We start from the raw sequence: 54,805 nt of genomic DNA on the forward strand, positions 1-54,805 counted from the left end.
TACCAGCGTGACAAGGCCGCGGGCACTGCGTTCAAGTCGATCGCCTATAACCCAACCAACCCGACGACGGGCGAAGTGATCGGTACGCGCAGCCGCTACAGCGGCGCGGCGCTGGCGCCGACGGCCGGTATCGAGAACGGCAAGGATCTCGGCCTCGATCGTCAGGTCTGGGGCATCACTGGCATCACCGGGCTGGAGCTGGGGCAGGGGCTGAACCTCACCTCCATCACCGCCTTCCGCCGCTTCGATTCGCTGGAGGTGTTCGACATCGATGGCCTGTCGCTGCCGATCCTTCAGGCCGCCGAGGACGCGCACGGCAAGCAGTTCAGCCAGGAACTGCGCCTCAACTTTGAATCCGATCGCGTCAGCGCCTTTGTCGGCGCCAGCTACTTCCACGAGGACGGCCGCCAGCGCGTGCCCACCGCTTATGATGAGCGGATGACGCTGGCGCAGCTCGCCGGCGCGCTGAACGGTGGCGGCGCCATTCCCGGCCGTGCGGCGACCGATCCGGCGCCCGCCGCGCTGTTCGGCAACACCGCCTTCACCCGCACGTTGCTGCAGGGCGTGGCGCAGGGCTACGGCCTGGTGCTGCCGACCGCGCTGGCGCAGGGGCTCGCGGCGAACCTCAAGCCGTCGCACGTCGAAACCAACACCAATGGTTCGCGTACCGATGCGATCGACGTCTTCGGCGACGTGACCTTCCGGCTGTCCGACCAGTTTGAGATCGGCGGCGGCCTGCGCTACACCCATGATGACAAGCGCAGCACGTACAGCGCCGCGGTGGTCAACGGCCGCTCGATCCTCGGCGGCCTGATCGGCTCGCTGACCCAACCGGCGGCGATCCGTAATCAGCTACTCGCCGGCCTCGCCACGCCGGGCGCGGCCAACATCCCGCTCTCGCCACTGTTCCCGGTCCCGCTGTTCGGCATCTCCTCGCAGCCGACCGCCGGCAATGGCGGCGTGGACAGGGCGGAGCTCGACAATGGCGGCTTCTCGTGGCGCGCCACCGCGCGTTACACGCCGAGCGACGCGGTCAACATCTACGCCACCTATGCGCGTGGCCGTCGTCCGCAGGTGCTGGCGGCCTCCGGCCCCGCCGCGCCGTTCGGGGCGGCCGAGTTCGAGGTGCTGCCGAGCGAGACGGTCGACAGCTTCGAGCTGGGCGCCAAGACCGCGCTGCTCAACCGTACCCTGTTCGCTGACGGCTCAGTGTTCTTTTACCAGTATGACAATTTCCAGACGACGGTACTGGAGGGGACGCAGTTCATCCCGACCAACGCGGGCAAGGCCGAAAGCTACGGCTTCGAAGGCCAGCTGCGCTGGGTGCCAAGCGACGTCGTGACCCTGTTCGCGACCTATGGCTACAACCACAGCCGCTTTAAGTCCGGCATCCGTGACGGCAATCGCTTCCGCCTCTCGCCGGACCATCTCGCCTCCGCCGGCGCGATCGTCGGCGTGCCATTGGGTGCCGGCAAGATCACCTTCTCGCCCTCGGTCACCTATCAGTCGCGCGTCTTCTTCGACGACGACAACGACCGGTCGGATCTTCAGCAGCGCCCCGGCCGGCTGGTGCCGGACAACCTCGTCGACGAGACGCAGAAGGGCTATGCGCTGGTCAACGCGCGCATCGGCTATGCCGCGCCGAACGATGCCTGGCGGCTGGAGGCGTTCATCGAGAACGCGTTTGACCAGAATTACATCATCGATGCGGGCAATTCGGGCGACAACCTCGGCTTGCCGACGTTTATCGCCGGCACTCCGCGCTTCTACGGCGTTCAGGCGAGCTTCCGCTTCGGCGGGCGCAACTGACGGCCCGGCGGTCGCGCCTCCCGGTCCAGGAAGTCGGGGTTCAGGGTCGACAAAGGCCCGACGACCGCCTGGACCGGCGCTGCGAACGCCCACGCCGGCCCGTATTTTCACCCCACTGGCGTTCGCGCGCGCTTTCGTCTAAGCGCGCCGCGACCCCGCGCCGGGCCGCGGCCATTCCAGGATAAATGATGCAACTGCGCAACATCGCCATCATCGCGCACGTCGATCATGGCAAAACCACTCTCGTCGACCAGCTCTTCCGCCAGTCGGGCACCTTCCGAGACAACCAGCGCATCGAAGAGCGCGCGATGGATTCGAACGATCTCGAGAAGGAGCGCGGGATCACCATCCTTGCCAAGCCGACCTCGATCGAGTGGGAAGGCACGCGCATCAACATCGTCGATACGCCGGGCCACGCGGATTTCGGCGGCGAAGTGGAGCGCATCCTCTCGATGGTGGACGGCGTGATCCTGCTGGTCGACTCGTCCGAAGGCGCGATGCCGCAGACGAAGTTCGTGACCGGCAAGGCGCTGGCGCTCGGCCTGCGCCCGATCGTGGTGGTCAACAAGGTCGACCGCCCCGACCAGCGCATCCAGGAAGTGCTGGATGAGGTGTTCGACCTGTTCGTCAGCCTCGACGCGACTGACGAGCAGCTCGACTTCCCGGTGCTCTACGCCTCGGGCCGCAATGGCTATGCCAGCGAGGATCCCGACCGCCGCGAGGGCACGCTGACCCCGCTGTTCCAGAAGATCGTCGATCACGTGCCGCCGCCGGCGCTCGACGTCGACGCGCCCTTCACCTTCCTGGTGACGCTGCTCGATCGCGACAACTTCCTGGGCCGCGTGCTGACGGGCCGCGTCACGTCGGGCACCGTGAAGGTGAATCAGCCGATCCACGCGCTCGACATGGACGGCAAGGTGATCGAGACCGGCCGCGCCTCCAAGATCATGACCTTCCAGGGCCTCGAGCGCGTGCCGACCGACGAAGCGCGCGCGGGCGACATCATCAGCCTCGCGGGCCTCGCGGTCGCCACCGTGTCGAACACCATTGCCGACACCAGCGTCACCGAGCCGATCCAGGCGCAGCCGATCGATCCGCCGACGCTGTCGATGCGCTTCGCCGTGAACGACTCGCCGATGGCGGGCCGCGAGGGCAGCAAGGTGACGAGCCGCATGATCCGCGACCGTCTGTTCCGCGAAGCCGAATCGAACGTCGCCATCAAGGTGACCGAATCGTCCGACCGCGACAGCTATGAAGTCGCTGGCCGCGGCGAACTTCAGCTCGGCGTGCTGATCGAGACGATGCGCCGCGAGGGCTTCGAGCTTGGCATCAGCCGCCCGCGCGTGCTGTTCCGCGAAGACGAGAACGGCAAGCGCACCGAGCCGTACGAGACCGTCATCATCGACGTGGACGAGGAATATTCGGGCACGGTCGTGGAGAAGATGAACCTGCGCAAGGCCGAGATGACCGACATGCGCCCGTCGGGTGGCGGCAAGACGCGCATCACCTTCTCCGCGCCCTCGCGCGGCATGATCGGCTACCATGGCGAGTTCCTGTCGGACACGCGCGGTACCGGCATCATGAACCGGCTGTTTGAAAAGTATGGCCCGCACAAGGGCGCGATCGAGGGCCGCAAGAACGGCGTGCTGATCTCCAACGGCGCTGGCGAGGCACAGGGCTATGCGCTTGGCCCGCTTGAGGCTCGCGGCATCTTGTTCGTCGGCCATGGTGAGGCGCTCTATGAGGGCATGATCATCGGCGAAAACGCCAAGACGGAAGACCTCGAGGTCAACCCGATGAAGGCCAAGCAGCTGACCAATTTCCGCGCGTCGGGCGGCAAAGACGATGCGATCCGTCTCACCCCGCCGAAGAAGATGACGCTGGAACAGGCGATTGCGTACATCGACGACGACGAGATGGTCGAGGTGACCCCCAAGACGATCCGTCTGCGCAAGCGCTTCCTCGATCCGAACGAGCGCAAGCGCAACAAGCGGTCCGCCGAAGCGGCGTGAGTGCTGCGCCGGCCAGCGCCGACCCGGTACGCGTCGGCCTGATCGGCTATGGTTACGCGGGGCGTGTATTCCACGCCCCGCTGATTGCAGCGAGCGACGGGATTGAGCTGATCGCCGTCGCCTCGTCGCGCCCCGAAGCGGTGCGCGAGTCTTTCGCCGGCGTGGCGGTTGAGCCGACACCTGCGGGGTTGATCGCGCGCGACGACATCGACTTGATCGTCATCGCCAGTCCGAATGACAGCCACGCACCGCTGGCGCGAGCAGCGCTTCAGGCGGGCAAGCATGTCGTCGTGGACAAGCCGTTCGCGCTTTCGCTGGATGAGGCGCGAAGCGTATGCGCCGCGGCAGAGCGGGCCGGGCGGCTCTTGGCCGTGTTCCACAATCGACGCTGGGACAGCGACTTTCTCAGCGTTCGCGCCGCGATCGAGCGCGGAGATGCCGGACAGGTCGCGCACTTCGAAAGCCACTTCGACCGGTTTCGGCCCGAGGTCCGCGATCGCTGGCGCGAGCGTGCGGGCGGGGGCGGCGGGATCTGGTATGATCTCGGCCCGCACCTGATCGATCAGGCGCTTCAATTGTTCGGCCTGCCCGACGTGGTCGAGGCGAGCCTGGCGGCGCTGCGGCCCGGTGCGAATGCCGACGACTGGGCACATGCCGTGCTACATTATCCCGACAGGCGGGTGATTCTTCATGCCAGCATGCTGGCGGCGGGTGGCAGCGCTAGGTTCATCGCTCATGGCACGGACGGCAGCCTCGTCAAGCAGCGCGGCGATCAGCAGGAGGCGCAGCTGCTCGCCGGCATGGTCCCCGGGGCGGCAGGCTGGGGTGAGGATAACGATCCGCTCAGGCTCTACCGCGCGGACGATTGCCGCACGCTGCCGCTAGTCGCCGGCGACCAACGCACCTTTTACTGCGGCGTGGCGCATGCGATCAGCGGCACCGGGCCGAACCCGGTGCCGCCGATCGAGGCGCTGGCGGTGATGGCTGTGATCGAGGCTGGTTTGAGCGCGTCTGCGGACCGCTGCGCAACACCGCTGGATCTTACTCCCGCAGAACGCGCGATGTTCGCCGTCGGCAGGCGCGCCAGCGGCCAAACGTAGCGGCCGTCGCGAGCGCTGAAGCCGCTACACGAGACAGCACTCGCGATGTAGCGGGATGCGCAGCCTAACTGGCTCCCCCAAGCTCCATCAGCACGGTCCATTCCTCGTCACGCACCGGGGTGACCGACAGCCGGCTCTGCCGCAGCACTTCCAGGGTGGCGAGCCGCGGATCACTCTTCATCGTCGCCAGCGGCACCGGCGTTGCGAGCTTCTCCACTGGACGTACCCGCACGGATGCCCACTCGCCCTTCTCACCGTCCGGTTGCCAGGCCCGCGTGATCTCCATCACGCCGACCGCGGCCTTCTCCTTGTTGGAATGATAAAAGATCGCGCGATCGCCCAACTGCATCTCCTTCAGGAAATTGCGCGCGGTGTAGTTTCGTACGCCGTCCCATTCGGTATCGCCGTCGCGGGTCAGGTGATCCCAGCCGTATACGTCCGGCTCCGATCGAAGCAGCCAATAGGCCATAGTCGCCCCTAAACTCCTGATGAACGCCCGGTTCCGGGCGGGTTCAGCCCGAATCGGGCACTAGCATTGAACACGCTGAATACCTCGTGCGTTTACGCCCGCAGAGCGGACCGAGTGTATCCGAGTAATGGAGGTTCGAAATGAACGGTTTTCTGATGAAGGCAGGGCTGGGCACCGCGATGGCCGCCACCGCCCTTGCCGCGGCAGCACCCGCCGATGCGCAGCGCTGGCGTCACCGTGGTTATGACCGCGGTGGCGATGTCGCCGCGGGCGCGCTGATCGGCGGTGTGATCGGATTGGGCCTTGGTGCCGCGATCGCGTCGAACGACCGCGGGCGCTGGGGTGGCTACGGTTATGATGGATATGGATACGACGGCTATGCCCGGCGTGGCTGGGGACCGCAGCCTTACTATAACGATTATCGCTATAACTATCGTCCGCGCTGTTTTCGGCAGTGGCGGTGGGATCCCTATTACGGCGGGCGGGTTCCGGTTCGGGTTTGCCGCTGATCGAGATTGACGCGCACGCAGGGGGCGGTGCGGGGGCGATGCTTCCCGCACCGCTTTTTTCTTGGGTGCCGCGCCTTGATGGTTTAGTCGCGCCGGCCATGACCGATACGCCACCCGACCATCTCTCGATCGATCCGTCGAGCCCGTATTTCGACCAACCGACGCTGGAGCGCGGAATCGGCATTCGCTTCAAGGGGCAGGAGCGCAATGACGTCGAGGAATATTCGATCTCGGAAGGCTGGATCCGCGTGGCGCTCGGCAAGAAGGTCGATCGGCATGGCCGACCGTTGACGATTAAGCTGAGCGGCCCGGTGGAGGCATATTTTCAGACCGGTGGAGAGCAGGCGGACGACGCGGAAGCGACCGGCAAAGATGAGGCCGAGAAGAGCGATCAGGTCTGATCCCGGCGCTGGTTCGGATCGCCGCGCTCACTGACGTCGGCAAGACATTGTGGATTCCGCGGTGATCTGCGACTCGCCCGTCTCAAGGTCGCGCAGACGCGGCGGGCTCGATTTAGTCTGAGTGTTTGCAGAACAGCGAGTAGTTGAGCGGCGGGTGCGCGATACGCAGATCCCGCCGCCCCCAAGAAGTATCACGCAGCCGCGAGCGCCAGCCGCGCTTTTGCCGCTTTATACTCACGCTCCATGCGGTCGATGCGCTCTGCCACAGGCTCGACCTTCTGTACCGCGCCGATGCCCTGGCCCGATCCCCAGATGTCACGCCAAGCCTTCGCCTTGGGCGCATTGTTGCCCTGACCGAAGTTCATGGTCTTGTAATCGCCTTCCGGCAGATTGTCCGGATCGAGCCCAGCCGCCTCGATCGAGCCGCGCAGGTAATTGCCGTGCACGCCGGTGAAGAGGTTGGAATAGACGATGTCCGCGGCCTTGCCGGCGACGATACCCTGCTTGTAGCCCTCGTCCGCATTCGCCTCGACGGTGGCGATGAAGGGGGAGCCGATATAGGCGAAGTCGGCGCCCATCGCCTGTGCTGCGAGCACCGCATCACCGGTGGCGATCGACCCTGACAATGCGACCGGTCCGTCGAACCACTGGCGGATTTCGGAAACGATCGCGAAGGGTGAGAGTCGGCCCGCGTGGCCGCCGGCACCAGCGGCCACCGGGATCAGCCCGTCCGCACCCTTTTCGATCGCCTTGCGGGCGAACCGGTCATCGATCACGTCGTGGAAGGTGATGCCGCCCCAGTTATGGACGGCCTGGTTCAACTCCTCACGCGCGCCAAGCGAGGTGATTGTGATCGGCACTTGCCACTTCTCGCAGGTGGCAAGATCGGCTTCGAGGCGATCGTTGGATTTGTGGACGATCTGGTTGACGGCGAAGGGCGCCGCGGGGCGGTCGGGATTGTCGCGGTTGTGCGCGGCCAGTTCCTCGGTGATCCGGTGCAGCCACTCGTCGAGCAAACCCTGTGGTCGTGCGTTCAGCGCCGGGAAGGAGCCAACGACCCCCGCCTTGCACTGAGCGATCACCAGATCGGGCCCGGAGATGATGAAAAGCGGCGAACCGATGACCGGCAGGCGCAGGCGGGAGAGGATAGCTGGTACCGACATAACGCGGGTTATGTCGGCATGGTAATCACCTGTCCAGCGTCCGCGCGCAAATTTATTGAACGCCCGTAAAGGCGTCAGTCGATGCGCTTCAATCCGGCAGCAGCTGCGCGGCTGTTTTCGACATAATGTGCAGCTGACACCTTCAGGCCGGCGATCGCACGCTCGTCCAATTCGCGGACCGCGCGGGCCGGGCTGCCGACGATCAGGCTGCCCGGCGGGAAGGTTTTGCCTTCGGTCACGAGCGAGTTCGCGCCGACGATACAATCGTCGGGGATCACCGCACGGTTCAGCACCGTTGCGCCCATACCGATCAGCACGCGGTTGCCGATCGTGCAGCCGTGCAGGATCGCCTGATGGCCGATCGTACAATCCTCGCCGACCGTCAGCGGCGCATCGGGATCAGAATGGAGCATCGCGCCTTCCTGAATGTTGCTACGTGCGCCGATCGGAATCGTCGTATTGTCGCCGCGGATCACCGCGCCGAACCAGACGCTGGTATCCTCCGCAAGCCGCACGTCGCCGACCACATCGGCGCTCGGCGCCACCCAGGCGGTGTTGTGGCAGGTGGGGCGCTGGCCCTTGAACTCGTACAGTGGCATGCTTCTCTCCTGTACCAACATCGGACACCACCGATTTCGCGCGAAACCGGCTGGTGCGAAATCGTAAACGCGGCGTTAACCAGCCGCCATGAACCGACAACTTCTTTCCGCTAACGAGGCCGCTCGGCACCCGCTTCGCCGCATGATGCCGCCGCCGGCGCCGCCGCGCTCGGACGACGACAAGGACCTGAAGCTCTTCGTACTCAGCTTCACTGCCTTCTTCGTCTGCTTCTACACGCTTATCATGTGACACTCAGTCGCAGGCGCGGTGCAGACGCTGCGCAATCCACGCGGAGATCAGGCACATGGCCGCGACAAGCAGCAGCAACTGATCGGCCGTAGCCCCGAGCGCCGTCACACCGGCAACCGACACCGATCCCAGGGTCATGGCGCCGGCGTTTACGACATTGTTCGCGGCGACCGTGCGCGCAGTCTGGTCTTTCGACACGGTGGTGGTGAGAAAGGCGTAGAGCGGCACCACGAACATGCCGCCGAAGATGGCGACGAACAGCAGCGCGATCAGCACGAGCGGCGCGCCGGGATGCGCGACGAAGTGCGGAATGTCGTATAGCGTGCCCGCCGGCGCGCCAGCCCAGCTCTTGGCGACGAACCAGAAGCCGAGAACTGCCGCGCCCATCGCGATCACCGAGACGGGCGAGTAGCGCGCCGAGATATGGCCGCGCAGCATCAGGTTGATGACCACCGATCCGATCGCCACTCCGATCGAGAAGATCGCCAGCACCAGACTGGCGACGCTTGCATCGGCGGTGAGCACGTTTTTCACCAGTGGCGGGAAGATCACGACCAACACCGACCCGATCGTCCAGAAAAAGCTGATCGCGCAAATGGCGAGGAACAGTCGCGGAATATGCATCGTCCCCGCGACGAGCCGCCACGAAGCGCGCAGCGGGTTCCAGTCGAGCGTCAGCGCCGGTCCCAGTCGCGGTGCGGGCGGAACCATCCGGGCGGTGATGTAACCCAGCAGCGCAACCAGGAAGGTCAGCCCGGCGATCAGGGGGATCGACCGATAGATGAAGCCGGCAAGGATCGTGCCCAGGAGGATCGAAAGATACGTCCCCGCCTCAACGAGGCCCGTGCCGCCGAGCACGTCATCGTCATCGAGATGCTGCGGCAGGATGGCGTATTTGATCGGGCTGAAGAAGGTGGAGTGAACGCCGAGCCCAACGACGGCCGCGAGCATTAACACAACGGGTAGTGTCACCTGACCGGCGCGGGCAAGTAGCAGCCCCCCGCAGCCGACCGCCATGATACCGAACTCGACAATCTTCACCACACGAATGATCTTCGCCTTGTCCATCGTATCGGCGAGCTGGCCTGACAGCGCAGACAGTAGAAAGAACGGCAAGATGAAGAGTGCAGCGGCAAGCGCGTTGAAGAAGCTCTCCTGCGTTTCGTTGGCGAAAATCTCGTAGGTGGCGAACAGCACCATTGAGGTCTTGAAGAGGTTGTCGTTGAAGGCGCCGAGAAACTGGGTGATGAACAGCGGCAGGAACCGCCGTTTCTTGAGAAGCCCGAGGGCATTGATCATGGCGGAAAGTCGCCCGGTTGTGGCAGAATGGTGGCGGGCATAGCCGCTGCCCGCCGCGGATGCCATCCCCGCCGCCAGGCTTGCGCCCGCGGGGGACGCGGGTAAGGCTTTGCGCTGTGCTGACGCTGCCCAACCTGCTCACCCTGTCGCGAATCGTCGCGCTCCCGGCCTTGGTCGCGCTGCTCTGGTGGCCGAGTTGGGAGGCCGGCTTTGCGATCGCTTTCGTGCTTTACTGCCTGATGGGGATCACCGATTATTTCGATGGTTACCTTGCACGCACGCAGGGCGCCGTATCGAAGCTGGGCGTGTTTCTTGATCCGATCGCGGACAAGATCATGGTTGCGGCGGTCATCCTGATGCTCGTGGGAACGCGCCATAACGACATCGCGGTGATCACCGGCGTGCACATCATCGCCGCGCTCATCATCCTGCTACGCGAGATTGCCGTCTCGGGCTTGCGGGAGTTCCTGGCCGGCTTGCAGGTTTCGCTCCCGGTATCGCGGCTCGCGAAATGGAAAACCACGCTTCAGCTCGTTTCCTTTGGCGCGCTGATCCTGGCCGGGGCGCTGCCGGCATTCGGCTGGATCAAGCTGGTCGGCCTCACCTCCCTGTGGGGCGCGGCGGTACTGACGGTGGTGACGGGCTGGGATTACCTGCGCGTCGGCCTGAAGCACATGGATTAATCGGGATGCGGATGGTGTACTTCGCTTGGGTGCGAGAGCGGATCGGCGTGGCGGAGGAGGAGGTGTCCCCACCAGCCGAGGTGGCGACGATCGCCGACTTGATCGACTGGCTTGCTGCCCGATCGCCCAGCCATGCCGCCGCTTTCGCCGATCGTGATCGATTGCGGGCCGCCCGGGACCAGGTTTTCGTTCCACTCGACGCTCCGCTGGCAGGCGCAGGTGAAATCGCGATCTTCCCGCCGGTAACGGGCGGATGATCCGCGTCCGGGTAAGTTCCGCACCGATCGATATCGCGGCCGAGATGGAGGCGGCGGAGGCGGAGGAGGGCGGGGCGGTCGCCACGTTTACTGGCCTGGTCCGCCCGGACGACGGCGTCAGCGAATTGACGCTTGAACATTATCCTGGCGCTACAGAGCGGGCGCTTGAGGCGCTTGCGAGGGAGGCAGTCGCGCGGTGGTCGCTGGCCGGGGCCACGATCGTGCATCGCGTGGGGCCTATGCGCCCCGGTGAGCGGATCGTGTTTGTCGCAGCAAGTGCGGTACATCGCGCTGCCGCCCTGCAGGCCTGTGCTTTCCTCATTGATCGTCTGAAGACCGACGCACCGTTCTGGAAACGCGAAACCGTGGAAGCAGGGCATCGCTGGGTCGAGCCGCGCGCGGCGGACGATGCTGCAGCCGATCGGTGGCGAAGCTGACGCCTGAAGCTAGCCCAGCTGTGGAACCAACACGCCGTTCACCACATGAACGACGCCATTGACCTGCTGAATGTCGGGCGTTTCGACATAGCTCTTGCTGCCATTGGCATCAGTCAGCGCGATCGCAGCGCCTTCTTTGGTCGCTGTCAGCGGCGCACCAGCTACCGTCGGCAGCCGGGCAATGCCGCCGCCCGCATCGATCCGTGCACGTACCTGATTGAGCGTGATCGCGCCCTGAACCACGTGGTAGCTCATAACCTTCGAGAGAGCGGGCCGGTTGGCAGAGGCGAGTAATTGATCCGCCGCTCCGTTCGGCAACCGGGCGAAGGCGGCGTCGGTGGGTGCGAAGACGGTGATCGGACCCGCTTCTGACAGCGCGCGTCCAGCGTTGCTTGCCGCGACCATGCGAGTCAAGACCCGAAGGTTTGGCGCCGCGGCGCAGTTATCAGCGATGGTGCGGGTGCCAAGCATCGCCGTGCCACCGACGTACGGGTTGATTGCCGTTGCAGCTGCTGCGGCGAGCGCCTGAGCCGGTTGACGGCGAACCTCCGGCTGAACCGCATACGGCCGGGCATTCACTGCTTCACCTTGAGGGGCGGGCAGCCTTTCAGCCAGCTGCGAGGGTTGTTGCGCGCAGGCCGCCAGCATCCCCAGGACACCGACGGCCGTCAACAGAAGCGATGGGTGCAGGATTTCGCGATGCTTGAGCATCGGATCTAAACCTACCGCTGGTCGCATCGTTTCATCGCTTGACCAACAACACGCCCCGCGTGTCGTACCGGCTTCCGTCGGCGGGACCTCGCCGCTAGGCGAAGAACATGATCGATGATCCTCTCGGCCCGCTCGACCCGAACTTCGCCGCAGCCTTCCGCCGCGATGACCGCCGCCCGCCGTGCCAGCTATACCTTATCTCGCCGCTCGACGTCACCGGTGCGTTCCCGGACCGGTTGTCGCGCGCGCTTGATGCGGGTCCGGTCGCCGCATTTCAGTTTCGGGTAAAGGATGTAAACCAGCATGACGCCGCCCGGCTTGCGGAACCGCTGCAGCGTATATGTGCCGCTCACGACGTGGCGTTCATCGTCAACGACAGCGTGTCGCTCGCCAAGCGGCTCGGTGCAGACGGCGTTCACCTGGGCCAGGAAGATGGTGATCCGCGCGAGGCGAGATCCATCCTCGGCCCGGGCGTTCAGATCGGTGTCACGTGCCACGACAGCCGCCACCTGGCGATGGACGCGGGTGACGGCGGGGCAGACTATGTGGCGTTCGGCAGCTTTTATCCTACCACGACAAAGGATGTGAAGCACCGCCCCGAACCGGTGATCCTGTCCTGGTGGTCCACCTTGTTCGAGCTGCCGTGTGTGGCAATTGGCGGCATCACGCCAGGCAATGCAGCGCCGCTCGTGGCCGCGGGCGCCGACTTCGTTGCGGTATCTGGCGCGGTATGGAGCGGGGACGAAGCCGAGGCCGTGCGTGCCTTCGCAGACGTGCTCGGCTGAGGATCCTTCATGACGATCGGAAACCAGCGGCAAGCCGAGCCGTTGATACGTCCGAGCGTATCAGTTGAAGGATCCCGAATGAAGCCGTTCGCCATCGCCATAGCAGCTGCCCTCAGCGCCACTGGGGCCGCCAAGGCGCAAGCGCCGCAGCCCGCGGCATCGCCGATGCCGATCGATCGCTCGATCCTCCACATGCAGGTAATCCTCGATAAGTTGGGCTTTGGCCCGGGCGTCCTTGACGGGCGTGGTGGCATCTCGCTGGTCAATGCGCTCCGGGGGTTTCAGCAGTCGCGCGGCTTACCGGTGACGGGCAAGCCCGATCTGGCGACGCTGCGCGCGTTATATCCTTATCGCTCCGCGCGGCCGACGGTCACGCTGACGCTGGATGAACGCTCCCTGCAAGGGCCATACGGCACCATACCAGAAGACTATGCCGATCAAGCCAAGCTCGACGGGATGCCGCATGCATCGCCGTTGGAGAAGCTAGCCGAGATGTTTCACACCACCCCAGCCGTGTTGACCGCGCTCAATCCGGCTGGCACGCAGTTGAAGGCGGGGCAGCAGATCGTGTTCCCAAACGCGCTCCCCACGTCGCGCAACTATCCGGCCGACGCAAAACCTGAGTGGCGCCGGACGCTCGCCCAGCTGAACGTCGAAGCGAACGTGCCCCGAGCGGCAAAGATCGTCGTCGATAAATCGGACAAGGTGCTGCGCGCCTATAACGATGCGGGCCGGCTGATCGCGCAATATTCCGCCACGATCGGTTCCTCGAGCGATCCGCTGCCGCTGGGTGATTGGAAGGTGCTGCACGTCGCGCCGAATCCGGATTGGAAGATGAACCCCAAGATTCTGAAGGGCGTGAGCGACAGCAAGGCTGCGCAGATCATCCCTGCGGGCCCGAACAACCCTGTTGGCGTGGTCTGGATCGATCTTAGCCGCGAGCATTACGGCATCCACGGCACACCCAATCCCGAAAAGGTCGGTCGTACCGAAAGCAACGGCTGCGTGCGACTGACCAACTGGGATGCCGCCCGTGTGGCGCTGATGGTGAAATCCGGCACACCGGTGATCTTCCAGGCGTAAGCCATGACACGGCTTGGCGGCACGATCCTAGCGTTGATCGTGCTGGCAGCGATCGGCTTTGCCTCGATGGTGTCGTTCGGCCCGAATGTTCCGCAGCCTTTTCCCATGAAGACTGCCGCGACCCGCGCGACACCTCCGTCGGCCGAGTTGGCAAGTGAAGCTGCGCTCGCCATTCCGGTCGCTGGGGTCACGCCCGACCGGCTGACCGACACTTGGGGCGTCAGCCGTTCGGGTGGTGCACGGGCGCATGAAGCGATCGACATCATGGCGCCCACCGGCACGCCGGTGACCGCGGCTGGACCGGGGCGAGTGGAGAAGCTGTTCAACAGCGATGCGGGCGGCACAACGCTTTACGTCCGTTCGCCAGACCGTGCGTGGAGCCATTATTACGCGCATCTCGCAGGCTACGCGCCGGGATTGCACGAAGGCATGGCGGTGGAACGAGGCACGCTGCTCGGTTTCGTCGGCGATACCGGCAACGCCGGAGCGGATAACACGCACCTTCATTTCGCAATCGCTCGCATGCGGTCCGGCGACGATTGGCACCAGGGTGAGCCGGTCAACCCCTACCCGCTGCTTGCCGGATCGGCGGTTCGCCGCTAGACGCCCGGATCGCTCTTTCCAGCAGGTAGATCCCATGAAGATCAGCGGCGTGGACATTCGTCCCGGCAACATCATCGAGTACGAAGGCGGCATCTGGCGCGCGGTCAAGATCCAGCACACGCAGCCGGGCAAGGGCGGCGCGTATATGCAGGTTGAGCTGAAGAATCTGCGCGACGGCCGCAAGAACAACGTCCGCTTCCGCTCCGCGGAGACGGTGGAACGTGTCCGGCTCGACACCAAGGACTTCCAGTTCCTGTTCGCCGAGGGCGACGGCCTCGTCTTCATGGACAAGGAAACCTACGATCAGGTCACGCTGCCGCGCGACCTCCTGGGTGATGCCGCGGCGTTCCTGCAGGACGGCATGGACGTGGTGATGGAGCTTTACGAAGAGGAGGCCATCAGCGTCCAGCTGCCCGACACGATCGAAGCGACGATTGTCGAGGCTGATGCGGTGGTGAAGGGCCAGACCGCCTCGTCCAGCTATAAGCCCGCAGTGCTTGACAACGGCGTGCGCGTGATGGTGCCGCCGCACATCGCCAGCGGTACCCGCATCGTCGTCGATGTGTACGAGCAGACCTACGTCCGCCGCGCGGACTGATTAATTTCCTCTCTCCCCATGCGGAGAGAGGGTCGGGGAGAGGGGCAGTCGAGCGCGCTGCCCTTCGTTCATGCTCCTCTCCCGCGCTTCGCTTCGCTCGCTTGCCTTCTTCCCGCAAGCGGGAAGAGGGTTAAGTCAGATGCCATCCCATTCCGGTCTCTTCACCGTTATCGAGCGTGCCGCGCGCAAGGCTGCGCCGCGGCTGCGGCGCGACTTCAACGAGGTCCAGCACCTTCAGGTGAGCCGAAAGGGCCCGGCAGATTTCGTGTCGATGGCGGACAAGCGCGCCGAACAGACGCTCTACGACGAACTCTCCAAGGCGCGGCCCGATTGGGGCTTCGTTATGGAGGAGCGCGGCGAGGTAGCGGGCGATCCGAACAAGCCACGCTTCATCATCGATCCCCTCGATGGCACCACCAACTTCCTTCATGGCATTCCGCATTTCGCCATGTCCATCGCTGTCGAGGAGCCGCTGCCGAGCGGCAAGCGCGAGATCACGACCGCACTGATCTACCAGCCGCTTACCGACGAAAGCTTCTGGGCCGAGAAGGGGCGTGGCGCCTGGCTTCAGGACCAACGGCTACGAGTCTCTTCACGTCGGGAGCTGACCGAGGCGGTGATCGCGACCGGTATTCCGTTCATGGGCCATGGCGACTTCGCCGAATGGACTCGAATCTTCGGCGCAATTGCGCCCCAGGTTGCCGGCATTCGGCGCCTCGGTTCCGCCGCGCTCGATCTCGCGTGGGTCGCGGCGGGGCGCTTCGACGGCTTTTGGGAGTCGCAGCTCAAGATCTGGGACGTCGCCGCAGGGATGTTGCTGGTCAAGGAAGCCGGCGGCTTCGTTACCGATTATCGCGGTGGCGATCGCCCGATCGAGCGTAACGAGTTCCTGGCCGCGAATGATGGCATGCACTCGAAACTGCACAAGCTGCTCGCGGGTGCGCTGCGCTAAGCTGATGGCTCTCCTGTCACCTCGGCGCATCGCCGGGTTGACCAGGTTAGCGGACGCGAGTTGGGTTGCCCTGCTCCCCCGGGGTCCGCTCAGAAGGTATAGACCAGCGAAGCCCGGCTCGTCGTGTCGGTCGATACGCGCCCGATCGGCGGCATGCTTTCATACTGCACCGTATAGCTCAACTGAGCCGACAACGGCCCGAGAAGCCTCGCCGCCATCGCGGTGGTGCTGCTCACCGTGGAATTGTACCGCTGAAGATAGGCGGACGCATCCTGTCGCAACGTCAGACCGGATGTCAGCTTCCAGTCAAGATCCACATTGCCGCGAGCTGCAATGCTGCTTTCGGTTGTGGCGTCTGTGAAATCGGTGTGTCGGAATGCCGGTCCAAGTTCCAGGTTCAGGGTCAACGCTGAAGTCTGTACTGCGCTATAGCCTGCACCTGCGGACGCTGAAAAGCGGTCCGTATAGCCAAGGAACCGGTCGCTTTCATATTGAAGCGCGCCATAAACGTATTTGCGCGAATCAACTTTCCAGTTCGGTTCGTAGGCGGCGAGATAATGTTCGCGAGTCGTGATGCCGAGGCTGCGTTGGAAATCAGCCTGACCGCGTATTTTGTGCCGCCACTCCAATCCTTCACGGGTCAGATCGAGAATGCCGGTCACCCCCGCGGTTTCCGAATTGCCGGTTGTGACAAAGCCGCCGATCTCAGCGCGCCCTGTCCATAAGCTCGTCCAGCCGGCGCGGACGATGCGTGTCTCACGGTCTTTTGCCTGTACCGTGCGCCACTCGTTGGCGACACGCAGCACTGCATCGCCACTCGCTGGATCGGCAGCGCGCGCATATTTGACGATGGTCGCAACTTCGTTTTCGTTGCCGGAAGCGATAGCCGCGTCGAGCATCGCGCGAATGGGCGGCGGAATCTCGATCGACTCGGCGTCAGCCGACTGTGCCCCGGAAAGATGGGCAGGGGCGGCGGCAAGAAGCAAGGTCAGCAACACAAAGTAGCGCTACCGAGATGACGAGCTAAGGTGAACGTCGCTCGGGTGACTGGTTGCTCAACCGAGATGAGTGGAGAAGGCGGCGAGCACCTGTTCGTACAGCGCACGTTTGAACGGCACGATGATCGTCGGCAAATCCGCTGGATCGGCCCAGCGCCAGGCGCGGAATTCCGGATGGGCGGTGTCGATCCGGACGTCAGCGTCGCTGCCGAGGAAGCGGAACAAAAACCAACGCTGAATTTGCCCGCGATACCGCCCCTTCCATACCTTGCCGATCAGTTCGGGCGGCAGGTCATACCGGAACTCGCCGGGGGCTTCAGCGATCAGTTCGATGTGGCTGGGCGCAATGCCGGTTTCCTCACCCAACTCCCGGATCGCGGTGGCGAGCGGTTCTTCGCCGGGATCAATCCCGCCCTGCGGCATCTGCCAAGCTTCCAGCGTCGAATCGAGTCGCTGGCCGACGAACACCTGACCCTGGCGATTGAGCAGCATGACGCCAACACAGGGGCGGTACGGTAGGTCGGCTTGATCGGTCATGTCACTGTTTCCCGCCATCGGCATGAGCGAGCACCTCATAGGCCATCACCGCCGTCGCGACCGCGGCGTTGAGGCTGTCGGCCTTGCCCAGCATCGGCATTTTCACCAGAAGGTCGCATTCAGCCTCGATTGCCGCGGGCAGTCCCTGCGCCTCGTTCCCGGTCAGGAGGAATGTCGGCGCCGCATAACGGGCAGTACGGTAATGATTGTCCGTGCGCAGGCTCAGGCCGACGAGCTGTCCCGGTCCGCTGCGCAGCCATGGCAGGAACGTTTCCCACTCCGCTCGCACGAGCGGTACGGTAAACAGCGCGCCCATGCTGGCGCGCACTGCTTCGGTGGAAAAGGGGTCGACGCTGTCGCCGATCAGGATCAGCCCGCCCGCGCCAACTGCATCGCCAGTGCGCAGGATCGTGCCGAGGTTACCGGGATCGCGTAGCCGCTCGGCAATCAGCCAGATCGGGCTCGCCGCGCGGTCGAGCGAGTCGAGTGCAGTGTCGAACGTGGCGAAGGCGCCGACCACTGCCTGTGGATTGTCCTTGCCCGACAGCTTGGACAGGATTGCCGCGCTGGTTTCGATCGCCTCACCGCCGGCGCTCTCAACTGCTTCGACGAGCGCGATCACCAGCGGATGCCGCGCACTGGCGGCGGCGAAAAACAGGAACTGCGGCAAGCGCCCGGTTGCGCGCGCTTCCGTCAGGATGCGCAGCCCCTCGGCAAGGAACAATCCTTCCTCGCGGCGGTGACGCTTGTCGCGCAGCCCCTGGATCCGCTTGACGAGCGGGTTGGAGAAAGCAGTGACGATTCGCGGCATGCGAGGCTTATTCTTCGCCGAACTTCGCTTCGACCAGCGCGCACATCGCATCGACAGCCGACTCGGCATTGTCGCCTGCTGCGCTGATCGTGATCGTGTCGCCCTTGGCCGCGCCCAGCATCATCAGTCCCATGATCGACGTGCCGGTGACCGTGGAGCCACCCTTGGCAACCTGGACCGGAACTGGCTGCTGCGTGGCAAGTGTCACGAACTTGGCGCTGGCGCGCGCGTGAAGACCACGTCGGTTGGCAATCAGCACAGTGCGCGAAATCGTCACGCAGCCGCTTCTCCCAGACCAAGCACCTCGGACGCAACCGAAATATACTTGCGACCGGCCTCGCGCGCAGCAGCAACCGCCGCCGCCACACCCATCTTGCGGCGCGCCGATTCCAGCCGGATCAGCATCGGCAGGTTGATACCGGCAATTACCTCGATTCGGCCGCGCTCCATCAGCGAGATGGCGAGATTGGAGGGAGTGCCGCCGAACAGGTCGGTCAGCACGATCACGCCCCGGCCGGAATCGACCTCCGTAATCGCGGCGCGAATGTCGGCACGCCGGGCTTCCATGTCGTCCTCGGGGCCGATCGCAACCGTGCGGACCTGCTGCTGCGGGCCCACAACGTGCTCCATCGCTACCACGAACTCATCGGCCAACCGGCCGTGCGTCACGAGCACCAGCCCGATCATTTGCGTCGTCAATCCGTTCATCGCCCGTCAGGCCGTCCTTCGAGCCCGTCCTGCTGCACTGCCGCAAGATCCCGATGTGTTACCGTGGGGGAAAATGCCGCATTGCGCAACCGAGCCGCTACCCGCTCCGCTACATGCACCGAGCGGTGTCTCCCACCGGTACACCCAAAAGCGATGTTTATATAGGACTTGCCCTGCGCTTGATAGTTGGGAAGCAACAGGAGAAGCAGATCCTCGATCCTGCTTATTGCCGGCTCATAAGCGGGATCCTCCGCTACATACGCAGCCACAGGCGCGTCCATACCAGTACCGGGCCGGAGTTGGGGATCCCAATGCGGGTTACGTAGAAAACGCATGTCGAAGACGAGATCGGCGTCCGGCGGCAATCCGCGGGAGAAGCCGAATGACGTCACGAATATGGCCGGCTCGCTTAGACCCTGCCGCGCGTATCGCCGGCGGATATGCTGCGTCAGGTCAGCGCCGGTATAGCGGCTGGTCTCGATCAACTCCGGCGCCCAGCGCCGCAGCGGCTCCAACAAGAGCCGCTCCTGCTCGATCCCCTCTCGCGCTGGCCGATCCGGCGCCAAGGGGTGGCGGTGCCGCGTCTCGTCATAACGACGCGCAAGTTCATCGGTGGCGCAATCGAGGAACAGGGTGCTGATGCCCTTACGCCCCGCGGCACGCAGCCGATCAACCTGACGGGCGATTGCGCTGGAGTCGAAATCCCGCGTCATTGCGCCGATGCCGATCGCCAGCGGTCGCGCCAGCCCGGTATGGCTGGGCGGGGCATCCGCACCGAGCAGCCGATCGAGCAGGGACAGTGGCAAATTGTCCACCGTTTCCCACCCGAGGTCCTCGAGCGTTTTGAGCACGGTCGACTTGCCGGCTCCGGACAGGCCAGTGACCAATAGGATTTCCGGCGGATTGTTCATGGCAGGTCGTATCTCAGGGCATATTCGACGATCAGTGGCGCGGACGCGGGGCGCGGATCGAGCGTCAGGACGCGTATAGCCACGCCTGCGAACGCCTTCGTTGCTCGTTCCGGCATGCGCTCGACATCGCGGCACAGCCGAACGGCGAGCGTGATCGGCACGCCATCCACATGGGGTAAGGCGACGATACCCAGTCCACGAACTTCTATACGCCCGCGGATCGTCAGCGGCGCGTCGGCCAACAAGTTGTCGTTGTCTCGGCGGATCTCGGTGTAATCGTCTGCCACCAGCTGCGCACCGCGGTCGATGAGCCGCAGGGCCAGATCTGACTTTCCCGAACTTGAATCGCCAAGGATCATGACGCCCCGGCCCTCGATCGCAACGGTGGTTGCGTGAATGGTTTCGCGATCGCTCACGCTGCTCAATGGCCGGCAAGCGGCAGTCGAACCACGAAGCGTGCGCCGCTCAATCGATCCTCCCGCGATTCGACGTGAATGGTGCCCCCATGCGCTTCAACGATGGTGCGTGCAATCGCCAAGCCCAGGCCGGAGTGGCGGCCGAAGTCTTCGCGCGCCGGGCGGATCGAGTGAAATCGGCGGAAGATCGCCTCACGCGCATCCTCCGGCACACCGGGCCCTTCATCCTCGAAACGCAAATCGAGCTTGCCGTCACTCACCCTCGCCGCGATCGACACGATGCCATTATCCGGCGAGAAGGAGACCGCATTGTCGATCAAATTCTCGAACACACGCTCGAGCCGCGCACCCTCTCCCGATACGATCAGATCCTGATCGCTTTGATGATCAAAGCGCAGCCGAACGTCATGATCGATCCCGCGATCCGCACGCTGCTCAAGGATCGCCTCCAGCATCGCGCCGACATCGACCGGCTCGAACTTGGCGCGGCTGAGCTGTGCATCGAGGCGCGACGCATCGGAAATATCGCTGATCAGGCGATCGAGACGATGCACATCGTCGCGCACGATCGCCAGCAGTCGTTCCTGCAAAGCTGTGTCGCGCACGCTGCCAAGACCTTCCACCGCGGATCGCAAAGAGGCGAGCGGGTTCTTCAGTTCGTGCGTCACGTCAGCCGCAAAGGCTTCGGTCGCATCGATCCGGGCGCGCAGGGCCAGGCTCATGTCGGACAACGCTCGCGCTAGCATGCCGATCTCGTCACCGCGCTCGGGAAGTCGCGGAACGACGACCTCGCGCGCACGACCGAGCCGGACGCGCACCGCGGCACGCGCAAGCCGCCGGAGCGGCCGCACGATCGTTCGCGCCAAGAACAGCGAGAGGAAGATGGAGACGAGAGTCACTACCAACAGCACCACGCTCAGCCGGAACCGCTCCACCCGAACCGTCTGGGTCACGTCCCGCGCGTTCACGGTTATCATCAAAACGTCGGGGCCGGTCGGCAGGCGTGCTGCCGCCGTGATCACCGGTGTTCGATCCGGGGCGCGCCAGACGGTGGCTGAAGCATGGCCACCGCCTGCCGTGCGAACGTCGTTCCAAGCCGTTCCGCTATTCTGCTCGCGATAGAGCGGCGCCCGTTTCGCACGGACGACTGTGTCTATCCCGGCGTCGAGGAGGCGAGCGATGCGCTGGCCCCAGCCGTCCTTGTCGGGATCACGAAGTACGACGTTTCGTTCACCTAACGTGCGGCTATCGACGATCAGCGCGCCGTCGGGGCCGTACAGCCGTAATCGTGCGCCATTCGAGCGGGCGAGTTTGCGGATCAGGGGATCGCGATAATGGGCTGGTGCGACGCCCAGCGCTTCGGCCATCAAGCGCACCTCGTCGAGCAGTTGCTCGGTACGGTTGTCGAGCACCCGCGCACGATACGAATCGAGATAGAAGAAGCCGCCCGCTAGCAGCAGCAGCGCGAAGATATTCACCGCCAGAATGCGGCGTGTCAGCGAAACCCGACCCGACCAGCGCAGCGTCAGGTCGCTGCCGTCATTCCTCCGAGAATCGGTATCCGGCGCCATAAAGCGTCTCAATGGCGTCGAACGTCGGGTCGACCTGGCGGAACTTGCGGCGGACGCGCTTGATATGCGAATCGATCGTGCGGTCGTCGACGTAGATGTCGTCCTGATAGGCCGCATCCATCAGCTGGTTGCGGGTCTTCACGATTCCGGGGCGCTGCGCTAGCGTTTCCAGGATCAGGAATTCGGTAACGGTGAGCGTCACCGGCTCGCCGCCCCAGGTGACGCGATGGCGTGCTGGGTCCATCGACAGGCGGCCACGATCGAGCGCGGGTGGCGCTTCCACCTCGCCGGGCTCACTTGCTTGAACAACATCGGTGCGCCGAAGAATGGCGCGGACGCGGGCGATCAGCAGGCGCTGGCTGAAGGGCTTGGCGATATAATCGTCCGCCCCCATCGCGAGCCCGAGTGCTTCGTCCAGCTCGTCGTCTTTGCTGGTGAGGAAAATCACCGGGATCTGACTGCGTTCGCGCAGACGGCGCAGTAATTCCAGCCCGTCCATCCGCGGCATCTTGATATCGAAGATGGCGAGTTCCGGCGGATTTTCGATCAGCGCCTTGAGCGCCGTCTCCCCATCCGAATACACGCGCGTCAGAAAGCCTTCGGCCTGCAACGCGATCGAAACCGAGGTGAGGATGTTGCGATCGTCATCGACGAGCGCGATCGTTGCCGTCATGAAACGGCCGTTAATGCAAAGCGCCGTTCGGCTCAATGCCGGCGGAGCTTACGACCCGGTGCGCTGCAGTGCAGTGGAACCGGATCGTGCGGTGGCATATTGATCCCGCATGACTTTTGACTGGAGCGGCTGGGAAGTCCCGACCCTCATCGCCGATCTCGCGATCGTTGCGGCCGCGGTGCTCGGCGCGCTGATGCTGCATGCGGTAGTTATGATCATCGGCCGGCGTCTCGCTGCGCGAACACCGGACTCGGTCGACGACGCTGCGCTTGCACTGTCCGCGCGGCCGCTGCGTTGGATTGCGGTCGCCGTTACACTCACCGTAAGCCGGCGGTTCCTGGATCTGCCGAAGTGGGGAAACGAACTGTGGCAATTTGCGGCCGGCATGATCGTCCCCGGGCTGGTCGGCTGGCTGCTGATCACGGTGGTGCGGGTGTACGCGCGTGCGGTCGAGCTCCGTTACGACATTGCCGTCGAGGACAATCTGCGCGCGCGCCGCCGGCGGACCCGCACGACGATCCTCAGCCGGATCGTGGTGATTGCGGTCGGAATGATCACGGTTGCGCTGATGCTGCTGTCGATTCCCAGTATCCGCAGCGTTGGAATCACCCTGATGGCCTCAGCCGGCCTCGCGGGCCTCGCCGTGGGTGCCGCGGCGCAACCTGCGCTCAAGAACCTCATCGCCGGGATCCAACTCGCCTTCACCGAACCTATTCGGCTGGACGACGTCCTGATCATCGAAGGTGAGTGGGGCAAGGTGGAGGAGATCCGCCTGACCTATGTCGTCGTGGCGCTCTGGGATGAGCGGCGGCTGGTAGTCCCGGTGTCGCGCTTTTTGGAGATGCCGTTCCAGAACTGGACGCGCAACACCAGCAAGTTGCTCGGCAGCGCCTTCTTCTGGCTCGATCCGACCGCGGATATCGCCAGGCTGCGGGCAAAGTATGAGGAGATCGTTCGCGGCAACCCGCGCTGGGACGGACGCGCCTTTGTGCTCCAGGTGACCGATACGAAGCCCGATGCGATCGAGGTGCGCGTCCTTGCCACTGCCAAGGATGCGCCGACCGCCTTCGACCTGCGGTGCGATATCCGCGAGGCGATGCTGGCCTTTATTCGTGAGGACATGCCCGAGGCATTGCCGCGTCGAAGGTTGATGCACGCCCCCGATTCTATGCCGCAGCGATAGTTCTGGTCAGGCGCGGCGATTGTTCGCTTACGGCTTCAGCATGGCGTTTGATCCGGACGGCACTGCCGTCGGGCTCTTCTCCATGCTGTTCTTGCCGCTCAGATTGATGCCGGTGAATGCAACGATCCAGATCAGCGTGCCGATCGCGAGGATCACGATCATGACGCGCGCCAAGCGAGAGTTTGAGGGCCGAGCCATAGCGGTACAACGCAGCACCCCGCCGATCGATGCCTCGCAAATGAGCTGACATCGGTAAGTCCGTAGTCTCGCGGCGTCGGCCCGTCGGCAGGGTGCTATGCCGGTTCGACCTGTACGATCCCAGCCGTGACCGAAACGATCCGCATCCGCGTGCCGATCGGCGCGTCCGGCCCTGCGGCCGGCCATTCGCCGTCGCCTACCCGGACACGGCCGCGTCCCGACACGATGGGATCCGCGACGACCACCGTCTCGCCCACCAGCCGCCGTGCACGATCGTTTAGCAGCGGATCGGACGTCTCGACCGGATAATCCTGATACCAGCGACGACCGATCAGCACCGTCACGACGCTCCACATGCCGAACACGCCGATCTGCGCAGCCACCGGGAGGTCCGGCAAGGCGAGGGTAGCAGCCGCGACAATCGCCGCCGCGATGGCGAGGAACACAAGGAACACGCCCGGTACTAGAAGCTCCGCAACGCCGAGTAGCACGGCCGCAGCCAGCCAGATCAGCGCTGTATGGGTGGCGAAGTCGTTTGGCATCACTCCGGCCTTCGCTCGCGCACCTGCGGCACCTTGGGCGTGGCACCCGAAGTGCCCGCGGCGTCGCCGAGCGCCGACCTAGCCAGTTCACCGATCCCGCCTAGTGTCCCGATCAATTGAGTGGCTTCGACCGGAAACAGGATTGTCTTGGCATTGGAGCTGGTCGCGAACTTGCCCACGGCCTCGACATATTTTTGTGCGATGAAGTAATTGAGGCTCTGGGTTCCGCCGGTCGCGATTGCATCGGAGACGACCTTGGTGGCGCGCGCCTCTGCCTCCGCGCCGCGCTCGCGCGCTTCGGCGTCGCGGAACGCCGATTCGCGCCGCCCCTCCGCCTCCAGGATTCGCGCCTGCTTCTGACCCTCAGCGCGAAGGATCTCGGAAGCGCGCATGCCTTCCGCCTCGAGGATGTTGGCTCGCTTCTCGCGCTCGGCCTTCATCTGCCGCCCCATGGCGTCGACGATGTCGGCGGGCGGGCGAATGTCCTTGATCTCAACGCGGGTAATCTTGACACCCCAGGGTGTCGTTGCGTGATCGACCACGTTGAGCAGCCGTGCGTTGATCTCGTCGCGCTTCGACAGTGTCTCGTCGAGGTCCATCGACCCCATCACCGTCCGCAGGTTGGTGGTCGTCAACTGCAGCAGCGCGACGTGCATGTCCGAGACTTCGTACGCCGCCTTGGGCGCATCGAGCACCTGGAAGAACACCACCCCGTCGGTGGAGATCATCGCATTGTCCTTGGTGATGATCTCCTGCCCCGGAATATCGATCACCTGCTCCATCATGTTCACCCGCCGCCCGACGCGGTAGAAGAAGGCGGGATAGAAGTTGAAGCCCGGCGCCGCCGTCGTCGTGTAGCGGCCGAAATGCTCGATCGTATATTGATAGCCCTGGCGCACGATCTTGATGCTGGCCATCAGGTACCCGAGCACCAGCACCAGGATCAGCGTGGCGGTAACAAGTGCCATTCGCGGTCCATCCCCTCCGTGATTGTCGCCAGCTTAGCAGGGAGAGGCGAGGGGGCCTAGCGGATTGGCGCCGGTGCGGTTACATGGCGCGCCACTTCCCGCGCGCAACGGATAAGGCACCTCATGGACATTCGCCTCGGCCTCACCTTCGACGACGTATTGCTCGTCCCCGCCGCCTCCGAGGTGCTGCCGAGCGAAGCCGACACCCGCACCCGCGTGACGCGCGACATCGCGCTCAACATCCCGATCCTGTCCTCCGCCATGGACACGGTGACCGAGGCGGACATGGCGATCGTCATGGCGCAGCTAGGCGGCATGGGCGTGCTCCACCGCAACCTGACCGTCGAGGAGCAGGTCGCCGCGGTCCGCCAGGTGAAGCGCTTCGAGAGCGGCATGGTGGTCAACCCGATCACCATCACCCCGCAGGCGACGCTCGCCGACGCGCAGGCGCTGATGGCGCAGAACCGGATCAGCGGCATTCCGGTGGTGGAAGCAAACGGCAAGCTCGTCGGCATCCTCACCAACCGCGATGTGCGCTTCGCCGAAAACCCGATGCAGCCGGTGTCCGAGCTGATGACGCGCGACAATCTCGCCACCGTCCGCGTCGGCGTCGGGCAGGAGGAGGCACGCCGCCTGCTCCACCAGCGTCGGATCGAGAAGCTGATCGTGGTGGACGACGACTATCGCTGCGTCGGGCTCATCACGGTGAAGGACATCGAAAAAGCCGTCACCTACCCGGACGCCACCAAGGACGCCGCGGGGCGCCTGCGCGTCGCCGGCGCGACCACGGTGGGCGACAAGGGCTTCGACCGCACCGAACAACTGGTCGACGCCGAATGCGACATCATCGTCATCGACACCGCGCACGGCCACAATCGCGACGTCGCCCGTGCGGTCGAGCGCGTGAAAAAGCTGTCGAACTCGGTCCAGGTCGTCGCCGGCAACGTCGCGACGGGCGAGGCGACGCGCGCGCTGATCGATGCGGGTGCGGACGGGATCAAGGTCGGCATCGGCCCGGGTTCGATCTGCACCACGCGCGTCGTCGCGGGCGTCGGCGTGCCGCAGCTCACCGCAGTGATGGACTGCGCCAAGGCGGCGGACGGCACCGGCGTGCCGGTGATCGCCGATGGCGGCCTGCGTACCTCGGGCGATCTCGCCAAAGCGCTGGCGGCCGGTGCGGCGACCTGCATGGTCGGCTCGCTCCTCGCCGGCACCGAGGAAGCGCCGGGCGAGACGTTCCTGTACCAGGGTCGCGCCTACAAGTCGTACCGCGGCATGGGCAGCGTCGGCGCGATGGGCCGGGGCTCGGCCGATCGCTATTTCCAGGGCGAGATCAAGGACCAGCTAAAGCTCGTGCCCGAAGGCATCGAGGGGCAAGTGCCGTTCAAGGGCCCGGCACGCGACGTGATCCACCAGCTGGTCGGCGGCATCAAGGCGGCGATGGGCTATACCGGATCGGCGACGATCGCCGACCTGCGCGAACGCGCAAACTTCGTGCGTATCACCGGCGCCGGTCTCAAGGAAAGCCACGTCCACGATGTGACGATCACGCGTGAAGCGCCTAACTATCCGACTCGCTGACGTCCGATGACGCCAGCCGCCCGTACCCAAGCAGCGATCGAACTGCTTGACGCCATCATCACCGGCACTCGCGAAGGCGGCGCGGCGGCGGACACGCTGATCGCGCGCTACTTCTCGACACGCCGCTATGCGGGGTCGAAGGATCGGCGCGCGGTGCGCGAACTTGTTTATGCCGCCATCCGCGCGTGCGGCGAGCCGCCGGTCAGTGGCCGCGCGGCAGTGCGCCTGCTCGCGATGACCCATGAAGGGCTGGCGTCCACTTTTGACGGATCGGCGCATGGGCCCGCATTGCTAGGCGCGGACGAATCAGTAGCGGCACCGGGGATCGTCCCTGCCTGGATCGGCGCGGCTCTTGACCGATCCGGCGTTCCAGCCGCCGAATGGCCCGCGCTGGTCGATCGTGCGCCACTGGACGTTCGCATCCGTCAGGACGCCGACAGCGCCGCTATATTCGCCGCGCTGCCCCAGGCCGAGCCTATCCCTGGCCTGGGCTATGGCATACGGCTTCCCGCCGGTACGGACGTTTCTGCTCTTTCAGGCGTTGTCGAAGTTCAGGACGCGGGCAGCCAGGCGGTGTCGCTTGCGGCCGACGCTTCGCCCGGCATGACGATTGTCGACCTATGCGCCGGCGCAGGAGGAAAGACCCTCGCACTTGGTGACGCGATGGGAGGGCAGGGGCGCATCATCGCCTGTGATGTGGACCGCGCCCGCCTCTCGCGCCTCGCACCGCGCGCTGCCAAAGCGGACTTGTCGATTGTCGAGACTCGGCTGCTCGATCCCGGTCGGGAGGCTGTCGAGCTTGCTGACCTCGCCGGCACTGCCGATGTCGTGTTCGTCGACGCCCCTTGTTCCGGCACTGGTACGTGGCGGCGCAATCCGGAAGCTCGTTGGCGGCTGACGTCCGACCGACTTCGTCGGTTGGTGGCGACTCAAGCGCATGTGCTTGACCTCGCCGCACCCTTGGTTCGGCCCGGTGGCGCGTTGGTCTATGTGGTTTGCTCGCTGCTGGACGATGAGGGCGCAGGGCAAATCAACGAATTCCTGTCGCGCTATCCGGATTGGCAAGTCAGCGCCCCGATGCTGCCATTCGGACGGGATCATGGCCGCGGCCGCCGCCTGACGCCCGCGCATGACGCCACCGACGGTTTTTTCGTCGCACGCCTTCTGGCGCCATGCTAACTTCTTGATCGTTGTGCCGAAGCTGGAGCCCCTGATGCGTTACACGTCCGTCGCCCTCGCCGCTGCTCTCGCTATGGTGTCGATATCGACGTCGCTGCACGGCCAGCGTCCTGACGACCAGATCGATGCCAGGTCGCTGGCATTGCTGGAGCAGGGCAAGGGCGCGCGTGCAGCGGGCAACGTTGATGGCGCGATCGATTTGCTCGAAACGGCTGTGGCGGTTGATCCGCGCAACCGGCAGGCGTTCATTGTGCTGGCGGAATTATCCGAAGCGCGGGGTCTGCCCGGCAAGGCCATCCGCCTTTATCGTGAAGCCTTGTTGCTCGAGCCGAACGATGTCAATGCGCTGCAAGGGCAGGGTGAAGCGCTCGTTGCCAAGGGAGCCGTTGCGCGCGCCAAGGAGAATCTGGCGCGTGTGAAAACGCTGTGTAAGGCGACTTGCCCGCAGGCAACATCTCTCGCCGCCGTGATTGCGAAGGGGCCTCCGGTCGCGACTGCACAAGCGGTGCCGCCGAAGAACCTGCCGTCAAAGAATTGAAGCGCGCGCTGGTGGCGTAACTCATTGCGTCAGGGCGCGAACGCCGACCTACCGCGATCCACGTTCGGTCGCTGCTTCACCAAAGCATCACCCGCTAAGCCGGCGCGCCACCGCGACGAACTCCGCGACGCTCACCGTTTCCGCGCGACGTGTCGGATCGATCCCTTCAGCCTCCAACGCCTCCAGCGCCCCTGGTATAGCGCGAAGACTTTGTCGAAGCATCTTGCGGCGCTGACCGAAGGCTGCTGCGGTCAGCGTCTCCAATCGTGCTAGCTTCACCCCGGCGGGCGCTTCATTCGGCACGATATGTACCACCGCAGACATGACCTTAGGGGGCGGCGTGAAAGCGGAGCGGTGGACGGGCATGGCGATTCGGGGCGAGCTGCGCCATTGCGCCAGGACTGCAAGCCGCCCGTAGGCGCCCGCGCCGGGCGCGGCGACGATGCGGTCGGCCACTTCGCGTTGGAACATCAAGGTGAGGGATTGCCACCATGGCATCCATTCCGCGGACAGCCAGCCGACCAGCAGAGCGGTACCGACGTTGTACGGCAGGTTGGCGGTGATATGGGGCTTGCCCGTGAACAATGGCTGCGGGTCGATCGCCAGGGCGTCACCTTCGATTAAAGACAACTGACCGGGGTACGCAGCTCCAAGTTCATCGAGCGCAGGGATACAGCGCCGATCACGCTCGATCGCTGTAACCTTCGCGCCCGCGCCGAGCAGCGCGCGCGTCAACCCGCCAGGGCCGGGCCCAATTTCCAGAACTTCCGCGCCCGCGAGCTCACCAGGGATCCGGGCAATTCTTCCGAGCAACTGCGCGTCAAACAGAAAGTTTTGACCAAGCGCCTTGGACGCGCTAAGTCCATGCCGCGCGATCACGTCGCGCAGCGGGGGCAACTCGGTCATAGCTGGGGGCAAGCGGCCCGATGCGCAGAGGCTTCGGCCGCCATCGCAATCGCCGCGATCATCGCGCCGGGCTCGGCGCGATCCGTGCCGGCCAAGGCAAAGGCGGTGCCGTGATCCGGTGAGGTACGCACTACCGGCAGACCGAGCGTGATGTTGACCCCTTCGTCAAAGTGCAGCGCCTTTAGAGGTATCAGCGCCTGGTCGTGATAGCAGCAAATGGCAGCGTCATATTGCGCACGGGCGCGTTCGTGGAACATCGTATCCGCTGCAAAGGGGCCTGTCGCGTCGATCCCTTCTTCGCGCAGCAAAGCGATCGCGGGCTCGATCACGTCGATCTCCTCACGGCCAAGCGCGCCCGATTCGCCCGCGTGGGGATTGAAGCCAGCAAAGGCGAGGCGGGGTGTCTCGACACCGAAATTCCGGCGCAGCCCACGCGCCGTCGCCCGGCCTTTGGCCACGATCAGATCGATCGTAAGCAATGACGCGACCTGAGCCAGCGGCACATGCGTGGTGATCGGCACCACACGCAGCGATGGCCCGGCAAGCATCATCACCGCATTGTCCTTGGCAACGCCGAAGCGTTCGGCGACGAACTCCGTCTGGCCGGGATGGGTGAAACCGATATCGTAGAGCTGCGCTTTCGAAACAGGCCCGGTAACCAAGGCGCTCGCCGCGGCCGAGCGCGCCAGGCCCGCGGCAAGCTCCAACGAATGCAGCGCGCAGCGCGCGCCATCCGCATCCGGGCGGCCCGGGACGATCTCTCCAGCGTCGTCAACGGTCAAAACAGGTAGGGCGCTGCCGAATGCGCTCGCTACATCGCGCAAGTCGGTGATGCGAGCGATTGGTCCCTGCCACACGCGTTCGATTGCCCGCGCATCACCAACAGCGAAGAACGGCTGCAATCCGGCTGCGTCACGTGCCGCCCAGGCCTTGGCAATCACCTCCGGCCCGATCCCGGCGGGATCACCCATGGAAACCGCAAGGGGCGCTATCGAGACGATCTTAACGATACTCCACGATGGCATCGCGCCGCAGGTCGCGAAGCGCCTGCTGCGCGCGCAAGTTGACTCGCTGCTGTTCAAGCTGGCTCTGGATCTGCTCGGAGCCGGGCAGTTGCGCCGCGGCGGCGTCATCACGTCCGCACAGCACCAGCGTGCGAACACCTTCTTGAGGGTTGCCGAAGGGTGGTGTCGCTTGCCCAACCTGCAGATTGACCATGATGTCCTGCAACGGTGCCGGCAGATCACGAATGCGGATGGCGTCGTTCTGTACCACCTCGGCGTTGATCGTCGCGGCGACCTTCTCCACAGAGCCGCAGCCCTGTAGTTTCGTGATCGTTGAGGCGAAGCTCGCAGTTCGCTGCGAGGCCTGGGCCTGCGTAGTACCGGCCGGGAACTTGATCGTCATTTGCTTCAGGCTAAGCCGTGCATCGCGCGCATTGGCCGTCAGGACTTGCCGTTTGTCGACAAGATACAGGATCGAAAATCCTCCCGGAACCGCAATCGGCCCGACCACCTGGCCGACTTGCATCTGCGCCGCTGCCTCGCCCAATTCCGGCGGCAGTTGCGCACCGCGGACCCAGCCAAGATCACCATTAACGCCGCGCGTCGATGCTTCCGAGAAGTTGCGCGCGAAGTACCCGAACGGTGCCTGGCCCTTCTGAATTTCGGCGATCAACTGACGCGCGTTGGCGTACACTTGTTCGGTCTGATCCGGCGTCGCCGACAGATAAATTTCATTCAGGTGGAATTCGTCGGTGCCCTTTGCCGCTTCCAGCCGGTCGAGGATCGCTTTCACCTCTTCATCGCCGACGTTGACGAACGGTTCGACGCGGCGCCGCAAATAGCGCTGCCATGCCAGCTCCCCTTCGATCTGGCGCTTCATGGATCGCTCGGACGATCCCTGTTCGCGCAAAAAGGTTCGGAACTGTTCAGGCGTCCGATTGAAGTTCTGCGCAACCCGCACGAAGCTTTGGTTCAGCTCATCGTCGGTAATCGTGATGTCCGCGGTCTTCGCCTGCTGGATCTGCAGCACTTCGTCGATCAACTGGCGCAGCACTTGAAGGCGAAGACGGTCAAGATCCTCCGGCTTCAGTTCAACATTGTTGGCGGCCGTGATCAGCGCCATACGTTGATCCACATCGGTGCGGGTCAACACATTGTCATTGACGATGGCGGTCGCCTTGCGAACGTTGGGATCAACGTTGCCGAAAACCTGAAGATTCTGCGGGATGTTGAGGCCAGTGTTATCCGGCAGTGTCTGATCCTCGACGGTCACCGGCCCGGCCTGCTGACCGATTGCCGTACCGGTTGCGGCCAGCGCCAGCACCATTCCCGCGAGGCGGCCGAACCGCGCCGCCTTGTTGCCCATCGTCTTCACTCGTCCCGGAATCCCATCTTGCGCGCGTCGCGCCCGTCACGGCACTGCCTTGGTGTAGCTGAACCCCGGCTTAGCGCCCGAGGTTCTTCAACGCCAGCGTCAACAGGACGCTACTGCCGCTGCGCACGTCGCCAGTGGTGCGGTAATCATGCCGCCACGTGGCACCGAGCGTGAGGCAATCGTCTTCGTATTGGATGCCAAAGCGATGCCGAATGGGATCAAAGCCGTCGGAAAGCGAAAACACGTCGTCACTGCGATCGGTCAGATCAACGATGCCGGAGGCGAAGGCAGACCAGAAACGCGCGAACTGCACCCGTCCGCCGACCCGAATCTCTTCGCGATCCTGAAGGTCTTCCAGGTCGTCGATGTCGCGGTTGAGCCGCAGATAGCCGACAAGAACATAGGTGGAGCGAGAACCGACCGTCGCATCCACTTCGTTCCGGCGCACCGCCAGACCGCCTTTGTCGAGCCGGTACCGGTGTGTGAGCGAGACAAAGTCGCGGAACCGCACGGAGGTGCGCCCGACGATATCGCTGAACCTGTCGCTCAGACCCGTCCCGGACGGCAGGATGGTTGGTCTGTCGTTCAGGCGATAGCTTTGACCAATGTTGGTCGCCAGGCTGAACCCGGGCAGGTCGATGTTCCATTCGAGTCCATAAGTCGCCCGGCTGGAATCTTCCCAGCGATCGTAGCCAGCGAAGCGATTGAGCGCGAAGAGGTTCGAATCCTCCAGGTCGATCGCGCGGGCATCTTCGTTGGGCAGGTCGAGGTTCTCGATCTTGGGCGAGGCGACGATCTGCAGCCGCGGCGTGATCCGCTGCGTGCCGCTGCCGAACGCGCCGACGAACGGCCAGCGCACGTCCACCGCTACGGCGCCGATCCCGCGCGATTGGAAGCCCTCGAGCCCGCGATAGCTGGCGATCGCCGTCGCCGCCGTGTCGTTGGTGTTATAGGCATCCGCCCGCGCGAAGGCGGTGAAGGTCACTTCCTGGCCCCAATTGGTCAGGCGTCGAAGGTCCCAGCGCACGCTGGCGAAGGCGCGCTGCGTGTCCTGCCCGGCATGCCGGCCAAGCGCGAGCGTGTTGAGCTGGAACTGAAAGGCGCCGCCGAGCAGCCCCCCGTTCATGCGCCGCCGGTAATCGATCTCGGGCAGCGCCACCGGCTGCAGCCCCTGCCGCTCGCCCACGCGAAGCGTCTGGGTCGCCCACCCGGCGAGCGAGAAATAACTGTCGCGATCGATCCGCTCCAGCGCAACGGTGGTGCGCAGCCGATCAACCCGAGAAATATCATAGCGGCGCAGGAAAGTGCGGTCGCTCGCCAGGCGGAGCGAACCTGACAGGCTCCACTTGTCGTCGAATTGCAAGCGCCCGGCGCCATCGAGATAGCCGCGGAACGCCTTCTCGGTCGAACTGTCGAACCCGGCTGACAAATCGTCGCTGCGCCGGCTCGACGTGGCATAGCCCGTGACGCTGAACGCGCCGAGCTCGTTCAGATGCTCATAATTCGCCTCCAGCATCGGCAGCACGGCCGTATAGACATGCGGCGTGACCGTCAGCTTTCGATTTGGCGCCAGCCGAAACAGATAAGGCGTGGCCACCTCGAACCCGTTGATCCGATCATATCGAGCGGTCGGTGCCAGCAGACCGCTAGCGTTGTCGTCTCCGACCGGATGAGAAAATTTCGGCAGCGGAATTGAGGGCAGGCCGAACAGGTGCACCTGTGCGCCCGTATAATAAACGCGCTCGCGATCGGGCCGATAGGTGACTCGCACCGCCGTCACCTTCCAGGTCGGCTCCTTCGGGCACCCTTCGGAATCGACCACCGAGCAAGCGGTATAGGCTGCCCGCTCAAGCGAGATCGTCCCGCCCTCCGCGCGCGTGCCACGCTCCGCCGCCAGCCGCCCACCACGCTCCAGCACGACCAGCATGTTATCGACCATGCCGCCCTTCAGCGAATCGGTCAGCTCGATCGAGTCCCCATAAGCGGTGTCGCCCTCGGGGTTGGTAACAGCGATGTTGCCCGACGCCACGACCTTGCCGGTCTTGCGGTTCCACACGACCTTGTCGGCGCGCAGCCGCTGCCCCGCGCGAAACATCCGCACGTCGCTGGTGGCAGTGACGATATCCGCTTCGTAATCATATTCCAGCGCGCCGGCGCTGAAATTAACCTGATCCTCGTCCGCGGCCGGGGCAGGCGCGGCGGCAGGTGTCTCCGGCGCGGGCGGCGCGACGGCTCGGTCCTGCAGATTCTGCGCCGCTGCCGTTCCCGCGAACAGCGCTAGCGGAAGCGCGCAACTGGCCAGAAGGTCGAGACGCGTCACTCGCTTACTCGCAAAGCATGAACCCCTTTCCGCCGCCTGTTGGCGGGTCGGTGACAGGCCCTATCGCACCGCAGGCGAGCTGCTGCAACGCTTTGCCAGCGCGGGTGGGAGTGCCTATCTGCATGGCGAAACAAGAGGAACAGCCATGAACGTCACCTTTGCCGCCACTCGCCCAGCCACCACGCCGGTGCTCGCGCTGCCCGTCGCCAAGGGCGCGGTGGCGACGCTCGCGCCCGAGGGGCTGGACGATGCGGCACGGGCGATCCTCACCGCCGCGGCGGCTGGCCAGCGCTTCAAGGGTGAGGCGGGCACGGTGGCGGAGGCCTATGTCGCGTCGGGCCGCGTGCTGCTGCTCGGCGTCGGGGAGGGGGACGACGCCAGCTACGAGCGGGCCGGCGGGGCGATGACGGCGCGGCTGCTCACCTCGGGCGTGACCGCCGTCGCCGCCGATCTCAGCGGCACCAGCGCCATCGCCGCGGCGCGCTTCGCCGCCGGCACCGCCCAGCGCGCGTGGCGCTACGACGTCTATCGCACCAAGCTCGCCGATGAGGCGAAGCCGACGCTTGCCGACGTGACTATCGTCGGCGCGCCCGAGGAGACGGACGCCGCTTGGGCAGGACGCGATGCGGTGACTCAGGGGCTCGCACTGACCAAGACCCTGGTCACCCTGCCGCCGAACATTCTCTATCCCGAAAGCTTCGTCGAGCTGGTCAGCAAGGAAGTTGAAGGCCTCGGTCTCGAGATCACCGTGCTCGACGAGGCCGCAATGGCAGAACTCGGCATGGGCGCGCTGCTCGGCGTGTCGCAGGGTTCGCGCCGCGAAGCGCGCCTCCTCGCGCTGCGCTGGAATGGCGCAGGCGAGGGCGATCCGGCGCTGGCGCTCGTCGGCAAGGGCGTGACGTTCGACACCGGCGGCATCTCGATCAAGCCCGCCGCCGGCATGGAGGACATGAAGTGGGACATGGGCGGCGCAGGCGCGGTCGCGGGCGCGATGAAGACGCTCGCGCTGCGCAAGGCCCGCGCGAACGTGATCGGCGTGATGGGTCTGGTTGAGAACATGCCCGATGGCAACGCGCAGCGCCCCGGTGACGTCGTCACCTCCATGTCCGGCCAGACGATCGAGGTGATCAACACCGACGCCGAAGGGCGCCTGGTGCTGTGCGATTGCGTCACCTGGGTGCAGCGCACGCACAAGGTGAAGACGATCGTCGATCTCGCCACGTTGACCGGCGCCATGATCATCAGCCTGGGCAACGAACAGGGCGGCCTGTTCGCCAATGACGATGGCCTCGCCGACCAGCTCCTTGCCGCCAGCAAGGCAAGCGGCGATGCCTTGTGGCGTTTCCCGATGGGACCGGCTTATGACAAGCTAATCGACAGCGCGATCGCCGACATGAAGAACGTCGGCCCGCGCGGCGGCGGCTCGATCACCGCGGCGCAGTTCATCAAGCGCTTCGTCGACGAAGGCGTGAACTGGGCTCATCTCGACATCGCCGGCATGGTCTGGTCCGAGAAGGACGGCCCGACCTGGGGCAAGGGCGCGACCGGCTATGGCGTGCGGCTGCTTGACCAGTTCGTGGCCAGCAACTTCGAGGGGTAACTTTTCACAAGCGGGTCGATTTCTCCGATCGTTCGTGCTGAGCTTGTCGAAGCACGTGTGCCGCTGGCACGCCCTTCGAAAGGCTCAGGGCGAACGGACAATAGGGTCGGCCCATGCGTGACCGAGGCGAAGTACGATGCAGGTTGATTTCTACCACCTGACCAGCATGCCGCTCGAACGCGCGCTCCCGCGAATCGCCGAGCGCGTGCTCGCAAGCGGCGTGCGACTGCTGATCGTCGCCTCGGGCGAAGCACAACGCGCCGCGCTCGACCGGCTGCTGTGGGAGTATGCGCCTGACAGCTTCCTGCCGCACGCCCAGCTAGGGGAGGGCGACGACACCGCCCAGCCGATCCTGATCGCTCCCGATGTAAATGCCGCTAACCGCGCCAGGCACATCGCGCTGGTTGACGGCGAATGGCGCGACCACGCGCTGGACTTCGACCGCGCCTTCCACTTCTTCGACGAGGAACGCATCGGTGCGGCGCGGGCGGCGTGGAAGGGCCTTGCCGGCCGCGACGGGGTGGAGCGGCGCTATTGGAAGCAGAACGACGCCGGCCGCTGGGAACAGGCGGCCTAGCCACCCTCGTCATGCCGGGCCTGTCTCGGCATCCACCGTTCCGCATACCCCCCGACCGTTGAGGACGCGGACGGGTGGATGCCGGACGAGCCCGGCATGACGTTGGTGCGAATGCCTGTACGTCCCCTCACGTCGTCATCCCGGACTTGATCCGGGATCCATTCTTCCGCGTGAGCTGACGCTTGCTCCTCAAGCCGCAGCGGCTGCCGCACCTTGGATCCCGGATCAAGTCCGGAATGACCATGCGAGCGCCGCCAACCAGTTGCACTCACCCCGCCGCCCCGCTAACCGCGCCGCTGTTTCCAGACACCACCAACCACAGGAGCGACCATCATGGCCGCCAATCGCACGTTCTCGATCATTAAGCCCGACGCCACCCGTCGCAACCTGACCGGCGCGGTTACCAAGATGCTGGAGGAAGCCGGCCTGCGCGTCGTCGCGTCCAAGCGCATCCAGATGACCCGCGAGCAGGCCGAAGGCTTCTACGCCGTCCACAAGGAGCGCCCGTTCTTCAACGACCTCGTGTCCTTCATGATCTCCGGCCCGGTCGTGGTTCAGGTGCTCGAGGGCGAGAACGCCATGCAGCGCAACCGCGACATCATGGGCGCCACCAACCCGGCGAACGCCGAACCGGGCACGATCCGCAAGGAACTGGCCGAATCGATCGAGGCGAATTCGGTCCACGGTTCGGATTCGGATGAGAATGCGGCCATCGAGATCGCCTATTTCTTCAAGCCCGAAGAGATCGTCGGCTGATCCGATGAGCACGGCTTGGCGGCTGCGCCGCGCCACCGCGGCCGATGCGCCGGCGGCGGCGATGGTCGCCGCCGCCAGCTTTCTCGAAACCTTCGCCGGCATCCTGCCTGGCGAAGACATTGTCGCGCATTGCACGCGCAACAGCTCGGCCGCGAAGTTCGCCGGCTGGGCCGACGATCCCGCCAGCGTGGTTACGCTCGCCGAGCATCCGGACGGCGCCGCGCCGGTCGGCTACACGCTGCTGACGACGCCCGATCTCCCGATCACGCCGGAACACGGCGACATCGAACTCCGCCGCATCTACGCGCTGTCGCTCACCCGCGGCACGGGGCTGGGAAACCGGCTGATGGCGCAAGCGATTGCCGACGCGCAGTCGCTCGGCGCAAGGCGGCTCCTCCTCGGTGTCCTTGGCACCAATCACGTCGCGCGCGCCTTCTACGAACGCGAAGGCTTCACCCTAGCGGGGACGCGCCGCTTCAACGTCGGCGCCGGCTGGTACGACGACGTGATCTACGCGCGGAATCTTCCAAGGTAATCCGTTCGCGCTGAGCTTGTCGAAGGGCGTGTTCCAGGCACGTACTTCGACAAGCTCAGTACGAACGGTGCTGAAAAGGCGGATCGCCTAGATCCGCTGCCGCTTCATCTCCGCCGCCCACAGCGCATCCACACGCTTCGCATCACCACCCGGCTCGCGCACCCGCACCGCTTCGATCGACAGGCTGCGGCCGCGCATCAGATGCCCCTCGGTGCGCCACACGATCTCCACGATCGCGCGTCCGCTCCGCATGGCATCCCCGACGCGGTACCGCGCCGTCACCAGCACCGGCAGCCGCCCCTCGCGCGCATCCGCGCCGCCGTCGGTCGCCTTCAGCACCGCCCCGGCGAACCAGTCCCGCTCGATCCGGGCGGTGGCCGGGCTCTGCGTGCCCACGCCAAGCGCCTTGGGAAAGGTCACGGTCGTCTCCAGCAACTCATGCTTGGGATCGGACAGCCGCACCTCGTCGCCGCCGCTCGCCAGTTCCGCCTCCAGCGCGAACCGCGCCTCCGCCGCACTGGCTGCAACGCTCGCCGCCGCTTTCTCCTCCGCCGCGTCGCGCTTGTCGCTCCAGTTCATCCACAGCGTCAGCGCGCCGATGATTAGGCCTGAGACGGCAACGATTTCCGCCAGAGAGATCCAGCGCCGCCGCGTCGCGGCCTGATCGGGTGTCTCACCGCTCATCGTCCGCCCATCTCCAGCAAGCGCCGCGGCGCAACCATTTCCCAACTCGCCGCGATCCGCTCCGCCACCCGGTCCCAATCGGTGTCGGTCGCAGCGAGGCGCATGGCCACCCAGCCGGACACGCCCAGATACGGCGGCTTGTAATAACAGTCGGGATCGGCCTCGATCAGCATCGCCTGCTCCTCGGCGCCACTGGTCTTCACCACCACCGCCGTCTCGCCGCTTCCGTGCAGATCGTGCGAAAAGTAGGCGAAGAACTTGCACTTTTCGATGTGGAAGCCAGGCGCGCCGTGCGACAGCCGCTCGGCCGCCTCGGGCAGGGCCAAGGCGATCTCGCGAACCCGCGCGAGCAGGGCGTTGGTGTCTAGCGGTTCAGCCATTTCGCCAGAACGCGCGGATACAGCCGATGCTCCTCCGCGAGCACCCGTGCGGCGAGCGCGTCCTTGGTATCGTCCGGCAGGATCGGCACCTCGGCCTGCGCGAGCACCGCGCCGGCATCCAGTTCCTCGGTCACGACATGCACCGAACAGCCCGCCACCGCATCACCGGCGGCGATCGCCCGCGCATGCGTGTCGAGCCCCTTGTACTTGGGTAGCAGTGAAGGGTGAATGTTGACGATCCGGTCGCGCCACTTGGCGACGAACTCGTCAGACAGCAGCCGCATGTAACCGGCCAGCGCCAGATACTCCGCGCCCGCCGCGCGCAACGCCGCATCCAGCGCCGCCTCATAGGCCTGCTTGCCGACATCCTTGGGCGCCAAGGCAAAGGTCGGGATGCCATGTTCCAGTGCCCAGGCGAGCCCCGGCGCGGCGGGGCGATCGGAGGCGACCACCACCACCTCGTAGGCGTCACCTGCGGCGGCGACGATCGATTGCATGTTCGATCCCCGACCGGAGATCAGGATGCCGAGCTTCGCCGTCATGCGTGATGCGTGGCGGTCCAGGCCGCGCGCGCGCTCCACGTCTCGACCGATCCGGTCACGGTGCAGCCGCGCTCACCCGCCTCGATCCGCCCGATGCGGAACACCTCTTCGCCGGCAGCGGACAGATCAGCGGCAACCGCATCGGCCTGATCGGCGGCGACGACCACCGCCATGCCGATCCCACAGTTGAACGTGCGCGCCATCTCCTCCGGCTCGATCGCGCCCTGCGCCTGGAGAAACGCCATCAACCGCCGCTGCGCCCAGGCATCGGCATCCACCACCGCATGCCTACCCTTCGGCAGCACGCGCGGAATATTCTCCAGCAGCCCGCCGCCGGTGATATGCGCCAGCCCCTTCACGCGCCCGGCGGTGACCAGCGGCAGCAGGCTCTTCACGTAGATGCGAGTCGGCGCCATCAGCGCCTCGATTAGCAGCACCTCGGGATCGAACAGGGCAGGACGGTCAAGCTTCCACCCCTTGTCCGCCGCCAGCCGCCGCACGAGCGAAAAGCCGTTGGAGTGCACGCCCGACGAGGCGAGCCCCAGGATCACGTCGCCATCGCCGATCGCGGCGCCGGTCAGCACCCGGTCACGCTCCACCGCGCCGACACAGAAGCCGGCCAGGTCATAATCGCCATCCGCATACATGCCCGGCATCTCGGCGGTCTCGCCGCCGATCAGCGCGCAGCCGGCGATCTTGCAGCCCTCCGCGATCGACGCGATCACGCGCTCGGCAACACCCGCCTCCAGCTTCGCGCTGGCGTAATAATCGAGGAAAAACAGTGGCTCCGCGCCCTGCACAATCAGGTCGTTGACGCACATCGCGACCAGATCAATGCCGACGCCGTCGTGGCGGTCGTGCTCGATCGCGAGCTTCAACTTGGTGCCGACGCCATCGTTCGCCGCCACCAGCAGCGGATCGGCGAATCCCGCCGCCTTCAGGTCGAAGAACCCGCCGAACCCGCCAAGGTCCGCGTCAGCGCCCGGCCGGCGCGTTGCGCGCGCCAGCGGGGCGATCGCCTTGACCAGTGCATTTCCGGCCGCGATCGACACGCCGGCCTGTTCGTAAGTGTACCCGCTTTCGCTCATGATGGCCGCCTAGCCACAACGCGCTTGGATTTCCACGCCTGCTTCGCCAAAAGACGCTCGCTTATGCGCCTGAAGCCCTTGTTCCTCGTTCCCGCTGCCGTGGCCCTCGTGCTCGGCGCAGGCGTCAGCATCGCCCAGATCGAGGGCAGCGGCCGCGGCGTCGCGCCTGTCGATAGCTCCAATGATTTCGAGGTCTCCGGCGTTCGCGTCGATGTCGCCGCCAAGGATGCCGACAGCGCTCGGCTCGGCGGCTGGCGCGTTGCACAGCGTAAGGCATGGGCACAGCTGTCGCAGCGGCTTGGTGCCGGCAAGCGCAGCGTCCCCGATTCGACGCTCGATTCGATCGTCACCGGCATCGTCGTAGAGAACGAACAGATCGGCCCCCAGCGCTACGTTGCGCGGCTTGGCGTGCTGTTCGATCGCAACCGCGCCGGCGCGATCCTCGGTATTTCGAACTATGTGATGCGCTCTCCGCCGATGGTGGTGATCCCGATCGTCTGGTCGGGGGGCGTCGCAACCGCGTTCGAACAGCGCACGCTCTGGCAGGAAGCCTGGGCGCGCTATCGCACCGGCGGGAGCGCGATCGACTATATCCGCCCTACCGGCAGTGGCCCCGATCCGCTGCTGCTAAACTTCGGCCAAGCGCAGCGGCCCGGCCGCGGCTGGTGGCGCGCGGTGCTCGACCAGTTTGGCGGATCGGACGTGCTGATCCCAACGGTGAAGCTCTACCGCCAATGGCCCGGCGGACCGGTGGTCGGGGTGTTCCAGGCTCGGCAGGGACCGGACAACCGGATCCTCCAGCAATTCACCCTTCGCGTGGGTAACGTGGCGGGCATTCCGGCGCTGCTCGATGCTGGCGTGAAACGGCTGGACGAGAGCTATCAATCCGCACTGCGCGCTGGTTACCTGCGCAGCGATCCGGGCCTCTCCTACGTGCCTCCCAGCGACGTGCCCGAGGAGGAGGATGATGAGGCCGGCGAGACGATCGTCACCGATGCACCCGTAGTGCCCACCGTCTCGATCCAGGTTCAGTTCGACACGCCCGAGGTCGCGGCGGTGACCGCCGCCGAATCGGCGATGCGCAGTGTGCCCGGCGTGAACTCGGCTACCACCAGCAGCCTCGCACTCGGCGGCCTGTCGGTGATGACGGTCGGCTATGCCGGCCCCGCCGACGCGCTCAAGGCCGGGCTAGAGGCACGCGGCTGGCAGGTGTTTGGCTCGGGCACCACCATTCGCATCCGCCGTGCGCCGCGGCTGCTGCCGCCCGACCTCCAGCCCGACAATGTTACGGCGGGATGAAAGCGGCGAGGAGGATAAGAGCGGCCTTGGGGATAGCCGCGCGGTGAGCCAGATCGCGCTTCCGCTGGTCTGGCCTGCCGATCCGCACGGCGACGAATTTCTGGTTTCCCCCTCCAATGACCGCGCCGTCCACATGCTTGATCACTGGGCGACCTGGCCGGTAATGGCAGCGCTGCTCGTCGGCCCACGCAAGTCGGGTCGCAGCTTGTTGGCACGCATCTTTGCGGCAAAAAGCGGCGGCACGATCATCGACGACGCGCCCGATCGTTCCGAAACCGAGCTGTTCCATGCCTGGAACCATGCCCAGGCCCACCGTCGTCCCCTGCTGATGATCGCCGACGTACCGGCTCCCGCGTGGCACGTCGAGCTTCCCGACCTACGTTCGCGCCTAGCCGCCACGCCACTGGCGGAGATCGGTCCCCCTGACGACGCGCTGATACGCGCCCTGCTGGAGCGCGAGTTCGGCCGTCGCGGCATGGATGCGCGCCCTGACTTGGTTGACTGGCTTGTCACGCGGATTGAGCGTAGTCACGTGGCTGTCATGCGAACGGTGGATGCGCTCGATCAGGAGGTGATGGAACGTCGCAAGCGGCTGTCCATTCCTTTGGCACGGACGACGCTCGCCGCCGCGGCGTTGATCCCTTCACCGCCGGAGCCATGATGACCCGATCCGTTCGCCAAGCCCGTCTCGATTCTGACGACGATCCCTTCGAGCAGCGCGATACGGATCGTTACTTCAACCGCGAACTTTCGTGGCTCGCCTTCAACCGCCGGGTGCTGGAGGAAGCGTGCAATCCGGCGCATCCCTTGCTCGAACGGCTCCGCTTCCTGTCGATCTCTGGCTCCAACCTTGATGAATTCTTCATGGTCCGGGTGGCTGGGCTCAAGGGTCAGCAGTTGCTTGAGGTCGAGGCGCGCTCCGCCGACGGGCTGACGCCATCGCAGCAACTCGGCGAGATTACCGCCGAGGCGGACGCGTTGCTCGCCAGCCAGGAAAATGTCTGGCGCGACATTCGTCATTCATTGGCCGACACGGGCATTCAGGTGCTCGGCTCCAGCAAGATCGACATGGTGCTTATGCCTGAGGAGATCGGCTGGCTTGAAACGCATTTCCGCGAGCAGATTTTCCCCGTCATCACGCCCCAGGCGCTCGATCCGGCGCACCCGTTCCCGTTTATGCCCAACAAGGGGCTGGCCGTGATGTTCGACCTCGTCCGTATTTCGGACGGCGAGCCGATCCGGGAATTGGTCATGGTCCCAAACGGCATGTCACGTTTCGTCCGGATGCCGGGCGAGCGCGCCCGCTATGTCGCCGTCGAATCGATGATCAAGCGTTTCTCGGCCATGCTGTTCCCCGGCTACCGCGTCGAGGGCGCCGCCGAATTCCGCGTGCTGCGCGACAGCGACATCGAGATCGAGGAGGAAGCCGAGGATCTCGTCCGCTATTTCGCCAATGCCATCAAGCGTCGCCGCCGCGGCCGGGTGATCCGGCTCGAACTGGAAACGGGAATGCCCGAGTCGCTCGCCAAGGTTCTTCGGGATGAACTTGGTGAACAAGCGCTGGTGACCGAATCGGGCTCCTTCCTCGGGATCGGCGATCTCGATCGTATTGTTGACGAGGACCGCCCCGACCTCAAGTTCACGCCCTTCACGCCACGCTTCCCCGAGCGGATCCGCGAGTTCGGCGGCGATTGTTTCGCGGCGATCAGCGCTAAGGACATCATCGTCCACCATCCTTACGAGACGTTCGACGTTGTGCTCGCCTTTCTGAAGCAGGCGGCGAACGATCCCGACGTTGTGGCGATCAAGCAAACACTGTACCGAGCCGGCAAGCAGTCCGCGGTCATCAACGCTCTGATTCAGGCGGCTGAGGCTGGCAAGTCGGTCACGGCCGTGGTCGAGCTCAAGGCGCGCTTCGACGAGGAGCAAAACCTCCTCTGGGCCTCCGCGCTCGAACGCGCCGGCGTTCAGGTCGTCTACGGCTTCATAGACTGGAAGACCCACGCCAAGGTTTCGATGGTGGTGCGGCGAGAGGCCGGGCAGTTCCGGACCTACTGCCATTTTGGCACCGGTAATTATCACCCGATCACAGCCAAGATTTACACCGATCTCAGCTTCTTCACCGCTAATCCCGCGATCGGGCGTGATGCCGCCCGGATGTTCAACTACATCACCGGGTATGTAGAACCGGAGGACATGGAGCATGTCGTTCTCTCCCCGCGCTCGCTGCGCACCCGGCTGATCGAGGAAATCGATGCCGAAATCGCCCACGCCCGCGCCGGTCGTCCGGCGACGATCTGGGCCAAGATGAACAGCCTGGTCGATCCAGCGATCATCGAGAAGCTGTACGAGGCCAGCGGGGCTGGGGTGGAGATCGATCTGGTAATCCGCGGGATCTGCTGTCTTCGCCCGCGCATTCCCCGACTATCGGAGAATATCCGGGTCAAGTCGATCGTCGGCCGCTTCCTCGAGCACAGCCGGATCGCCGTGTTCGGCAACGGATCGCCGCTCCCGAACGACGATGCGCATATCTACATTTCATCAGCGGACTGGATGCCACGTAACTTCGATCGTCGCGTCGAGTACATGCTCCCGCTCGAAACCGGTACCGTTCACGATCAGGTGCTCGATCAGGTGATGCTCGCCAATTTCATCGACACCGAACAAAGCTGGGATTTGCATGCGGATGGCAGTTACGTCCGCACCGATCCGGGCGAGAAGCCGTTCAACCTCCATCGTTATTTCATGACCAATCCTTCGCTTTCGGGACGGGGTGCAGCGCTGGGCGAGGGTGGCCAGGTACCCAAATTGTCGCTGCGGAGCTGATCGCTTGGAAGGCTCGCGTACTGCCATCATCGATATCGGATCGAACTCGATCCGCCTCGTCGTCTATCAGGGGCCACCGCGTCTGCCGGCGACGCTGTTCAACGAAAAGGTACTCGCCGGCCTCGGCCGCAGTCTCGCACAGACCGGGGCGATCGATGCCGAAGCGTTCGCGCTCGCCGGGTCCGCGCTGGCGCGCTTCGGCGCACTCGCCCGCGAAATGGGCTGCGACGACGTGCGCACTGTTGCCACGGCCGCAGTACGCGATGCGAGCAATGGCCACGATCTGATCGCTCTTGCCGACCGCTTAGGCCTTACCGTCGAGCTACTTCCAGGCGAAGAGGAGGCGAAGGCGGCGGGCTACGGTGTGCTCTCGGCCATTCCCGAGGCGGACGGCATCGTCGGCGATCTCGGCGGCGGTAGCCTGGAGCTGGTGCGCGTCAGCGGCGGACAGCTCCATGAACACATCTCTTTTCCGCTCGGCGTGCTCCGCCTCGCGGACTTGCGCGCCAAGGGCGGTTTTGAGCGTCGCGTCGGGCGTATTCTCGAAGACTCGGGCTGGGCCGGGGCGGGGCGCGGCAAACCGCTCTATCTCGTCGGGGGTTCCTGGCGCTCGCTCGCGCGCGTCGACATTCACGACCGCGGCTATCCGCTGCCGATCCTTCACGGCTATGCGATGGCGCCGGCCCGCATCGAGCTGCTTCGCCGCAAGCTCCCGACGCTGGACAAGGCATGGTTCAAGGGGGTGCCGCATCTGTCGAGCGGCCGCGTGCCGACGCTGGCTCCCGCAACTGACCTGCTCGGTGCGCTCCTTCCGGTGCTCGGCTCGTCAGGGACGATCGTCTCCGCCTTTGGCCTGCGCGAAGGGCTGCTTTACCAGCGCCTGTCGCCAGAACAGGCGGCGCTCGATCCATTGATCGTCGCTGCGCGCGACGAGGGGCAGCAATTAGGCCGCTTTCCCGAGCATGGTGACCTGCTCGACCGCTGGATCGCCCCCCTGTTCATCGACGAGCCCGTTGCCGACGCGCGTCTTCGTCACGCCGCGTGTCTGCTGGCCGACACGAGCTGGCGCGCGAACCCCGAGTTCCGCGTCGAGCTGGGCGTCGAGACTGCGCTGCACGGTAACTGGGTCGGGGTCGATGCCCGCGACCGCGCGATTATGGCTGCCGCGCTTGCGGCGAGCCTGGGCGCGCAGCCGCCGTGCCCCGCGCCTATTCCGGCACTCGCCTCTGCGGCTGATCTGGCGCGCGCCAATGCCTGGGGGCTAGCGATCCGCCTTGCGCAACGCTTGTCCGGCGGCGTAGCGGGGCCGCTCAACCGTACCAGCATCCGGCGGGCGGCAGATGGGGTCGAACTGCACTGGGGCGAAGCTGATCGCGCACTGGGAGGCGAATCCGTCGAAAAGCGACTGAAAGCACTCGGTGCCTCGCTTGGTCTTAGCACGCGTATGAAGACGCATGAGGGTAGTGACAGGTTAAGTTGAGACGGGCGCGGGTGTTACGCTATCCCGCTATGTTGCTTAGCGCAGTCTCGGCCGCCTCCTTGCGTCGCACGCCGTCAAGCGGAGGTGGCCCTTTCGGTGGGTCGCCTACCCTCGGCGCCGGCGTCGCACGCAGCATCAGCCGCCGCATGCACGGGTGACGTTTGGTGAACTCTTCGCAGTTCCACAGCATCCGCTCCAGGCCGTTTGCGCTATCGCGAATGTAGCTGAACGACATGGCCGCTATCTGCTCCGGTGTCAGCGGCATTCCTGTGGGCATGCCATCGGGCTTCGTCCAACCCATGAACTTGCACTTCGCGCGTTTGTCGCAGGCGGCCAATGCCAGGTCGGCGAACTCATCCGCTTGAACGGGATTGAGCGCCGCCAGGAATGTGCCCGCGTCGCTCCCTAGCGGAGCCGCGGCTCGACCTTGAAACGTTGACGCCGCAACGATCGCGGCATCGTTGCCCGCCACGGCAGCACTCATGCGATGCGCGTCGGAAATCATGGCCAACTTGGTGACCGGTGCCTCTTCTGGCTGCTGCCCACGGTTGAAGGCCGGACCGGTTCCCCACCATCCGGTCCAGCGAAAGAACAGGTGCGTGTGAAGCTCGGCGATCTTGTCTAGGCTGGCGCTCCAGTAGGGCACCACCCAGTCCGTATGGTAGTGGGTGGCCCAGCCTACCGGCTTGTACACGCCGCCGCGCAATGCCTTGCTCGCGATTTCGCGCGCGCGCTTCCAGGCGGCCGCCGACGGCGTGCGTGCGAGCGCACCGTCGCAGGTGAACGTGAACTGGCAACCGGTGGACCGTTCCGCGCCCTGGAACACCACCCCGCACACCGTTTTCGGAAAGGCTGGATGGCGCAACCGGTTTAGCACGACCTGCGCCACGGCTTGCTCGCCTGGGGCGTCGTCGCCTGCCTCGTAATAAGCGGCGGCGGCCAAACAGTCCGTTGCACGCGCCAGATCATCCTTGCCCCCAACGAAATGGTACGGTCGCGCTGGAGGCACCGGGCCCTTCACGAATGGTACCTTCGCATTGATCGACCGCGCATCATCCGGGGCGATCTCCGCATATTCCACCGGCTCCACTGGTGGCGGAGCGACCCGCGGCGCGGTGGTACGCAGCACAGGGGAGGCCGACGCACCGACCTCAACCTTGGCGGCCGGCACCAGGTGCGTGACGATCAAGGGCAGGGCGACCGCGACGATCGCCACAACAACGAGGATCAGGTTGAGAGGGCGAAGGTTAGGCACCGCGCGAGGCTTAACCCAATTTTCCGGCCCAGCGAAGCGCGGCATGTTGGCCCAGACGGTGCGCTGTGCCGGGACAATCCCTAGCACAATGGCTCATATCATGCTTCCGGCAGAAAATCGGGGACCGACAGGTAACGCTCACCCGTGTCGTAGTTGAAGCCGAGCACCCGCACCCCTTCAGGCAGGTCGGGCAGCTTCTGCAGGATTGCCGCCAGCGTTGCTCCAGAGGAGATGCCGACCAGCGTGCCTTCCTCGCGCGCGGCACGGCGCGCCATGTCCTTGGCGACGGCCGCGTCCACTTCGATCACCCCGTCCAGCGATTGGGTGTGCAGATTCGCAGGTATGAAACCGGCACCGATGCCCTGAATCGGGTGAGGACCGGGCTGCCCGCCGTTGATCACGGCGGAAGCGCTCGGCTCAACGGCAAATACCTTGAGGTTCGGCCACTCCTTTTTCAGCGTTTCGGCCACGCCGGTGATGTGTCCGCCGGTGCCAACGCCCGTGATCAGCACATCAATCGGCGCGTCGCGGAAATCATTCAAAATTTCCTGCGCCGTTGTTTTCACATGGACGTCAATGTTGGCGGGATTTTCGAACTGCTGCGGCATCCACGCGCCGGGCGTCGTCTGGACCAGTTCCAGCCCGCGCTCAATCGCGCCCTTCATGCCCTTCTCGCGCGGCGTCAGGTCGAAGGTCGCGCCATAGGCCAGCATCAGCCGGCGGCGCTCCAGCGACATGCTCTCGGGCATGACCAGGACGAGCTTGTAGCCCTTCACCGCAGCCACCATTGCCAAGCCGATGCCAGTGTTGCCGCTGGTTGGCTCGATGATCGTGCCGCCCGGCTTCAAGTCACCAGACGCCTCGGCTGCCTCGATCATGGCAAGCGCAATGCGGTCCTTGATCGAGCCGCCGGGATTGGATCGTTCCGACTTGATCCAGACCTCGGATCCCGGGAACAGCCGCTGAATGCGGATGTGTGGCGTATTGCCGATCGTGTCGAGGATCGTGTTCGCCTTCATGGCTGGCTCACTCCATGCTGAGTTTCGGGTGGGACGACCGAGAGCGGTTCTGCTGGCGGATCAAAGGTTCGCGCGTTCTTCAGTTCCGGAAACAGTCGTGACCACAAAAGGGTCACGGCGATCGCCCCGATGCCGCCCACTACCACGGCAGCCACCGGGCCGAGCAGCGAGGCCAATAGTCCGCTCTCCGCCTCGCCCAGTTCGTTTGACGCCGAAATGGTTAGCTGACTGACGGCGCTGACACGGCCGCGCATCTCGTCGGGCGTGTGAAGCTGGATCAGCGAGCCCCGCACGTACATCGATATCATGTCGGCGCCACCGGCGACGATTAGCGCCGCCAGACTGAGGGCGAAGATCTTCGATATCCCGAACGTAAGAATGGCGAGGCCGAACACGACGACGGCGATCAGCATCTTGGCGCCGACGTCAGTCTTTATCGGGCGGAGCGACAGATAAACGCCAGTGACCGATGCACCAATCCCCATACCGGCAGCAAGCAATCCCAGTCCGCTCGGGCCGACATGAAGGATGTCGCGAGCATAGATCGGGAGCAACGCCGTCGCACCGGCGAGCAGGACCGCGAACAGATCCAATGTGATCGCCGCCTGCACCAGCCGGTTGCGCTTCACATACGAAAAGCCATCAGCGATCCGGGCCAGAGGCCGGCGGTCCTTCTGCGCCGGGGGCTGTGGTACGCGCCCGATCGTCAGCAGCATGAGCAGCGCGACGGTGAACATCACCGTCATGCCGGCGTAAGCGACGATAGGGCCGATGGCGAACAGCAGCCCACCGAGGCTTGGCCCCGCGATGAAGCCGACCTGCATTGCAATGGAGCCGAGAGCAATCGCCGTGGGCAAGCTTTCACGCGGAACCAGGTTGGGCGCCAGCGCGGAGTAAGCCGGTCCAGCGAACGCGCGCGCCACGCCGACGAACACCGCGGCTCCGAACAGGGCCGGTAGGCCAAGCCAGCCTTCCCACGTCGCAAACCCCAGCATCGCCGTGGTCAAGGCGAGCAGTGTCGTTGTGCCTCGTACGATCCAACGGCGGTCGATCGAATCGGCGATTAATCCGACGATCGGCGTCAGCAAGAACAACGGCACGAACTGTGCGAGGCCGATCATGCCGAGTAGAAAAGCGGCGTCGCGAATGTCCATCGTCTCGCGTGCGATGCTGTACACCTGCCACCCGAGCACAATGGCCAACGCCGATTGCGCAATGGTGCTGGCAAGCCGTGCCAGCCAATAGCTGCGGTAGTTAGCGATGCGAAGCGGGTGAGTGGCGGCGGGCATGTAACCTGGACTTAGGTCCGGTCGGGGCAGGGGGCAAGAAATCCGAGCGGTTCAGCCGGATTTACGCGCCCCACTTGCGCCGCCCGGCAATCGTCGGTTCTTTCTTTCACTTAGGTGAGCGGCCTTGTCGCACATGATCGCCATCAAGATGCGGAAGCCGAGCTTCGACAAAGTGACGTAACGTTACCCGATGCACCCCTCCCGTTGCGCCCCGCGCGTATCCGGGCCTATAGGCGCGGCTTCTCCCTCCCCTAGGAACCTACGAGGCTTCACCTCCGTGGCAAGAAACGCCCGCGCTAAGAGCGCCGAACCCCCCGTCCCCAATCGCGAGCGCCCCGGCGAGCCGCAGCCTTATCAGGCGTCTAGGGACGAATTGCTGCAGTTCTACAAGGACATGCTGCTGATCCGCCGCTTCGAGGAAAAGGCCGGTCAGCTTTACGGCCTCGGCCTGATCGGCGGCTTCTGCCACCTCTATATCGGGCAGGAAGCCGTCGCGGTTGGCCTCCAGTCCGCGCTGACCGAGAAGGACAGCGTGATCACCGGCTATCGCGATCACGGTCACATGCTGCTGTGCCGCATCCCGCCCAAGGACGTGATGGCCGAGCTGACCGGGCGTCAGGCCGGCATTTCGAAGGGCAAGGGCGGCTCGATGCACATGTTCAGCGTGGAGCATAAGTTCTACGGCGGGCACGGCATCGTCGGCGCGCAGGTGTCGCTGGGCGCCGGGCTCGGCTTCAGCCACAAGTACAACAACGACGGCGGCGTGTGCCTTGCGTACTTCGGCGACGGTGCGGCCAACCAGGGCCAGGTGTACGAAGCGTTCAACATGGCCGAGCTTTGGAAGCTCCCGATCATCTTCGTGATTGAGAACAACCAATATGCCATGGGCACGAGCGTGAACCGCGCCTCGTCCGAGGACCAGCTGTATCGCCGCGGCGAGAGCTTCCGCATTCCTGGCATCCAGGTCGATGGCATGGACGTGCTGGCGGCGCGAGGTGCGGCCGAGGAAGCGCTCGCCTGGGTGCGTGCGGGCAAGGGCCCTGTCATCCTCGAGATGAAGACCTATCGCTATCGCGGTCACTCGATGTCCGATCCGGCCAAGTATCGCAGCCGCGAGGAAGTACAGGCGGTGCGCGACAAGTCCGACCCGATCGAGCACGTTAAGAAGCTGCTCGATGCTAAAGGCGTCAAGGAAGACGAGCTGAAGGCGATCGAGGCGGAGATCCGCAAGGTCGTCAACGAATCGGCCGATTTCGCCGAAAGCACCCCGGAACCCGATCCCAAGGAATTGTACACAGACGTGCTGGTGGAGAAGTATTGAGATGGCGATCGACATCAAGATGCCGGCACTGTCGCCCACCATGGAGGAGGGCACGCTCGCCAAGTGGCTCGTCAAGGAAGGCGACACGGTGAAGTCCGGCGACATCATGGCCGAGATCGAGACCGACAAGGCGACGATGGAGTTCGAAGCGGTCGACGAAGGCACCGTGGGTAAGATCCTGGTCGCCGAGGGCACCGATAACGTGAAGGTCGGCACCGTCATCATGCAGTTGCAGGGTGAGGGCGAGGAAGCCGGCAGTGCCGACAAGGCGCCTGCCGAGACCAAGGACGACACGCCCGAGCCCAAGGCTAAGGCCGACGCCAAGAAGGATGACGGGGTGGAAGACTCCGCGCACCCTGCGCAGGAGAAGGTCGAGACCGGTGCGCGCCAGATGTTCGAGGCGGCGAAGCACGACGCCCAGGTCGCCGATCCGGCGATCCCGGAGGGCACCGAGATGGTCAAGACGACCGTCCGCGAGGCGCTGCGCGATGCGATGGCCGAGGAAATGCGCGCCGACGAGCGCGTGTTCGTGATGGGCGAGGAAGTCGCGCAATATCAGGGCGCGTACAAGGTGACCCAGGGCCTGCTCGACGAGTTCGGCGACAAGCGCGTCATCGATACGCCGATCACGGAATATGGCTTTGCCGGCGTCGGCACGGGCGCGGCGATGGGCGGTCTTCGCCCGATCGTCGAGTTCATGACGTTCAACTTCGCCATGCAGGCGATCGATCACATCGTGAACTCGGCGGCCAAGACCAACTACATGTCCGGTGGCCAGATGCGCTGCCCGATCGTGTTCCGTGGCCCGAACGGTGCCGCGAGCCGCGTCGGCGCGCAGCACTCGCAGAACTATGGCCCCTGGTATGCCAGCGTCCCCGGCCTGATCGTGATCGCGCCCTATGATGCGGCGGACGCCAAGGGGCTGCTCAAGGCGGCGATACGCTCGACCGATCCGGTCGTGTTCCTCGAGAACGAGCTGCTCTACGGTCGGTCGTTCGACGTGCCCAAGCTCGACGATTGGGTTCTGCCGATCGGCAAGGCCCGTATCATGCGCGAGGGCAAGGACGTGACGATCGTCAGCTATTCGATCGGCGTGGGCCTCGCGCTTGAAGCCGCCGACAAGCTGGCCGAGGAGGGCATCGACGCGGAGGTCATCGACCTGCGCACGCTGCGCCCGCTCGACAAGGACACGGTGCTCAAGAGCCTCGCCAAGACAAACCGCGTCGTCGTGGCCGAAGAGGGCTGGCCCACCTGCTCGATTGCCAGCGAGATCGTGTCGACCTGCATGGAAGAAGGCTTCGACGACCTCGACGCCCCGGTGATCCGCGTGTGCAACGAGGACGTGCCGCTGCCCTATGCGGCAAACCTCGAGAAGCTGGCGCTGATCTCGTCCGACAAGATCGTCGCGGGCGTGAAGAAGGTGGTGTACAAGAAGTAATCGCGTTTTCCCGGGGAGCGGCGCTCCCCGGGAAGGGCTTCATTATGGGCCGTAGAGATTGCAGGTCGCGCGCCTGGCGGATGCCACCGGATTGTAGATCTGACGGAAATCGCGGTTATTCCGGACGATCAGCGACGCGGTATAGTGTATGCGGTATGGCGCTACCAACCACTCACCGACCAGCGGCTTGTAGAGATAGTTGATCTCCACAAACATCAATCCAGAACGTGGTGGCGCGTTCACCTTCGCGCCGGTCGGTCCCATTCCAGCCGGCATCGTGGTTCCGGCATTCGCCAGCGTGGCGGTCGTGCCAGCGGAGATGCTGGTGTCGCCATAGGACGAATCGTAGCCTGGTCCGCTCGCTTTTCCCATGCACCGTTGCCAGTGGATCCGCTGTACGGGCGCAGTATCGTAGCTTTGCTGCACGTTCTCTAGGCTGGAGACGATCACACGGCCGTTCGTGGTCAGCCCGATGCTTTGACCCTGCAGTCTGGCAGCCTGCAGCATGTCGTTCATGTCGCCCTCACGCATGGACTCGACATTGTTGGTGCCGATCAACCCCATGCGTGAGGCGTTGTCTGCGAGGTTCAACGCGATCTGACTTACCCGCATGCTGACCAACGCCTGATTACCGATCTCCACGCCATACAGCCCCAGCGCCAGCACGATCGGCGCGCTGAAGGCGAATTCCACCAGTGCCACGCCCTTGGTATTTTGGCGAAGCTGCTTGAACAAGGCATGGCCGGTCAATTGCATTTCCAGGTCACCGTCGGGTCTATGCGCGAAGCATATGGTTGGTTCTTGAGCAAAGTTTGTGCACTGATCGTCTGTGAACTGCTCCACCCGAAGAGCGCGGGAACCGGGAAGATACGGGGATAGGTGACGCTGATCGTGTATAGCGTTACCTCGTTTGCGCCGCCCTGACCCGCAACTCCATTCGCTGCTTGTGCGTCCCAGGTGCCATTGTTGTTGAGGTCCTGATAGCATTCGCCGGTTTCGCGCAGGTTGTTGCCGTTGTCGTCGTTGAAAGGCTCGGGTCCCGCAGCAGAAAAGACCGCGTAGCTGCGCCGGCGAGAGCAGTAGGTTCCCGGCAACGGCGTTGGCGAGCAGGACGCTGTCGGCCGCTGCATGATCTGCGCCAGCATATCGATCACCTGACCGTCGAGTACATCCGCCTGGTCGGCCCCGCCCTGGATTGCGGAGTCCCGCGCCGCTTTCTGGATTGAGCCGCTGAGCAATTCATTGGCGTACGTCTGGTACAGGAGGTCACCCAAGCCCATCATCATCATACACATCACAGGCACGACGATCGCGAACTCGACCACAGTGACGCCGCGCCGATCGCCGAGCAGGCGTTGAACGCACCTCATTTTGAGACCCGCAGCATCGCGACCTGCTTGGCGATGGACTGAAACGCGCTGGTCAGCGCCGCATTGTCGCCAGCGAAGAAAGCCTGCCCCGGTGAGGCGCAAGTCCTAAGTTCATCATTCAGCGCCTGACCAAAGCCGATCACGAACACCGTGATGCCACGGCTCCTCGCGGCGGCGCATTCGGCGACAAAACGCGCATTATGAAAATCAGTCAGATCGCTCGTGTTGCCGCCTCCTATGCGACCGTCGTACTTCTCCATGCCGTACATGCCATAAAGGCTGTCATTTGGCGCCATCGCGCCGTCAGTCATGAAGACGATGAAACGGTTCGGTGCTTGCCGGCCCGGCCACGCCGCCGTGTCCGCCGCGAACAACCCGGTCGGCGAGATCAACCGTGTGCCCCAGATCATGCCGGTGTCGTGGTAAGTGCCGCCCTGCGCCTTGAAATCGACCGCATTGACATACGCGGACACTTGGTCGCGGGTCATGGTGGCAAGGCGGGATACGGGTTTGCCGCACGAGACGTAGCCGCTTTCGATGTTCTCCGCCCATCCGTTCGGATAGGGCGTCATATTGGTGTAGCTGTCTCTCGCTCTTGTGTATTGATCGACCCACAGATCACCGTATGGGGACGACCCGTTTCCCGCGTAGGTGTTACCCGCTTTGGTAGCGCGGTAGTAGATCACTTCCGGCCACATCGGACGCCAGCGACTATTGTTCGACGTAGCGGGCAAATCCGGGTCCAGGTCCGCCGGCAGATTGTCGATGTCGAATGTAGTTGTACCCGGCGTGGTTGTCCGTTCCTCGATGCAGCCCTGCCAGCGCGCGGTCGCGCCGGTGATCTTGCTCGGGTCCGCGACCGTGTTGCTGGTGTTCAGCGTCGCGATATATTGGCTAACGTTATAGGTGACCGGCCCGTAGCGCCAGACCGGCTTGACCGCTTGAGCACGGATCACGCACGTGCCTCCGGTGCTCCGGCCGTTGTTCCTCGTCCAAGAGATACGGGTGAAATAATAGGCGAGCCCGTTCGTGCTAAATGTCAGTTCGCCTCCGGGCGCGCGGCCCGCTCGCGCCGTGCACTCGGCGCTCGTATCATTCGAGTAAGTCGTGTCGGAGGCTGAGCCAGTCTGCTCTTCACCAGTGATCGCACGTGATTGATAGTTCCACTGCGTCACGAAGCTGTTGGGGGACACATCCAACAGTGCGG

Annotated in this window: 59 protein-coding genes (2 of these 59 running past the window's edge); 28 read left to right on the top strand and 31 right to left on the bottom strand. The window is 64.7% G+C overall.

Features of this window, described 5'->3' with window-relative positions:
• The 3 genes from SPHI_RS11635 to SPHI_RS11645 all read left to right on the top strand — a co-directional run.
• Window positions 1-1,809: the 3' portion of a TonB-dependent receptor gene (locus SPHI_RS11635; RefSeq protein WP_076745126.1), read on the top strand. It extends 735 nt beyond the left edge of the window; 1,809 of the gene's 2,544 nt are visible here — the last part of the coding sequence; its start codon lies off the left edge, out of view; its stop codon occupies window positions 1,807-1,809.
• Window positions 1,810-1,997: 188 nt separating this feature from the next.
• Window positions 1,998-3,821 carry a translational GTPase TypA gene (gene typA, locus SPHI_RS11640; protein WP_076745127.1) on the top strand — a complete coding sequence of 608 codons (1,824 nt, stop codon included), beginning with the start codon at window positions 1,998-2,000 and terminating at the stop codon, window positions 3,819-3,821.
• Window positions 3,818-4,921: an oxidoreductase gene (locus SPHI_RS11645; RefSeq protein WP_076745128.1), complete on the top strand. Its 1,104-nt coding sequence runs from the start codon at window positions 3,818-3,820 to the stop codon at window positions 4,919-4,921. The genes typA and SPHI_RS11645 overlap by 4 nt, the downstream gene beginning before the upstream one ends.
• Before the next feature lie 64 nt (window positions 4,922-4,985).
• Here SPHI_RS11645 and SPHI_RS11650 read toward each other — a convergent pair whose 3' ends face one another.
• A complete protein-coding gene (locus SPHI_RS11650; RefSeq protein WP_076745129.1) occupies window positions 4,986-5,390 on the bottom strand; it encodes an EVE domain-containing protein in 405 nt (134 codons plus the stop codon).
• 140 nt (window positions 5,391-5,530) lie between these two features.
• On the opposite strand from SPHI_RS11650, the gene SPHI_RS11655 reads away from it, so the two are divergent.
• Both SPHI_RS11655 and SPHI_RS11660 read left to right on the top strand, forming a co-directional pair.
• Entirely contained in the window at window positions 5,531-5,899 is a 369-nt protein-coding gene (locus tag SPHI_RS11655; protein ID WP_076745130.1) for a hypothetical protein, read from the top strand.
• A 98-nt stretch (window positions 5,900-5,997) separates the two neighbouring features.
• The gene (locus SPHI_RS11660) at window positions 5,998-6,300 is read left to right on the top strand and encodes a DUF3297 family protein (RefSeq protein WP_076745187.1); all 303 of its coding nucleotides are present in this window, start codon (window positions 5,998-6,000) and stop codon (window positions 6,298-6,300) included.
• A 191-nt stretch (window positions 6,301-6,491) separates the two neighbouring features.
• Here SPHI_RS11660 and SPHI_RS11665 read toward each other — a convergent pair whose 3' ends face one another.
• Both SPHI_RS11665 and SPHI_RS11670 read right to left on the bottom strand, forming a co-directional pair.
• On the bottom strand, window positions 6,492-7,463 hold the full coding sequence (locus tag SPHI_RS11665; protein ID WP_076745131.1) for an NAD(P)H-dependent flavin oxidoreductase: 972 nt from the start codon (window positions 7,461-7,463) through the stop codon (window positions 6,492-6,494).
• 74 nt (window positions 7,464-7,537) lie between these two features.
• Window positions 7,538-8,062: a gamma carbonic anhydrase family protein gene (locus tag SPHI_RS11670; RefSeq protein WP_076745132.1), complete on the bottom strand. Its 525-nt coding sequence runs from the start codon at window positions 8,060-8,062 to the stop codon at window positions 7,538-7,540.
• Window positions 8,063-8,150: 88 nt separating this feature from the next.
• Between SPHI_RS11670 and SPHI_RS15175 the strand changes: the two genes are divergently transcribed.
• Window positions 8,151-8,312 carry a hypothetical protein gene (locus tag SPHI_RS15175; protein WP_198927868.1) on the top strand — a complete coding sequence of 54 codons (162 nt, stop codon included), beginning with the start codon at window positions 8,151-8,153 and terminating at the stop codon, window positions 8,310-8,312.
• A gap of 3 nt (window positions 8,313-8,315) precedes the next feature.
• Here SPHI_RS15175 and SPHI_RS11675 read toward each other — a convergent pair whose 3' ends face one another.
• Window positions 8,316-9,611, bottom strand: a complete 1,296-nt coding sequence (locus SPHI_RS11675; RefSeq protein ID WP_076745133.1) for an MFS transporter — start codon at window positions 9,609-9,611, stop codon at window positions 8,316-8,318.
• Between the two features lie 116 nt (window positions 9,612-9,727).
• Here SPHI_RS11675 and pgsA point away from each other — a divergent pair, with 116 nt between their 5' ends.
• The 3 genes from pgsA to SPHI_RS11690 are packed head-to-tail and all read left to right on the top strand — an operon-like array spanning window position 9,728 to window position 10,988.
• Window positions 9,728-10,294: a CDP-diacylglycerol--glycerol-3-phosphate 3-phosphatidyltransferase gene (gene pgsA / locus SPHI_RS11680; protein ID WP_076745134.1), complete on the top strand. Its 567-nt coding sequence runs from the start codon at window positions 9,728-9,730 to the stop codon at window positions 10,292-10,294.
• A gap of 5 nt (window positions 10,295-10,299) precedes the next feature.
• Window positions 10,300-10,551 carry a molybdopterin converting factor subunit 1 gene (moaD, locus tag SPHI_RS11685; protein WP_408640487.1) on the top strand — a complete coding sequence of 84 codons (252 nt, stop codon included), beginning with the start codon at window positions 10,300-10,302 and terminating at the stop codon, window positions 10,549-10,551.
• Entirely contained in the window at window positions 10,548-10,988 is a 441-nt protein-coding gene (locus SPHI_RS11690; protein WP_076745135.1) for a molybdenum cofactor biosynthesis protein MoaE, read from the top strand. The genes moaD and SPHI_RS11690 overlap by 4 nt, the downstream gene beginning before the upstream one ends.
• 9 nt (window positions 10,989-10,997) lie before the next feature.
• On the opposite strand, the gene SPHI_RS11695 is transcribed toward SPHI_RS11690, so the two are convergent.
• Window positions 10,998-11,699 carry a fasciclin domain-containing protein gene (locus tag SPHI_RS11695; protein ID WP_076745136.1) on the bottom strand — a complete coding sequence of 234 codons (702 nt, stop codon included), beginning with the start codon at window positions 11,697-11,699 and terminating at the stop codon, window positions 10,998-11,000.
• A gap of 107 nt (window positions 11,700-11,806) precedes the next feature.
• Here SPHI_RS11695 and thiE point away from each other — a divergent pair, with 107 nt between their 5' ends.
• From thiE to SPHI_RS11720, 5 genes are all read left to right on the top strand, one after another.
• Window positions 11,807-12,484 carry a thiamine phosphate synthase gene (gene thiE, locus SPHI_RS11700; protein ID WP_076745137.1) on the top strand — a complete coding sequence of 226 codons (678 nt, stop codon included), beginning with the start codon at window positions 11,807-11,809 and terminating at the stop codon, window positions 12,482-12,484.
• Window positions 12,485-12,562: 78 nt separating this feature from the next.
• Window positions 12,563-13,567: a L,D-transpeptidase family protein gene (locus SPHI_RS11705; protein WP_076745138.1), complete on the top strand. Its 1,005-nt coding sequence runs from the start codon at window positions 12,563-12,565 to the stop codon at window positions 13,565-13,567.
• A gap of 3 nt (window positions 13,568-13,570) precedes the next feature.
• Complete coding sequence (locus SPHI_RS11710; RefSeq protein WP_076745139.1) at window positions 13,571-14,170, top strand: M23 family metallopeptidase; 600 nt, start codon at window positions 13,571-13,573, stop codon at window positions 14,168-14,170.
• A gap of 34 nt (window positions 14,171-14,204) precedes the next feature.
• Complete coding sequence (gene efp, locus SPHI_RS11715) at window positions 14,205-14,768, top strand: elongation factor P (protein ID WP_076745140.1); 564 nt, start codon at window positions 14,205-14,207, stop codon at window positions 14,766-14,768.
• Window positions 14,769-14,907: 139 nt separating this feature from the next.
• The gene (locus SPHI_RS11720) at window positions 14,908-15,720 is read left to right on the top strand and encodes an inositol monophosphatase family protein (protein ID WP_076745141.1); all 813 of its coding nucleotides are present in this window, start codon (window positions 14,908-14,910) and stop codon (window positions 15,718-15,720) included.
• An 89-nt stretch (window positions 15,721-15,809) separates the two neighbouring features.
• On the opposite strand, the gene SPHI_RS11725 is transcribed toward SPHI_RS11720, so the two are convergent.
• From SPHI_RS11725 to SPHI_RS11765, 9 genes are read right to left on the bottom strand one after another with little or no spacing between them, the layout of a single operon-like run.
• Complete coding sequence (locus SPHI_RS11725) at window positions 15,810-16,718, bottom strand: DUF481 domain-containing protein (RefSeq protein WP_408640488.1); 909 nt, start codon at window positions 16,716-16,718, stop codon at window positions 15,810-15,812.
• 57 nt (window positions 16,719-16,775) lie between these two features.
• A complete protein-coding gene (locus tag SPHI_RS11730; RefSeq protein WP_076745142.1) occupies window positions 16,776-17,255 on the bottom strand; it encodes an RNA pyrophosphohydrolase in 480 nt (159 codons plus the stop codon).
• Window position 17,256: 1 nt separating this feature from the next.
• Complete coding sequence (locus SPHI_RS11735) at window positions 17,257-18,066, bottom strand: TrmH family RNA methyltransferase (RefSeq protein ID WP_076745143.1); 810 nt, start codon at window positions 18,064-18,066, stop codon at window positions 17,257-17,259.
• Between the two features lie 7 nt (window positions 18,067-18,073).
• The gene (locus SPHI_RS11740; RefSeq protein ID WP_076745144.1) at window positions 18,074-18,343 is read right to left on the bottom strand and encodes an HPr family phosphocarrier protein; all 270 of its coding nucleotides are present in this window, start codon (window positions 18,341-18,343) and stop codon (window positions 18,074-18,076) included.
• Window positions 18,340-18,753, bottom strand: coding sequence for a PTS sugar transporter subunit IIA (locus SPHI_RS11745; protein ID WP_076745145.1), 414 nt, complete (start codon window positions 18,751-18,753; stop codon window positions 18,340-18,342). Before SPHI_RS11745 ends, SPHI_RS11740 begins: the two co-directional genes overlap by 4 nt.
• A 17-nt stretch (window positions 18,754-18,770) precedes the next feature.
• Window positions 18,771-19,685, bottom strand: coding sequence for an RNase adapter RapZ (rapZ, locus tag SPHI_RS11750; RefSeq protein ID WP_076745146.1), 915 nt, complete (start codon window positions 19,683-19,685; stop codon window positions 18,771-18,773).
• Complete coding sequence (locus SPHI_RS11755; RefSeq protein ID WP_076745147.1) at window positions 19,682-20,110, bottom strand: HPr kinase/phosphorylase; 429 nt, start codon at window positions 20,108-20,110, stop codon at window positions 19,682-19,684. Before SPHI_RS11755 ends, rapZ begins: the two co-directional genes overlap by 4 nt.
• Window positions 20,107-21,672, bottom strand: coding sequence for a stimulus-sensing domain-containing protein (locus SPHI_RS11760; RefSeq protein ID WP_076745148.1), 1,566 nt, complete (start codon window positions 21,670-21,672; stop codon window positions 20,107-20,109). The genes SPHI_RS11755 and SPHI_RS11760 overlap by 4 nt, the downstream gene beginning before the upstream one ends.
• Window positions 21,641-22,345, bottom strand: coding sequence for a response regulator transcription factor (locus tag SPHI_RS11765; RefSeq protein WP_076745149.1), 705 nt, complete (start codon window positions 22,343-22,345; stop codon window positions 21,641-21,643). The genes SPHI_RS11760 and SPHI_RS11765 overlap by 32 nt, the downstream gene beginning before the upstream one ends.
• A gap of 109 nt (window positions 22,346-22,454) precedes the next feature.
• Here SPHI_RS11765 and SPHI_RS11770 point away from each other — a divergent pair, with 109 nt between their 5' ends.
• On the top strand, window positions 22,455-23,528 hold the full coding sequence (locus SPHI_RS11770; RefSeq protein WP_076745150.1) for a mechanosensitive ion channel family protein: 1,074 nt from the start codon (window positions 22,455-22,457) through the stop codon (window positions 23,526-23,528).
• A gap of 27 nt (window positions 23,529-23,555) precedes the next feature.
• Here the strand turns inward: SPHI_RS11770 and SPHI_RS15430 are convergent, their stop codons facing one another.
• The 3 genes from SPHI_RS15430 to SPHI_RS11780 form a co-directional block, all read right to left on the bottom strand.
• Window positions 23,556-23,690 carry a hypothetical protein gene (locus tag SPHI_RS15430; RefSeq protein WP_269844745.1) on the bottom strand — a complete coding sequence of 45 codons (135 nt, stop codon included), beginning with the start codon at window positions 23,688-23,690 and terminating at the stop codon, window positions 23,556-23,558.
• A gap of 131 nt (window positions 23,691-23,821) precedes the next feature.
• A complete protein-coding gene (locus tag SPHI_RS11775) occupies window positions 23,822-24,268 on the bottom strand; it encodes an NfeD family protein (RefSeq protein WP_076745151.1) in 447 nt (148 codons plus the stop codon).
• Window positions 24,268-25,236 (bottom strand): SPFH domain-containing protein, encoded by a 969-nt coding sequence (locus tag SPHI_RS11780; protein WP_076745152.1) that lies wholly within the window; start codon window positions 25,234-25,236, stop codon window positions 24,268-24,270. Before SPHI_RS11780 ends, SPHI_RS11775 begins: the two co-directional genes overlap by 1 nt.
• 123 nt (window positions 25,237-25,359) lie before the next feature.
• Between SPHI_RS11780 and guaB the strand changes: the two genes are divergently transcribed.
• The 3 genes from guaB to SPHI_RS11795 are packed head-to-tail and all read left to right on the top strand — an operon-like array spanning window position 25,360 to window position 28,534.
• Window positions 25,360-26,817 carry an IMP dehydrogenase gene (gene guaB, locus SPHI_RS11785; protein WP_076745153.1) on the top strand — a complete coding sequence of 486 codons (1,458 nt, stop codon included), beginning with the start codon at window positions 25,360-25,362 and terminating at the stop codon, window positions 26,815-26,817.
• Between the two features lie 6 nt (window positions 26,818-26,823).
• Window positions 26,824-27,996: an RsmB/NOP family class I SAM-dependent RNA methyltransferase gene (locus SPHI_RS11790; protein WP_076745154.1), complete on the top strand. Its 1,173-nt coding sequence runs from the start codon at window positions 26,824-26,826 to the stop codon at window positions 27,994-27,996.
• 34 nt (window positions 27,997-28,030) lie between these two features.
• Window positions 28,031-28,534, top strand: coding sequence for a tetratricopeptide repeat protein (locus SPHI_RS11795; protein ID WP_198927871.1), 504 nt, complete (start codon window positions 28,031-28,033; stop codon window positions 28,532-28,534).
• An 87-nt stretch (window positions 28,535-28,621) separates the two neighbouring features.
• On the opposite strand, the gene rsmA is transcribed toward SPHI_RS11795, so the two are convergent.
• From rsmA to SPHI_RS11815, 4 genes are all read right to left on the bottom strand, one after another.
• On the bottom strand, window positions 28,622-29,440 hold the full coding sequence (gene rsmA, locus SPHI_RS11800; protein WP_076745155.1) for a 16S rRNA (adenine(1518)-N(6)/adenine(1519)-N(6))-dimethyltransferase RsmA: 819 nt from the start codon (window positions 29,438-29,440) through the stop codon (window positions 28,622-28,624).
• A complete protein-coding gene (gene pdxA / locus SPHI_RS11805; RefSeq protein WP_076745156.1) occupies window positions 29,437-30,465 on the bottom strand; it encodes a 4-hydroxythreonine-4-phosphate dehydrogenase PdxA in 1,029 nt (342 codons plus the stop codon). The genes rsmA and pdxA overlap by 4 nt, the downstream gene beginning before the upstream one ends.
• Window positions 30,443-31,810, bottom strand: coding sequence for a peptidylprolyl isomerase (locus SPHI_RS11810; RefSeq protein ID WP_076745157.1), 1,368 nt, complete (start codon window positions 31,808-31,810; stop codon window positions 30,443-30,445). Before SPHI_RS11810 ends, pdxA begins: the two co-directional genes overlap by 23 nt.
• 79 nt (window positions 31,811-31,889) lie before the next feature.
• Complete coding sequence (locus SPHI_RS11815) at window positions 31,890-34,139, bottom strand: LPS-assembly protein LptD (RefSeq protein WP_076745158.1); 2,250 nt, start codon at window positions 34,137-34,139, stop codon at window positions 31,890-31,892.
• A gap of 145 nt (window positions 34,140-34,284) precedes the next feature.
• Between SPHI_RS11815 and SPHI_RS11820 the strand changes: the two genes are divergently transcribed.
• The 4 genes from SPHI_RS11820 (at window position 34,285) to SPHI_RS11835 (ending at window position 37,607) form a co-directional block, all read left to right on the top strand.
• Window positions 34,285-35,739, top strand: coding sequence for a leucyl aminopeptidase (locus SPHI_RS11820; RefSeq protein WP_076745159.1), 1,455 nt, complete (start codon window positions 34,285-34,287; stop codon window positions 35,737-35,739).
• 136 nt (window positions 35,740-35,875) lie between these two features.
• On the top strand, window positions 35,876-36,316 hold the full coding sequence (locus tag SPHI_RS11825; protein ID WP_076745160.1) for a DNA polymerase III subunit chi: 441 nt from the start codon (window positions 35,876-35,878) through the stop codon (window positions 36,314-36,316).
• A gap of 333 nt (window positions 36,317-36,649) precedes the next feature.
• A complete protein-coding gene (ndk, locus tag SPHI_RS11830; RefSeq protein ID WP_076745161.1) occupies window positions 36,650-37,072 on the top strand; it encodes a nucleoside-diphosphate kinase in 423 nt (140 codons plus the stop codon).
• Between the two features lie 4 nt (window positions 37,073-37,076).
• On the top strand, window positions 37,077-37,607 hold the full coding sequence (locus SPHI_RS11835; RefSeq protein ID WP_076745162.1) for a GNAT family N-acetyltransferase: 531 nt from the start codon (window positions 37,077-37,079) through the stop codon (window positions 37,605-37,607).
• 87 nt (window positions 37,608-37,694) lie between these two features.
• Here SPHI_RS11835 and SPHI_RS11840 read toward each other — a convergent pair whose 3' ends face one another.
• Genes SPHI_RS11840 through purM form a run of 4 tightly spaced genes read right to left on the bottom strand, consistent with a single transcriptional unit; the run spans window position 37,695 to window position 40,301 of the window.
• Window positions 37,695-38,291: a hypothetical protein gene (locus SPHI_RS11840; RefSeq protein WP_076745163.1), complete on the bottom strand. Its 597-nt coding sequence runs from the start codon at window positions 38,289-38,291 to the stop codon at window positions 37,695-37,697.
• Window positions 38,288-38,671, bottom strand: a complete 384-nt coding sequence (locus SPHI_RS11845) for an MmcQ/YjbR family DNA-binding protein (protein WP_076745164.1) — start codon at window positions 38,669-38,671, stop codon at window positions 38,288-38,290. Before SPHI_RS11845 ends, SPHI_RS11840 begins: the two co-directional genes overlap by 4 nt.
• On the bottom strand, window positions 38,656-39,213 hold the full coding sequence (purN, locus tag SPHI_RS11850) for a phosphoribosylglycinamide formyltransferase (protein ID WP_076745191.1): 558 nt from the start codon (window positions 39,211-39,213) through the stop codon (window positions 38,656-38,658). The genes SPHI_RS11845 and purN overlap by 16 nt, the downstream gene beginning before the upstream one ends.
• Complete coding sequence (purM, locus tag SPHI_RS11855) at window positions 39,210-40,301, bottom strand: phosphoribosylformylglycinamidine cyclo-ligase (RefSeq protein ID WP_076745165.1); 1,092 nt, start codon at window positions 40,299-40,301, stop codon at window positions 39,210-39,212. The genes purN and purM overlap by 4 nt, the downstream gene beginning before the upstream one ends.
• 63 nt (window positions 40,302-40,364) lie before the next feature.
• Between purM and SPHI_RS11860 the strand changes: the two genes are divergently transcribed.
• From SPHI_RS11860 to SPHI_RS11875, 4 genes are read left to right on the top strand one after another with little or no spacing between them, the layout of a single operon-like run.
• Window positions 40,365-41,600: a hypothetical protein gene (locus SPHI_RS11860; protein WP_076745166.1), complete on the top strand. Its 1,236-nt coding sequence runs from the start codon at window positions 40,365-40,367 to the stop codon at window positions 41,598-41,600.
• 43 nt (window positions 41,601-41,643) lie between these two features.
• A complete protein-coding gene (locus SPHI_RS11865; protein ID WP_076745167.1) occupies window positions 41,644-42,261 on the top strand; it encodes an HdaA/DnaA family protein in 618 nt (205 codons plus the stop codon).
• On the top strand, window positions 42,261-44,426 hold the full coding sequence (locus SPHI_RS11870) for an RNA degradosome polyphosphate kinase (RefSeq protein WP_076745168.1): 2,166 nt from the start codon (window positions 42,261-42,263) through the stop codon (window positions 44,424-44,426). Before SPHI_RS11865 ends, SPHI_RS11870 begins: the two co-directional genes overlap by 1 nt.
• 4 nt (window positions 44,427-44,430) lie before the next feature.
• Entirely contained in the window at window positions 44,431-45,906 is a 1,476-nt protein-coding gene (locus SPHI_RS11875) for a Ppx/GppA family phosphatase (protein ID WP_076745169.1), read from the top strand.
• A 19-nt stretch (window positions 45,907-45,925) separates the two neighbouring features.
• On the opposite strand, the gene SPHI_RS11880 is transcribed toward SPHI_RS11875, so the two are convergent.
• Genes SPHI_RS11880 through SPHI_RS11890 form a run of 3 tightly spaced genes read right to left on the bottom strand, consistent with a single transcriptional unit; the run spans window position 45,926 to window position 49,469 of the window.
• On the bottom strand, window positions 45,926-47,206 hold the full coding sequence (locus SPHI_RS11880; protein WP_083719958.1) for a cell wall hydrolase: 1,281 nt from the start codon (window positions 47,204-47,206) through the stop codon (window positions 45,926-45,928).
• A 53-nt stretch (window positions 47,207-47,259) separates the two neighbouring features.
• Window positions 47,260-48,180 carry a cysteine synthase A gene (gene cysK / locus SPHI_RS11885; protein ID WP_076745170.1) on the bottom strand — a complete coding sequence of 307 codons (921 nt, stop codon included), beginning with the start codon at window positions 48,178-48,180 and terminating at the stop codon, window positions 47,260-47,262.
• A complete protein-coding gene (locus SPHI_RS11890; RefSeq protein WP_076745171.1) occupies window positions 48,177-49,469 on the bottom strand; it encodes an MFS transporter in 1,293 nt (430 codons plus the stop codon). Before SPHI_RS11890 ends, cysK begins: the two co-directional genes overlap by 4 nt.
• Before the next feature lie 277 nt (window positions 49,470-49,746).
• Here SPHI_RS11890 and pdhA point away from each other — a divergent pair, with 277 nt between their 5' ends.
• Complete coding sequence (gene pdhA, locus SPHI_RS11895; RefSeq protein ID WP_076745172.1) at window positions 49,747-50,790, top strand: pyruvate dehydrogenase (acetyl-transferring) E1 component subunit alpha; 1,044 nt, start codon at window positions 49,747-49,749, stop codon at window positions 50,788-50,790.
• A 1-nt stretch (window position 50,791) separates the two neighbouring features.
• On the top strand, window positions 50,792-52,228 hold the full coding sequence (locus SPHI_RS11900) for a pyruvate dehydrogenase complex E1 component subunit beta (protein WP_076745173.1): 1,437 nt from the start codon (window positions 50,792-50,794) through the stop codon (window positions 52,226-52,228).
• Between the two features lie 42 nt (window positions 52,229-52,270).
• On the opposite strand, the gene SPHI_RS11905 is transcribed toward SPHI_RS11900, so the two are convergent.
• The 3 genes in view from SPHI_RS11905 to SPHI_RS11915 are tightly spaced (at most 41 nt apart) and all read right to left on the bottom strand, a layout consistent with a single transcriptional unit that may run on beyond the window.
• Window positions 52,271-52,984, bottom strand: coding sequence for a TadE/TadG family type IV pilus assembly protein (locus SPHI_RS11905; RefSeq protein WP_076745174.1), 714 nt, complete (start codon window positions 52,982-52,984; stop codon window positions 52,271-52,273).
• Window positions 52,975-53,553, bottom strand: a complete 579-nt coding sequence (locus SPHI_RS11910; RefSeq protein WP_233130905.1) for a TadE/TadG family type IV pilus assembly protein — start codon at window positions 53,551-53,553, stop codon at window positions 52,975-52,977. The genes SPHI_RS11905 and SPHI_RS11910 overlap by 10 nt, the downstream gene beginning before the upstream one ends.
• A 41-nt stretch (window positions 53,554-53,594) precedes the next feature.
• On the bottom strand, window positions 53,595-54,805 hold the 3' portion of the coding sequence (locus SPHI_RS11915) for a pilus assembly protein (RefSeq protein ID WP_233130906.1). The gene runs 724 nt beyond the window's last position; the window shows 1,211 of its 1,935 coding nt (coding positions 725-1,935); the start codon falls outside the window, past its right edge — the gene reads right to left on this strand; its stop codon occupies window positions 53,595-53,597.

This window comes from Sphingomonas jeddahensis (assembly GCF_001981525.1).
Classification (GTDB): Bacteria; Pseudomonadota; Alphaproteobacteria; order Sphingomonadales; family Sphingomonadaceae; genus Sphingomonas; species Sphingomonas jeddahensis.

Bases quoted from the DNA above. Each gene is read 5' to 3' on its own strand.
- typA (WP_076745127.1), top strand. From the start codon at position 1,998: ATGCAACTGCGCAACATCGCCATCATCGCGCACGTCGATCATGGCAAA.
- SPHI_RS11650 (WP_076745129.1), bottom strand. From the start codon at position 5,390: ATGGCCTATTGGCTGCTTCGATCGGAGCCGGACGTATACGGCTGGGAT.
- SPHI_RS11655 (WP_076745130.1), top strand. From the start codon at position 5,531: ATGAACGGTTTTCTGATGAAGGCAGGGCTGGGCACCGCGATGGCCGCC.
- SPHI_RS11660 (WP_076745187.1), top strand. From the start codon at position 5,998: ATGACCGATACGCCACCCGACCATCTCTCGATCGATCCGTCGAGCCCG.
- SPHI_RS11665 (WP_076745131.1), bottom strand. From the start codon at position 7,463: ATGTCGGTACCAGCTATCCTCTCCCGCCTGCGCCTGCCGGTCATCGGT.
- SPHI_RS11670 (WP_076745132.1), bottom strand. From the start codon at position 8,062: ATGCCACTGTACGAGTTCAAGGGCCAGCGCCCCACCTGCCACAACACC.
- SPHI_RS15175 (WP_198927868.1), top strand. From the start codon at position 8,151: ATGAACCGACAACTTCTTTCCGCTAACGAGGCCGCTCGGCACCCGCTT.
- SPHI_RS11675 (WP_076745133.1), bottom strand. From the start codon at position 9,611: ATGATCAATGCCCTCGGGCTTCTCAAGAAACGGCGGTTCCTGCCGCTG.
- moaD (WP_408640487.1), top strand. From the start codon at position 10,300: ATGCGGATGGTGTACTTCGCTTGGGTGCGAGAGCGGATCGGCGTGGCG.
- SPHI_RS11690 (WP_076745135.1), top strand. From the start codon at position 10,548: ATGATCCGCGTCCGGGTAAGTTCCGCACCGATCGATATCGCGGCCGAG.
- SPHI_RS11695 (WP_076745136.1), bottom strand. From the start codon at position 11,699: ATGCTCAAGCATCGCGAAATCCTGCACCCATCGCTTCTGTTGACGGCC.
- thiE (WP_076745137.1), top strand. From the start codon at position 11,807: ATGATCGATGATCCTCTCGGCCCGCTCGACCCGAACTTCGCCGCAGCC.
- SPHI_RS11705 (WP_076745138.1), top strand. From the start codon at position 12,563: ATGAAGCCGTTCGCCATCGCCATAGCAGCTGCCCTCAGCGCCACTGGG.
- SPHI_RS11710 (WP_076745139.1), top strand. From the start codon at position 13,571: ATGACACGGCTTGGCGGCACGATCCTAGCGTTGATCGTGCTGGCAGCG.
- efp (WP_076745140.1), top strand. From the start codon at position 14,205: ATGAAGATCAGCGGCGTGGACATTCGTCCCGGCAACATCATCGAGTAC.
- SPHI_RS11720 (WP_076745141.1), top strand. From the start codon at position 14,908: ATGCCATCCCATTCCGGTCTCTTCACCGTTATCGAGCGTGCCGCGCGC.
- SPHI_RS11730 (WP_076745142.1), bottom strand. From the start codon at position 17,255: ATGACCGATCAAGCCGACCTACCGTACCGCCCCTGTGTTGGCGTCATG.
- SPHI_RS11735 (WP_076745143.1), bottom strand. From the start codon at position 18,066: ATGCCGCGAATCGTCACTGCTTTCTCCAACCCGCTCGTCAAGCGGATC.
- SPHI_RS11745 (WP_076745145.1), bottom strand. From the start codon at position 18,753: ATGATCGGGCTGGTGCTCGTGACGCACGGCCGGTTGGCCGATGAGTTC.
- rapZ (WP_076745146.1), bottom strand. From the start codon at position 19,685: ATGAACAATCCGCCGGAAATCCTATTGGTCACTGGCCTGTCCGGAGCC.
- SPHI_RS11760 (WP_076745148.1), bottom strand. From the start codon at position 21,672: ATGGCGCCGGATACCGATTCTCGGAGGAATGACGGCAGCGACCTGACG.
- SPHI_RS11765 (WP_076745149.1), bottom strand. From the start codon at position 22,345: ATGACGGCAACGATCGCGCTCGTCGATGACGATCGCAACATCCTCACC.
- SPHI_RS11770 (WP_076745150.1), top strand. From the start codon at position 22,455: ATGACTTTTGACTGGAGCGGCTGGGAAGTCCCGACCCTCATCGCCGAT.
- SPHI_RS15430 (WP_269844745.1), bottom strand. From the start codon at position 23,690: ATGATCGTGATCCTCGCGATCGGCACGCTGATCTGGATCGTTGCATTC.
- SPHI_RS11775 (WP_076745151.1), bottom strand. From the start codon at position 24,268: ATGCCAAACGACTTCGCCACCCATACAGCGCTGATCTGGCTGGCTGCG.
- SPHI_RS11780 (WP_076745152.1), bottom strand. From the start codon at position 25,236: ATGGCACTTGTTACCGCCACGCTGATCCTGGTGCTGGTGCTCGGGTAC.
- guaB (WP_076745153.1), top strand. From the start codon at position 25,360: ATGGACATTCGCCTCGGCCTCACCTTCGACGACGTATTGCTCGTCCCC.
- SPHI_RS11790 (WP_076745154.1), top strand. From the start codon at position 26,824: ATGACGCCAGCCGCCCGTACCCAAGCAGCGATCGAACTGCTTGACGCC.
- SPHI_RS11795 (WP_198927871.1), top strand. From the start codon at position 28,031: ATGCGTTACACGTCCGTCGCCCTCGCCGCTGCTCTCGCTATGGTGTCG.
- rsmA (WP_076745155.1), bottom strand. From the start codon at position 29,440: ATGACCGAGTTGCCCCCGCTGCGCGACGTGATCGCGCGGCATGGACTT.
- pdxA (WP_076745156.1), bottom strand. From the start codon at position 30,465: ATGCCATCGTGGAGTATCGTTAAGATCGTCTCGATAGCGCCCCTTGCG.
- SPHI_RS11810 (WP_076745157.1), bottom strand. From the start codon at position 31,810: ATGGGCAACAAGGCGGCGCGGTTCGGCCGCCTCGCGGGAATGGTGCTG.
- SPHI_RS11820 (WP_076745159.1), top strand. From the start codon at position 34,285: ATGAACGTCACCTTTGCCGCCACTCGCCCAGCCACCACGCCGGTGCTC.
- SPHI_RS11825 (WP_076745160.1), top strand. From the start codon at position 35,876: ATGCAGGTTGATTTCTACCACCTGACCAGCATGCCGCTCGAACGCGCG.
- ndk (WP_076745161.1), top strand. From the start codon at position 36,650: ATGGCCGCCAATCGCACGTTCTCGATCATTAAGCCCGACGCCACCCGT.
- SPHI_RS11835 (WP_076745162.1), top strand. From the start codon at position 37,077: ATGAGCACGGCTTGGCGGCTGCGCCGCGCCACCGCGGCCGATGCGCCG.
- SPHI_RS11840 (WP_076745163.1), bottom strand. From the start codon at position 38,291: ATGAGCGGTGAGACACCCGATCAGGCCGCGACGCGGCGGCGCTGGATC.
- SPHI_RS11845 (WP_076745164.1), bottom strand. From the start codon at position 38,671: ATGGCTGAACCGCTAGACACCAACGCCCTGCTCGCGCGGGTTCGCGAG.
- purN (WP_076745191.1), bottom strand. From the start codon at position 39,213: ATGACGGCGAAGCTCGGCATCCTGATCTCCGGTCGGGGATCGAACATG.
- purM (WP_076745165.1), bottom strand. From the start codon at position 40,301: ATGAGCGAAAGCGGGTACACTTACGAACAGGCCGGCGTGTCGATCGCG.
- SPHI_RS11860 (WP_076745166.1), top strand. From the start codon at position 40,365: ATGCGCCTGAAGCCCTTGTTCCTCGTTCCCGCTGCCGTGGCCCTCGTG.
- SPHI_RS11870 (WP_076745168.1), top strand. From the start codon at position 42,261: ATGACCCGATCCGTTCGCCAAGCCCGTCTCGATTCTGACGACGATCCC.
- SPHI_RS11880 (WP_083719958.1), bottom strand. From the start codon at position 47,206: ATGCCGCGCTTCGCTGGGCCGGAAAATTGGGTTAAGCCTCGCGCGGTG.
- cysK (WP_076745170.1), bottom strand. From the start codon at position 48,180: ATGAAGGCGAACACGATCCTCGACACGATCGGCAATACGCCACACATC.
- SPHI_RS11890 (WP_076745171.1), bottom strand. From the start codon at position 49,469: ATGCCCGCCGCCACTCACCCGCTTCGCATCGCTAACTACCGCAGCTAT.
- SPHI_RS11900 (WP_076745173.1), top strand. From the start codon at position 50,792: ATGGCGATCGACATCAAGATGCCGGCACTGTCGCCCACCATGGAGGAG.
- SPHI_RS11905 (WP_076745174.1), bottom strand. From the start codon at position 52,984: ATGCAATTGACCGGCCATGCCTTGTTCAAGCAGCTTCGCCAAAATACC.